This is a genomic window from Flavobacterium branchiarum (genome assembly GCF_030409845.1).
Lineage (GTDB): Bacteria > Bacteroidota > Bacteroidia > Flavobacteriales > Flavobacteriaceae > Flavobacterium > Flavobacterium branchiarum.
Map to the genome: position 1 here is coordinate 2,247,079 of NZ_JAUFQQ010000003.1, position 57,671 is coordinate 2,304,749.

Consider the following 57,671-nt stretch of genomic DNA (forward strand, 5'->3'; position numbering starts at 1 on the left):
AAATTAGTAATACATCATGATGCATCTTACACTGTAATGACAAATTCGCCTTTATTTGAAGACCAATTGGCCATCAATAAATACTGGCAAAGCATACCGGGAACTGTTATGCTACCAGGAACTAATCGAGCAGCCGATAGATTTGCAAGAGCTTCTTTTTACATAAATGCAATTCCACAAACTTCGGATATGCAAACTTCTATTGCTAGTGTTTTTAGTGTAATTAGAAACTGTTCTGTGCCTTTTGGTATTTCGTCTGAGGCAGAGCCTAATATTTCTTCTACAAGATGGAGATCTGTTTCTGATCATAGAAATCTAGTATATTATTTTGAAACGGCACTTACTCCTAATACTTTCTGGGTTGATTTAAAGAAAATTAACTTTAGCAAAAATGCCCCAGTAAAAAGATTGAGTATAAGTAAAAACGAAACTTATTCTGGCGAAACTTCTCAGAAGTTTGTTACCACAAAAGCATTTACATTTATAGGAATATAAGGTAATTAGTTGAGGATAAATTTTCTGCAACGAACTTAATTCAAGCAAAAAGCTTCTTTTTAATTCTTAGAATTAAAAAGAAGCTTTTTTATAAACTAAACTAACTTAAACTATTGCTCTCAAATTAAAAACATCTACAATTTGATCTTTTAATTCTATTGAAAATTTCATAACGAAAGAAAATTTCGTGTGATCCTGAATTATAATTAGCCAGTTTGGTCGTTTCTGCATCATAAGAATACCCTGCCATTAACGTTTCTGTTAGCTGAAACCCTACCATTGCACTTACAGCAGCACTCCATCTGTAGGCTACTCCGAAAGTAAATATTTCATCGTAGAAAAAATTTGCAGATAAATCCATTTGTAAAGGTGCACCTCTAGAAATCTTTGCCAGTATGGAAGGCTTAAATTTTAGGTTATAATCTAAATCATAAACATAACCTGCCATTAAGTAATAACTCATGCGTTCTTTGACTACAAAACTCGCTGCTGTATTATCGGCACTTTTATCGTAATAGCTAGTATCTAGCATTTTAGGAATCGAAAGTCCTATATATGATACATCTGAATACCAATACAATCCTGCTCCAATATTTGGAGTAAATTTATTATCGATATTATCTTGAAATCTAGCATCCGAAGGATTATAAATATCAAGTTTTGTAAAATCTACATTCAGCAAATTTGCAGTTCCTTTTAATCCAAACGCTAATTTATAAGTATCTGAAGTGTTGATAGTGTAAGAGAAATCGGCTGAAATAGAATTCTCTGACATTGGCCCTATTTTATCATTTATAATCGATGCTCCCCACCCAACATTGCTAAGCTCTATTGGTGAATGAATCGATACTGCATTTGTAACCGGAGCACCATCTAACCCAACCCACTGGTTTCTGTGTGTAGCAAAAATACTCATTGCTTCACGTGAACCTGCATAAGCTGGATTAATGGTTGTGGTATTGTACATGTATTGGGTAAATTGGGCTTCTCGTTGTGCAGATGTAACATTGTATATTAATAAAATCAACAGTGTTAACCTTAATCTTGAGTTTTTCATTTGGCTATTTATTTGCTGTGCAAGTAACACTTTTCAAACAATATAATACGGTTAAAAAACATCATTATAAGCCTTTTTTTAGCCCCTTTAAAAACACAAACAAAGAACTAAAAACCAAATAGATAAAACTAAAATAGTAGACAAACAGTAGCCTTAAAAATAAAATTTAACAAAATCCATGGAAGGTTTTCTTCCGAATTGCTGGAAATACTTTGAAGAAAAATAACTCAAGGTGCAAAAATTTAATTCTTTTGCGACACGCGCGAGTGAATCATAATCGCCACTTTTAAGCAATTTATTAGCGACAATCAATTTCTCACTCATAAAGAATTTATTAGGAGTATTACTAAACATTTTTTTGAATAGAGTGGTGTATTTTGAAACAGACATGTTTGCCATGTGAGCCAAAAATAATATCCCTGGAAAATTTCCTGATAAATTATCTAACAGATATTCTTTAGTAATATTTAAAAATTCTATTTCTTTTTCGGGTACATAATTTAATCTTGGACTTTGACTAGAATAACGATCAATAAATATCCCCAATAATCGAAGTGCAACGCCTCTTAAATAAACATCGAAGGCAGGATCTTGAAAAGATTTATTTTTAATGGCATGCATAATAAGCATACTCTCGCTATCAATAGAATCATAAAAGAAAATACTTTCATTACTATTTTTTGCTTTTCGTTTATCAAACTCTTTTTTTGCCCCGTTAATAACCGAAAAATTAAATATTTCTTTGCTAACCAGCAATCGCATTGCAAAAATATGCTCCCCTACAGTTGGTTGAAAAGTTTTATCTATAACATTATTAAACACTCCTAATCTATAATCTGCTTTATATTCAATTTTATCACCAACCGAATTAATTCCATCATTAAAATTATAGTGAATTATATACAGATCTTCATCGGATTTATGTCTTCTTATTTTAATTGGTTTTTTAAATGTTAAATCCCAAACTACAATTGATAGCCCTGAAACAACATCTGTGTAATAAAAGCTTCCATCTGCAATACACTCAGGCATAAGTAGCAGTTTATCATCAATTAATTCTGCTCCAAACTGCTCCACAAGCTGTTGGGTTAATTGTTTTTGCCAATGCGCTTTTAGACTATAGGTATGATTAAGTTCTATCATTACTATAATTGTTTAATAAAGTTCTTTGGAGACATTCCAAACGATTCTTTAAATTTTGTAATAAAATAGGAACTACTAGCAAAGTTTAACTCTTGAGAAACTTGACTGATTGAGAACTGTTTTTCTTCTAAAAGTCTTTTGGATTCAAGCAACTTAGTGTGCATAAAAAAATGGTTTGGAGTCATTCCTGTAATCTTTTTGAAGATTTTTTTATATTTAGACACCGACATGTTTACTTCGAGTGCTAAAAAAGGAATACTAGGAAAAGTGCCTCTTATATTTGTTATTAAATAACTTTTAGATCTTATTATATTAGCCAAATCATTATCATCGACAGTATCGATTACAACCTCATCAAAGAGCATTTGTTCTACAAACTCAGCAATAAGATTTAATACTGTTCCTCTTAAATGAAATTCGAACGATACTTCTTTTATGTCTTTGGCTCTCAAGCTCGTTAAAAGATTGTAGCTATTATTACTCATTCGAGTGAATCGAATTATCGAATTTGTCTTAGAGTTGAGAATATTATCTATATGATTTTCAAATGAAGGATTATTTTTAAAATATCCTTTAATGGCTTCTTTTTTTATAAAAATATAAAGACCAAAGGTTTTGCTACCTGCTTTTACAATATAATCTGAACGTAACGTACTATCGATAATAGCCATATTGTAGCTCCATCTTCCGATACGATTTACAATATCATCAGATAATAAAGCCGCTCGCCCATCGGTAAGATCGTAATAGATACCAACAAAATCATCTGTTTTGTTTTCTTGTCTTAAATGAATTTCTGAATTATATTCAACATCTAAATAAAGTACTGAAATATCAGGATCACAATTTAAAAAATATCTATTCCCTGAGTGAATATAATCAGGAACAATAATAAAATTACCATCAATTTTTCCTTCTAACTCTTTTGCAAGCAGTTCAACCCAATCGAGCTCAACTCCATAATGATGCGTAATTTTTTTCATGGTATTATTTTTAATCTTTTTACAAAACAAAGCTCGTTTTGCTTTAATAAATTTCAAAAAACCTTTTAATAATTAATATTGTAGTTCAATTATATAAAGTTTTAAGGAATAGCTACTATCAAAAATCAAAGGGGGAGATTTTTAAACCAAGTTGCTGTATTTTCTGTCCTTAAAACACCGAAAGCTTAAATGAAATAATACGAATACAAACTATGCAAAATAGGATTGAAATCGTACTTATTTAAAGTAAATATAAAAAAAAATATAGAAAAACTATATAAAACGAGTTTTAAAACAATAAATAGGGTTGCTTTTTTATTGTTTTACATAATAAAAGGTAAAACAACTGTGGTCTAGATCTTAAATCCGAGCAAAATAAAACACAATTACCTGAATTAAAGCTAATTACAAAACACCACTCTAAATAAAAAAAGGGCAGTCCATAATAGACTACCCTTTGTAACAAAACCTAATTATACTGTTTTTATTCGCCACTATTCATAAATGTCATTAAGAGTGTATATGCATTCTTAGTAACGATTTTTGATGATGAATTTATTAGATCAGACTTAATTTGACGATATCCTTCATTGATCGTTCCAGGAACTACATTAATCATCTTATAATTGTTATTACCTGTATGAGTAAAAACAAAAAACTTTCCTTGCCATCTTACTACTGCATCTTCTGGTACTGTCAATGCCTTTTCATTTTCAAATTCGGCTTCGGCATTTATAAAAAGTCCTGGAAGTAATGATGCATCATATTGATTAATTTTACAAACAACCTCGGCTGCCCTGTCTCCATTAAGGCTTTGGTTTATGTAAGCAATTTTTGCAATATATTTCTTTGATGGATTACTATTCGTAAAAGCAGTTACTGTTTGTCCTACTGAAAGTAAATGTACGTCTTTCTCAAAAGCGTTCATAACAAGTACAACGTCGCTCGTTTCCATTAGTTCAAAAAGCATATCTGTTGGCGAAATGTATTTTCCTACGTTTACATTTACCTTTGAAACCAAACCGTTTATTGGCGAAAGTATTGCTATTGTTTTACTAATATTAGAAGATGTTAGCGTTTTTGGAGCAATTCCTAACAACGCTAATTTTTGTGCTAATGAAGCCATATTTATACGTTGGGTTTGCATTTCGGTAGCTGTTTGTTCATACAATTTATCACTACTTGCCTTCTTTGCATTAAGCTCTTTTTGTCTGTTGAATTCGCTTTGAGACAATTGAAACTTTTCTTTAGCTGTTAGGTAATCTTGTTGCAACTGTATGTATTGCATATCTTCTACTACAGCAAGCAATTGCCCTTTTTTAACACGCATACCTGCTATTAAATCGGTTTTCTTGATATATCCTCCTAACGGAATACTTATGCTCACTACACTTTTGGGTGGCACTGTAACAGTTCCTTGAAGATTTAATATTCCTTTTACATTTTTTTCTTGAGGATTACCTACAACTAAACCTGCATTCTTTACCTGTTCATTTGTTAAAAGAATACTGTTTTCTTGCTTATTGGCTTCAATATCCTTTTGTGGTTCTTTTTTATCGCTTTTACAGGAAACTATAAATAACATTCCTAAAATTGTGGCTACATATGTTCTCATTATATTATAAATTATTTAGAGTTTGAAGGTTAACTATTGCTTTATTATAATTATTAACCGCATCGAGATATTCATTCTTTATTGTTATTGCTTGGTTTACTACCATAACCCATTGTAGATAATCAATATCTCCATTTTGTAATTGGCTGTTGGCTGCATCAATTATTATAGATGCATTTTTAAGTCCATCACCTTCATAATAATGTAAACTCTCTTTGAATTTTTCAACCTCACTTAAAGCATTTGTAATCTCTGTTTTTATTTCAATTTTTGTCGCTTCTGCAATTGTTTGATAATTCTCATATTCTATTTTGGCCGCTTTATTTCGTGCTGATTGGCTCGAATAAAACAACGGAATTGACAATCCTAAATTCACATAGCTAAACCTATTAGTGCTATCGTAATTAATATCCTGCCCTGCGTTATTGGTTTGCGTACCTATTATGCTTAAATTATTATACCCCACTGTAATATCGGGTAGCATTTTAGCTTGTTCCGTTTTCCATTTCCACTTTGCTGCGGTTGCGGTATGATTCGAAAGTGCTATTTGTGGCAATTCTGATACACTAGATTTATCATTTAGTGAAATAGTAAAATCATTCTTAATGTTTTGTGCAACTGGAATATGAGTAATACTATCCTGAAGAACTGCATTAAAAGATCGAATTGTGATATCGATATCTCTGTTTACCATTGTAAGCTGATTGGTATAGAATTGTCTAGCAGATTGTGAAGCACTTTTCTCTAGTACATTTGTTTCCCCAACTCTATAACGCAAATCCGACTTTTGCTCCATTAATCTATAAATAGAATCGGCATATTTTAATAATTCTTTTTTACTGTTTAGCCAGATATAGGAGTAAAATAGATTCCTTACATTCGATTTAATTTGCTGTGTCGTTAACTGTGATTCAGCTTTAGCAACATTAAAGTTTTCTGTTAGGTTTTTCTTTTGATTACTATACACTGTCGGAAAAGCAAATGTTTGACTAATTCCAAAACGGCTATCATTCAGTCGGCTATTAAACTGACCATAATCCGCATCTAACGACGTTTTAGGAATATCAAAGGCAGATTTTTGAAGTTGCTCTTTAGATTTTTCATTTAGCAAAGCCGATTTAACTCTCTTGTTATTCTGAATTGCGATAGACAAAGACTGTTCTAATGACGTTGGTAATTGTTGTGCTCCAACTGAAGCAGTAATAAATAAACCAACAAGTAACAATGCCAATTTATCAATTTTATTTTTTTTCATTTTTTTCTTAAATACTTTGGTGTGATACGTCATTAAATAGATTGATGGAAGTACAAACAGCGTAAGCAATGTTGCTGTGATAAGTCCACCAATAACAACAGTTGCCAGCGGACGTTGCACCTCGGCCCCAGCGCCATTACTCAGCGCCATTGGCAAAAATCCTAATGAAGCTACTGTGGCTGTCATTAATACGGGACGCAATCTATTTTTTGTACCTGTAATGATAATTTGTACAGCATCGGTAATTTCGCCAAGCTTCTGTATTCGATTAAACTCAGATATCAAAACAATTCCGTTAAGAACCGCAACTCCAAAAAGCGCAATAAATCCAACTCCTGCAGATATACTAAACGGCATGTCGCGTAAAGCAAGTCCGAATACTCCACCAATAGCCGATAAAGGGATTGCTGTAAAGATTATAATTCCTTCTTTTAAAGATCTAAATGCAAAATATAACAATGCTAAAATCATTAATAATGCAGCAGGAACAGCAACGCCTAGACGCGATTTTGCTTCCTGTAAGTTTTCGAATGTACCTCCGTAAGTAACATAATAACCTGGATCAAACTTGATTTGGGTAGTTACCTTTTTCTGTAACTCTTCTACAATCGATTCTACATCGCGACCTCTAACATTAAAACCTACAATGATTCGTCTTTTTGCATCTTCTCGTTGTATCTGGTTTGGACCTTCTATTTCTTTTACAGATGCTACCTGATATAACGGAATCTGCATGCCGCTTGGGGTTGCAATCAATAAATTACGTACATCCGAAATGTCTTTTCGACCGCTATCCTCTACCCTAACAACCATGTCAAAACGCTTTTCGCCTTCATAAATACTACCTGCAACTGCTCCAGCAAAAGCAGCATTCACTGTTTTATTTATATCTGAAACATAGATGCCATATTTAGCCATTTCTGCCCAATCATAATCAATTACAATCTGTGGCATTCCTGTAACTTTCTCAACATAGAGATCTGTAGCTCCATCTACTGTTTTGGCAATAGCTCCAAGTTTTTCAGCATATTCGGCAAGTTTATCAAGATCCTCACCATAAATTTTACAAACAACATCTTGCTTTGCTCCTGTCATCAATTCATTAAAGCGCATTTGAACTGGAAATTGAAAACCTGTAGTAACTCCTGGAGCAACTTGCTTTACTGTTTCGGTCATTTTATCTGCCAGCTCTGGAAATGAAGACGCGCTTGTCCATTCTGATTTGTCTTTTAAAACAATAATCATATCCCCTCCTTCTATAGGCATAGGATCTGTTGGAATCTCAGCACTTCCAATTCTTGAAACTACCTTTTCTACTTCTGGGTATTTACTTTTAAGAGCTGTCGAAATTTTCTGGATTGTTTCTGTTGTTGTTGATAGATTTGTACCTAACAATAATCGAGTTTCGACTGCAAAATCTCCTTCTTCTAACTGCGGAATAAACTCTCCTCCCATTCTTGAAAATACAAGCAATGCAACTCCAAATAAAACAAATGCCGAAATCACTATCCCTTTTCTCACTTGTAGAGCCTTAGACAACCACTTTTCGTAATAAAACTCAAGCCTTGCCATAATTCGGTCAGAAAGATTTGGTTTGTGGTTCATGTTCTTACTTATAAATAACGAACTAACCATTGGTACATAAGTAAGTGAAAGTATAAAAGCCCCTAGAATTGCAAAAGCAACTGTTTGTGCCATTGGTTTAAACATTTTGCCTTCTATTCCTTCTAATGATAATATAGGTAGGTAAACGATAAGGATTATTATTTGTCCAAAAACAGCAGCGTTCATCATTCGTCCTGCTGATCCTGTAACTTCTTTGTTCATACCTTCTTGCGAAAGAGTATCTATGTCTTTATACTTTTTGGTACTGTGTAAGTGATGTAATATGGCTTCGACTATAATTACTGCCCCATCTACAATCAATCCGAAGTCAAGCGCACCAAGACTCATAAGATTCCCGCTTACGCCAAAGGTATTCATCATGATAATGGCAAATAACATTGCCAACGGAATCACTGATGCTACAATAAGTCCGGCTCTTAAATTCCCTAAAAATAATACCAGTACCAAGACAACAATCAAGGCACCTTCGATAAGATTTTTTTGAACGGTACCAATGGCATTATCAACCATTTTAGTACGATCTAGAAAAGGTTCTATCTTTAAACCTTCTGGTAAAATCTTCTCAATTTCGGCAACTCGTTTCTTTACATTTACAATAACATTATTGGCATTTTCGCCTTTAAGCATCATCACTATTCCACCCACAGATTCTCCTAGATCGTCTGTCGTTAATGCTCCATATCGTATTGCCGAAGACATTTTTACATCGGCTATATCCTTAATAAGAATTGGAGTTCCTGCTTGGGTGTTTTTTACAATAATATTCTGAATATCACTTATATTCTTAGTAAGTCCAACACTTCGAATATAAAGTACCGTTGGACCTTTCTCAATATATGCACCTCCAGTGTTTTCGTTATTGCTACTTAATGCTGTAAACACTTCTTTAATGGTAAGACTTTGCGCCTTTAGTCGTGCTGGATTTACTGCAATTTCATATTGTTTAAGTTTTCCTCCAAAAGTGGCTACATCGGCAATTCCAGGAGTTCCTAGCAATTGTCTTCTGATAGTCCAATCCTGAATTGTTCTTAAATCTTCGAGCGAATACTTGGCTTCATAACCTGGCTGCGGTTTTACAACATATTGATATATTTCACCAAGTCCTGTTGTTGCAGGAGCCATTTCGGGAGTACTGGCATTTTCATCAATCTCTACTTTTTGTAAACGCTCTGCAACTTGCTGACGTGCCCAATACACATCTGTATCATCATCGAAGACGATAGTAACTAGCGAAAGTCCGAAGCGTGAAATACTACGACTTTCTTTTAATTGCGGAATATTACTTATTGCCTGTTCTATCGGAAAAGTAATAAGACGCTCTACATCTTCTGCTCCAAGTGATGGAGCTGTTGTAATAATTTGTACTTGATTGTTTGTGATGTCTGGAACGGCATCAATAGGTAAACGACTCACTTCATACACACCATAGATAATCCATAGCAATGTAAAGACGCCAATTACCAGTTTATTCTTAACTGAAAATTGTATTATCTTATTAAGCATAATTTGATTTAATTTTAGAAATAATAACGCTATGGCTAAAACATATTAAATGCCTTAACCACAATAAAATTTTTGAAAATCAAATTATACTACTGGAGGTCTAAATACCGAAAATAAAGCGGGGTTAGCATACAAATTACATGTATACGGAATACCTTTAGTCTGTGTTAGACTAGTATTAAAAGGAATGTAAATGGCATGTTTGTCTGTAGGTATAAATACAAGTTGCAACGAATAACCACTTATATTTTTAAAAGGAAGTTGCATATCGCGATCACCGTCATCATCATCTTGATCTTCGCCCCAATAATGCATTTCTAAAAAATCAATAAAACTTACTTTCTTTATTTCTATATGTTCATTAAAATGCTGAAACAGCACTGGCAGTTTATAAAACTGCTGAAAAACCCCAATATTAGAGGTTATTAAAAAAATAAATATGTAGATAATACTCTTTTTCACTTTGACAAATTTAACTTTTATACCTAAATAATTTATGCCAATAACAATAACCGCTCAATTTTTATGATTACACAAATACAAACCAATTTTACTTTAGTTTTTCACAATTAAATTCATAAAAAACTAAATTATTACAACTTAAACACTGTTTTAAAAAAACAATCCTAATCTAATCCTATCTAATCCATTGAAAAGCTTTGGTAATACTACTTTAGTGAATTTGCTTTAAATTATTTCTATCTATATTTTCTATACATTTGCCGAAATCTGGTGCGCCATAAAAAGCACTTAATAGGGAATTCGGTGAGAATCCGAGACAGACCCGCTGCTGTAAGCTCCGCATTAAAGTTTTTGAAAAATATATCCACTGTTTTTAAATGGGAAGGATTTCAAAAATGGAGTAAGTCAGAAGACCTGCCAGATAATATAATGTTTGACGCTTTCGTGGAATAAAGCTAAGGACAATGCTGGTTTTGTGTGCTTAAATGCGTGCGCAATCATCATTCCTCTATATTTCCGTAAGCGTTGTAATTATTTGCTTTTTATTCAAATAAATCACAATTAAATATGGAAAGAAATCCTTCTAAAATTTTAAAACTCTCGTTTCTATCAATTCTCTTGCTTGGTTTTATGGCTTGCGATAAAGATGAAAATCAGGAAAATGTAAATCCTACCGAAGTACTCACTGAATCCTACACAGTTAACCGCTTTAATGTTCTGAATATTGATCCGAATCTACCTAGCGATTCAAAACTTACTTGGAGTATCAATGACTCTATTATTTCACAAAGTTCACAACTAGATTTCATTAGCCCGTATTTAAAAAACTATCCTCTGACTTTGAAAGCAGAAACTAATGGAATTGTAAAAACATATACGGCTGTAATTAATGTAACTAAAGAACCAGTAAGTTATAGTAAATACATCTCTGATGTATCTGATTTCCGTCCTGCTGTAGGTCAGTTTACCAATGAAATCCCAATATACGCACCCGGAAATACAGAAGCAAATCTCATCAATAGAGCAAAAAAAGCACTTGTAGGATCACAAGCGAGCATGATCTCGCTAGGAGGTTTTGGAGGTTACGTTGTATTTGGCTTTGATCATACAATCCCCAATATGAATGGAAGAGACTTTAAAATTTTAGGGAATGCATTTTGGGGAGGTGAAGCCAATGAATCACGCTCAGGATCTTGTGAACCAGGGATTATTCTTGTTGCTTATGATAAAAATAAAAACGGAAAGCCTGATGCAGACGAATGGTACGAGATTGCAGGAAGTGAATATTTTAAAAAGACGACAATTAAGAATTATACCATTACCTATTTCAAACCTGATGCTAACAAACCTCAAGTTGCAGGAGATGAATTTTGGCAAACTGACATAGAATATATAAAATGGAATGATAACCTTGGTGGTTCTGGGTATAAAACACAAAGTACCTTTCATTCACAAAGCTATTATCCGCTTTGGATTACTGAGGCTTCCTATAGCTTAACTGGGACAAAAATCGAAAACAATTTTTATGACCAAAGTGGAACTGGAAACTATTGGGTAGGTAAATCATTTGATTTTGGATATGCTGATAATGCGCCAAATAATGATGAAGGTTCTAATATTGATATTTCTTGGGCTGTCGATAAAGATGGAAAATATGTAAAACTTCCTGGGATAGATTTTGTTAAAGTATATACAGGGATAAATCAAGAAGCTGGTTGGTTGGGAGAAGTTTCTACTGAAGTTTCTGGCGCCTATGACCTATATATAAAATAAAAATAAACTCTAAAAATTCAACTTAAATAAATGAAACAAAATTACTTTTTACAAATTCTGCTACTTTTTGTATTTCTTACCAATGCGCAAGTAAAAGTGCAGGATGAAATACGATATAATCTTAAACAAAACTTATCTGCTAAAATTCAACAGAATAAAAGCACTGCTACTGCTACGGATTTTGATGCGATTGAATATTGGGTAGGTACAGGTGCTAATAAAGCTGCATTTGTTGTACAATGGAATGATGGCAAAAACTCAGATGCCTTAGTATGGGGCTTTAGATGGGATGGCGAAGCAACAGGTATTGATATGGTACGAGCGATTGCAAAAGCAGATCATCGTTTTTATGCACTACAATATGATTCAGGAACAGCTCTTGGAACTACAATTGCAGGATTGGGTTTTGACTTAAACGGTGTTAATACTATTGGGCTTTACAAAGATGGAAACCAAACCTATCCGCTATATCCTGTAAACGGTATCGTAAATACAACAGGGGCTAATTTTGACAATTTTACAGTTATAGATGCTACAGATCACTGGCAAACACAATCAAACAGTAAGGGATATTGGTCGTATTCTATAAAAAAAACGACTGATACGGATTTTAACCCCTATGATTTAACTGCTGCCAATGGTATTCTAGAAAATAATTCTTGGAATGTTTGGAACTATAACACTGGAATGGTAGAATTACCTATTGCTTCAACATTTACTCCAGTATCTCCTTTTGTTCTGTCAACAGATTTTACTAAAGGTTTTTTTATGGTAAATGAAGATTGGTTCGGACATACTAATGGAACGCTGAACTTTATTGATGATAGTGGAAAGATTAATTATCGTATTTATAGTACTGCAAACAACAATGAAACTTTTGGTGTAACTACTCAATATGGAACAATATATGGTGATAATTTTTATTTTGTTTCAAAACAAGATGCTGATGTTGGAAGATTGATTGTTGCTAATGCAAAAACAATGAAAAAAATTGCTTCGTTTAAAACAATTGGCGGAGATGGACGCTCCTTTTTAGGAGTTAATGAAAATACAGGCTATATAGGAACATCAAATGGACTTTATTTATTTGATATTGCTAATATGCGAGTAGGAAATCTTATTACAGGAACATCAGGTGCTGGACAAATAGGAAACACGATTCGTACTTCGCAACTTGTATTTGCGGTTACTCAGGGTAAAGGTATTTTTATAATTGATCCAACCACAAATACTATTATTAAGTCTATTGCTGGTGCGTTTCATTCGGTTGTTCAAGCCAAAGACGGAAGCGTTTGGGCAATTCAAAATCAAAAAATAATCAACATTAATACAACCACTTTTGAAACTACAGAATACCCTTTTCCTACTACTAAATACACTGGGTCTGGTGGAGCATGGAATGCGGGGAGTTTTACCTATAGCAACCAACAAAATGCACTATACTGGCTTGGTTCTGGAGCAAAAATTGTAAAATTTGATGTTACCAATAAAACATTTAATGAAAATTTCGCATCAATTCCGGGGCAAACAACACCCTTTAAACAAATTCCTCAGGGTGCATCTTTGCGTGTTGACCCCGCTTCTGATCGATTAATTTTAAATACTACAGAAAGTGGATACGGTGCACATTATCAAAAAAACTGGGTTCATACCTTTGATAACACAGGAGCTTTAACAGATACTAAAACGTTAAATGATTATTATTGGTTTCCTGCTTTAACCGTATTCCCTGATAATAATGCTCCAGTTGTGAGTTCTACTTTACCTTCTCAGGTTTCAATCAATAGTAACATACTAATCGACTTAAAAACAGTAGTTTCTGATACTGATAATTTATCTGTAGCTATTGTAAAATCAATAAAATCAAATACTAATCCTGCGGTTGTAACTGCTACTATCAACCCTGAGGAAGCGTTGGTTTTAACTCCAAAAACTTCAGGAGAAGCTACGATAATTGTTAGTTTTAATTCTAATGGGAAATTAGTAGAAAAATCAATTACGATCAATGTAACAAATTCGCTAGGAACAGATAAATTTGACAAAATAGAATTTACTATCTACCCTAACCCTGTTTCTGATATTCTAAATATTAAAACGCAAGACGAAGTACTGAATGTAATTATTTATGATATTACTGGAAGACAAATCAATACTATAATTAATAATAACCAAGTTGATGTGAGTGCTTTAACAAAAGGGTTTTACATCATTAATGTGGTAACAGATAGCGCTAGCTATCAGCAGAAATTCATTAAAAAATAGCATTGGATGTAATTACATCCTCAACTCCTTTCGCTAGGTTCGTAAAAATGTTTTTTAACACATAGTTCCGATAGCTATCGGAACTATGTGTTAACATAATTAATCCCAACAGAGTAAAAATACCAAAAGCCCTTTACCAAACAGTAAAGGGCTTTTTGCTATATATACTTTAAAACTAAAAAAGGTTTATTGTACCTATTTTTCAGTAGATCTAACTTTTTCTACTGCTTCTGAAACAATATTGATAACTACTCCCGAAATAATAAGACATACTCCAAGAATCAAACTCATTGTTAAATTTTCATTGAATAAAATCACACTCACTGCAACTGCTACTACAGGCTCTAACGCTCCCATAATTGACGTAGCTGTTGAGCCAATTGTTTTTATAGCATAAACCAAAGTCGACATAGAAAGTACTGTCGTTACAAGTGCAAATACAACAATATCAAAGAAAAATTTTATATCAGGCAATGCCATTGATTCGTTGAATAAAATCACTTTACTCAAATAATAAAGAGAAGAAAATAGTAAAGAATAAAATGTGATTTTTATACCCGAAGCATTAATTTTTGCTTTATTAACTACTATAATATATAAAGCATAAAATAAAGCACTTGTTAAGGTAACTACAAGTCCTAAAAAATTGATATTGAAAGTGGAACCTTTTGTGCTCAACGCAAAAACACCACATATTGTTATGAACAAGGAAACAATTGTTAGTTTATTGATACGCTCTTTAAAGAAAAAAAACATTGTTAAAGCAACGATTACAGGATAAACAAAAAGTATAGTCGAAGCAATTCCAGGAGAAAGATAATCGTATCCAAGAAAGAGGAATTCGGCAGAAAGCGCATAGAAAATACCGAGTAATATTAATATAAAAAGTTCTGTTCTATTTACTTTTAAAGATTCTTTTTTATAAATCAAATAGGCTAACAAAAATAAACCTGAGACAAAAAACCTGTAAAAAAGCACCGTGTCCATCGGGAAATTAATCGCTTTGATTGGTAATATAAACAATGGAATTAATCCATAGGAAACTGCCGAAATAATGGCAAATAAATATCCTTTAATTTTCATGTATTCTATTCTATAAACTTATTAATTGGAATGTTTTTTCACATACTTTATTGACTTCTATGTCATATTTTTCTGCTTTGCAAAATTACCAAAAAATACCTGATTTAGTAGTTAGTTTACAGTCTCAGTTTGTAGTTAGTTTTTTTGCCACAGATTAAAAGGATTTATAATTCAGTCGCAGTATTCAGTCGCAGTAAAAACAGTTTACAGTCGCAGTTTTCAGGACAACTTTGCGAACTAACCAACTCTCCAATCTTGTTTTTCTGAGGAACAAAGAAACCCAAATCCAGTGATCAGTCGCAGTTATCAGAATACACAATTGAAAATCAAATAAAATCTACCTTAATCTGCTTAATCTACGTGCGAAAAAAAGTCGCAGTTTCCAGTCTCGGTATTCAGTTACAGTTTTCAGAGTAAAATGATTGAGAATCAAATAAAATCTGCCTTAATCTCCTTAAATCTGCGTGCAAAAAAAAGTCGCAGTTTCCAGTCACGGTTTTAAAGACAACTTTGCGAACCAACCAACTCTCCAATCTTGTCTTTCTGAGGAAGGAAGAAACCTAGATTTAGTTTACAGTTAGTTTTTTTGCCACAGATTAAAAGGATTTGAATGATTTAAAAATCAGTTACAGTTTACAGAATTCAATCTCGGTGTTTAGTTTGCAGTCTCGACTGTAAACTCTTTTTACTACGACTGAATACTGAGACTGTTTTTTGTTTCAAGTTCTATACTGTGACTGTAAACTGAATACTGCGACTGAAAACTGTTTTTACTGCGACTGTCCTTCGACTCCGCTCAGGATGACACAGCAAACCGCGACTGAAAACTGAAAACTAATTTATAATTAATTTTACCCGTTCTCCCCTTTGATTACACAATAGTGACTTTTTTGTCTCTATGAGCTAATAATATGCGTTATTGCCCATGTAATCGATATTTCAAACCTTTACTAAATAATCAAATAAAAAACACATGAATAATTTAGCAAAGCAAATTGAAAATCTAAATAACGAATTATCGCAACAAATACCGTTGGAAGTATTAGAAGTATTCGAAAAATCAATAAGCGATTTAAAGACTCAAAATATTGAAAATAAAAGCATCAAAATTGGAGATGTAATTAGTCCTTTTTCATTACTAAATGCCCAAAACCAGTTAGTTCATTCCAAAGACATTCTAAAGAAAGGCAAAACGATACTTGCTTTTTACCGTGGTAGTTGGTGTCCGTATTGCAATTTAGAACTTAGAGCATTACAAAATAATATCACAAAAATTGCAAGTCATAATGTTAGCCTTCTAGCTGTATCACCACAAAGTCCAGATCATAGCAATGCACTTTCAGAAAAACATCAATTGACTTTTGACGTTTTCACGGATGAAAATAATCAGTTAGCAAAACAACTAGGAATTGATTTTAAACTGCAAGATTTTGCCTTACCTACTTATCAGGCAATAGGAATTAATTTAAACGAATTTAATCAAGATAATGAAAACACATTGCCTGTGCCTGCAGTATTTGTAATAGACTCTGACGGATCTGTAATTTATAAATTTGTAGATTCTGATTATAGAAACAGACTTGATATTGAAGAGTTAATACAATCATTATAGCTACGCTCAGTTCGTAGTCTCAGTGTTCAGTCGCAGTTTAAAGTCGCAGTTTGCAATTTTAAACTGTTTTTACTGTGACTGTAAACTGCGACTGTCCTTCGTTTCCGCTCAGGATGACAACGCAAACTGTGACTGTAAACTGCGACTGTCCTTCGTCTCCGCTCAGGATGACAGCCAAACTGAGACTGTAAACTGTTTTTACTGTGACTGCAAACTGTAAACTGTAAACTGTAAACTGTAAACTGTAAACTGTAAACTGAATACTGCGACTGAACACTGCGACTGCAAACTGTGACTGCAAACTGTGACTGCAAACTGTGACTGCAAACTGTAAACTGAATACTGCGACTGAACACTGTGACTGTAAACTGAGTCGTGAAATAAGACTACTAAATTAATTATAATATTAACATTAAGTAAAAAGCTAAAACACTAGAAACAAGAGTATTTACAATTGATAACTTTTTAATAATATTATTTTAAAGAAAATTTAATAAACATTGAATTCTCAATTATTATATTTGGCGACTTATCCCTAAAAGATTATTCATTTTAGGGATTCTAAAAAAAGATTTTCTCTCTAATTTACCTATGAAACCTATTAAGTTTATTTATACTATTTTATTATCGTTGCTTGTTTTTCATGGCAGTGTAGAATATTATAAATTTCCTTCTGAAGTAAATAATTATCAACTACAAGACCTCTTTTTAGCTTCAGAGGTTCCTCAGCTTGAATCATCTTCTTTGTATATGACTGATGCAGAGATGCATTTTATACTCAAAAAGAATATAAAAAGCCGCGTAGCTAATTCGGAAACTAGTCTTTTAAAAAAACATGACTACTCTAACTTATTTGATTTTAAGGAATTAAAAGAAAAAATAATTTATAGTATCGCTACTATTTATAAAGACCAGCGACACAATCACCTGCATTTATACCAACTTTTCTAGATTTCTGGAACACCTTATTTTTATATAATATCCATTTATAGTAATGCATTTTCATTATTATTTATTGGATGATATAATCTATAAGTTTAGTTCTTAAAAAACGGTATTCCATCCTTGGAGTATACGACACATCTCTATTTTTAATACCCACTCACCACTAACTCCCTGTAGATCAATATTTGGGAGGAAATATATTTATATAATACTTTAAAAATTAATCATGATTATTAGTAAAAAACATTTCTTATTGTACGGTTTATCGTTCTTATTCCTAACCGCTTGTGCAGATAAACCAAAAAATGATACCGCCAATATAAAAACGCTACCTGTTTATAAAATCACTTTAAAAGATACTGTAGTTTCAAACCGATTTGTTGCCGATGTACATGCTAAAAACAATGTAGAAATCCATGTTCGTATCCCTGGAATATTAGATAAGGTTTTTGTTAGCGAAGGACAAAAAGTAAACAAAGGGCAAGTTCTTTTTAAAATTAGTGATGCCGAACTTCAAATACAACTTATCAAAGCAGATGCAGTTTACAAAAGCATGTTAGCAGACCTTAGAATTGCAAATGTTGAATTAAGTCAAGCACAGACTCTTTTTACAAAAAAGGTAATTGCTAGCCAAGAATTAGAATTATCTAAGGCTAAACACGATGCAGCAAGTGCTAAAGTGGCACATGCTGCTGCAGAAAAAAAATCAATCAATCAGCAAATTAGCTTTACTACAATACGAGCACCTTTTGATGGAACAATCGATCGTATTCCGTTTAAAGAAGGAAGTCTTGTTGAAAATGGTTCATTGCTTACAACACTATCACAGTTAGATGATGTGTATGCTTATTTCTCAATCCCAGAAAATACTTATTTCCAAATGATGGCCGATAATAGCCTGAAAACTAAAGGAGATATACAATTAGTATTACCAAACGGAGTGGTATATAATCAAAAAGGAGAGTTAAAAACTGCCGATGGAGAGATCGACAGACAAACTGGTTCTATTCAGTATAAAGCAAAATTTCATAATCCAGAAGGCTTCATAAAACATGGAACTTCAGGTAGTTTAATTATTTCAGAGCCAAGAACCGATGTGGTATTAATACCTCAAAAAGCGGTTTTCTCTATTCAAGACAAGCAATTTGTATTTGTTGTCAACAAGGAAGGAATCGTAAAGATGACCAACATTAGTATTGCAAATACGCTTGACGATGCATACATATTAAACAAAGGATTGAAACAAAATGATCTTATTGTACAAGAAGGTACTCAATCACTAAGAGATGGAGACAAGATCAATATCAAACAAATGCAAAGCGCTAGCTTGTAATCAATTCCTTAATTAAAATTAAAAAGATACAATAATGATAGAGATGTTTATCAAAAGAAAAATATTATCATTAATCATTTCGGTGATGATAGTACTTCTCGGAATACTAGCTTTATTCCAATTACCTATAACACAATTCCCTGATATTGTTCCTCCATCGGTAACAGTAACTGCTAAATATACTGGTGCAAATGCCGAAGTATCTGCCAATGCCGTCGCGCTGCCATTAGAACGAGCTATAAATGGTGTACCCGGAATGACTTATATGTCGACCGTTACATCAAACGACGGTTTAACCCTTATTCAAGTATTCTTTGAGGTAGGAACCGATCCCGATTTGGCTGCGGTAAACGTACAAAACAGAGTTACTACGATACTAGATGAACTTCCCGAAGAGGTTATACGAGCTGGAGTAACTACAGAAAAGGAGGTTAACAGTATGTTGATGTACCTTAACGTTACTAGTACAGACGAGATTCAGGACGAACAGTTTATTTTCAACTTTACTGATATAAATATTCTTCAGGAACTAAAACGTATTGACGGTGTAGGACGTGCAGAAATAATGGGTCAGAAAGAATATTCTATGCGAGTATGGCTTGATCCACAAAAAATGCTTTCTTATAATATTTCGGCAAATGAAGTTATAAATTCATTACAGAAACAAAATATTTCTGCCGCTCCCGGTAAGGTTGGTGAAGGATCAGGACAATTGGACAGCCAAGTTCAATATGTTATAAAATACGGAGGAAAATTCTTTGAACCTAAACAGTATGAAGAAGTACCACTAAGAGCAAATTCAGACGGTACCATCTTAAAATTAAAAGATGTTGCTAAAATAGAATTGGGATCGATGAGTTACGGAATGGTTTCTAAGACTGATGGAAAACCATCGGCTTCAATCATGCTAAAACAACGTCCAGGATCTAATGCATCGGAAGTAATTGCCAGCGTAAAAGCAAAAATGGCTGAGCTAAAAGGAAGCTCATTCCCTCCTGGAATGAATTATAATATTGCGTATGATGTATCTCGTTTTCTTGATGCCTCAATTGATGAAGTTTTAGTAACGCTTGTAGAAGCTTTCCTTCTTGTAGCCTTTGTCGTTTTTATATTCTTGCAAGACTGGCGTTCTACGCTTATTCCTGTTTTAGCAGTTCCTGTAGCATTGATTGGTTCATTTACTTTTATGTCGATGATGGGCTTTTCTATAAACCTACTTACTCTTTTTGCTTTAGTACTTTCGATAGGTATTGTCGTCGATAATGCCATTGTCGTCGTCGAGGCTGTACACGTTAAAATTACAGAGGAACACATGGATCCGTTGCCAGCAACCATAAGCGCGATGAAAGAAATTACGGGTGCCGTTATTGCAATTACAATTGTAATGGCTGCAGTATTTATTCCTGTAGCTTTCCTTAGCGGACCTGTTGGAGTTTTCTACAGGCAATTTTCGCTTACCATGGCAATTAGTATTGTAATATCTGGTATTAATGCACTTACATTAACACCTGCTTTATGTGCTATAATGCTAAGAGCGCACGATCCTAACAAAGAAAAAACATCATTATTAGATCGTTTCTTTGTTCGATTCAACAGATGGTTTGACAACATTACGTCAAAATACATCAAAGTCCTTTCTAAATTTGCAGATCGCAGCTCTATAACGATAGGTCTTTTGGTTCTATTCTGTGTTCTTACTTGGGGTACATCTGTATTTTTACCTTCGGGATTTATCCCTGCTGAAGATCAAGGGATGGTATATGTAAATGTTACTACACCACAAGGAGCAACTGTAGAACGTACAGACAAAGTGCTTGATGAGGTAACTCGCATTGCAAAAGAAATTGAAGGAGTTGATAACGTTACAACACTAGCTGGTTATAGCATTGTTACTGAAATTGCTGGTGCATCATACGGAATGGGAATGATCAACCTTAAAGGTTGGGATGACAGAGACATATCTGTAAATGAATTTATTGCTCTACTAAGTGAGAGAACAAAAGGAATTGCTGATGCTCAGATTGAAATTTTCGCACCTCCTACCGTTCCTGGATTTGGTAATACCAGTGGTTTTGAAATGCGTTTGCTTGATAAATCAGGTGGATCGATTAGCAATACAGATGAGGTTACAAAAAACTTTATTAAGGAATTAAATGCTTCACCAGAAATTCAAAATTCATTCTCGAGTTTTGATGCTACTTTCCCTCAATATCTAATCCACATTGATTATGATATGGCGGCCAAAAAGGGTGTTTCTGTAGATAATGCTATGTCTACTTTACAGACTATGTTGGGCTCATTTTATGCTACAAACTTTATTCGCTTTTCACAAATGTATAAAGTAATGGTACAAGCAAGTCCTGAGTTTAGAAAAAACCCAGAAAGCATTCTCGATATGTATCTTAAAAATGATGCTGGCGAAATGGTTCCGTTCTCTACATTTATAAAATTAGAGCGCGTTTACGGACCAGAAGTGCTTACTCGTTACAACATGTATATGTCGGCTATGATTAACGGAGAGCCTGCTGCAGGTTTCAGTTCTGGAGAAGCTATTGCTGCTGTAGAGAAACTTGCTGCCGAAAAACTCCCAAGTAAATTTGAATTAGAATGGTCTGGTATGACTCGTGAAGAGATTTTATCTGGAAACCAAACAATATACATTTTTGCCCTGTGCTTACTTTTTGTTTACTTATTACTTGCTGCTCAATACGAGAGTTTACTACTGCCCTTCCCTGTGCTTTTATCGCTTCCAGTTGGTGTTTTTGGTTCGTATCTCGCACTTTTAGCCGTAGGATTAGACAATAATATTTATGCACAAGTAGCCTTGGTCATGCTTATAGGACTACTGGCCAAAAATGCCATTTTGATAGTCGAGTTTGCCATGGCGCAAAACAAGCTAGGGCAAGATATTACTGAAGCTGCCATAGAAGGTGCTAGACTTCGTTTTAGACCTATCTTAATGACATCATTTGCTTTTATATCAGGACTTATACCATTGTGTATTGCCTCTGGAGCTGGTGCAATTGGTAACCGTTCTATTGGTACTGCTGCTGCAGGAGGAATGTTAATAGGAACCATTTTTGGACTTATTATCATACCTGGACTTTATATCCTGTTTGCAAAAATGGAAAAAGCAATGAAAAAATAAACTTAAACAATGAAAAAATCACTCAATAACTCAAAATACATTTTAATAGTAGCATCTGCTATGTTGTTAACTGCTTGTTCTGCCCCTAGGGTGGCAGAACCGCAGAAAGCAAAAGCATTACCTGAAAATTTTGATGCTAAACGCAAAAAAGCAACTGCCAATCAGGAAGAGTTTACTCCTCTTAAAACAGCTAGCTACTTTAAAGATCCTGAATTAGAAAAATTATTGGATAAGGCTATTCTTCAAAATCCTGATTATTTAATCCTTCAGGAGAGAATACTAATAGCTAACTCTCATCTAAAAGTAGCAAAACTAGCGTTGTTACCTTCATTTGATATTGTAGCAGATGCATCGGGTACGCATTATGGTAAATATACTATGGATGGTGTAGGTAACTTTGATACTAACCTATCTCAGAATATCTCAGAGAGACAAAGAATTGCTACAGATTTAACTCCAAACTTATTCCTTGCAGGAAAAGTTTCATGGGAAGCTGATATCTGGGGGAAACTTAGCAACCGAAAAAAGGCTGCACGACAAAGGTATTTTGCATCAAAAGAAGGAATGCGATTGCTACAAACTAGATTACTAAGTGATATTGCATCGCTTTATTACAACCTAGTAGCACTAGATAAACAAGCAGCTATTTATAAAAATAACCTAGCAACACAGCAACGCGCTCTTGATATTGTTTCTGCTCAAAGATCAGTCGGGAAAGCTACAGAACTTGCAGTACAACAGTTCAATGCTCAAAACAATAATATTCTTGCTGAGGCTGAACAATTAAACTTGAGTATCGATCAAACTGAAAAAGCGATATTGAACCTACTAGGAGAATACGGTGGAACTGTGAGCAGAAGTAGCGATTTCTTATCAGGACATCTTGAAGTACTAAACCAAAAGATAAGTGTTGATTCTATAATCCATAACAGACCTGATGTAGCCGAAGCATATTTTGAATTATTAGCTACGAATGCAGATGCTAAATCGGCACGTGCTGCTTTTTTTCCAACTGTAAATTTGGGTGCTTATGGAGGTCTTAACTCTTTTTCTTTCCCAACATTTTTTGATAGCCAATCGTTTGCTTGGCAATTACTAGGCGGAATCTCAGCACCAATATTTAACAAAGGACAAATCAAACAAGACTTTTTTGTTGCCAACAAAAAACAACAAATTAGTTTCCTTAATTATCAGAATACGATAACTGTTGCCTATAATGAGCTAAGTGCTTTATTACACAGAACAGAAGCTTTCCAAGATGTTTTAACCTATAAATCAAAAGAGATTGAACACCTTGAAATAGCTGTAAATGTCTCAAATGATCTGTATGTGAGTGGCTATGCTAATTATCTTGAAATAATTAGTGCTCAAAAAAATAAACTTCAAGCCGAATTGGACTTTGTAGATATACAATTAAAAAATGCTGATTCACAAGTTTTATTATATAAAGCTTTGGGCGGAGGAATAAATTAAAGTTAGGTTGGTTACCGGATTACTTCTTTTTAAAATAATCCAAAACAAAAAGGAGGAGCATTGCTCCTCCTTTTTTTATTCACTTTCAATAGTAACTCTATTTCAACACATTAGATATATAAAATCAGTTACCACTACTTCAAAAATATTCTCTAAAACGTGTAATCAAATTGAAAATAACACAAAAAACTCTTTGAATTTATCTCGGTATTTGTGGACGTTCCATTTTATACTGTCTGCCTGATAGGGTTTTAATAAAAGCTACCAAAGCTACAATTTCGTCATCATCAAGATTTAAAGGCTGTAATAGCACATCTGTATGTGGAAATAATGGATCGGCTGCTTTCTCACTCTCTGTTGGATCAATCATATGCATCCCGCTATTATAAATATTAACGATTCCCGTCATATTATCAAAAAAACCATTGTGCATCCATGGCCCGGTGTACATTACATCTCGAAGAGAAGGAGTTCTGAATTTCCCAACATCTTCTGCCTTTTTAGTAACATGATACAATCCCAAATCTTCGTACTCTCTTTTGTAATACGTAAGACCAATATTATGGAATGATTCGTCTGTAAAATACTTCCCAGAATGGCAATTCATACAACGTGCCTTGGTACGAAAAAGATGCAAACCGTGTAATTCCTCATCGGACAACTTAGAATAATCTCCATCAATAAAAGCATCAAATCGGCTTCTTTTACTAAGTATCGTTTTTTGGAAAGTAGCCAATGATTGCAGGATTTTTTCATAAGATACATCGGTACTTCCGTAAGCGTTTTGGAATAAAACGGCATAGCCTTTTACTTTTTTAATTTTTTTAGCCAAACTCTTCGGATCCATATTCATTTCATGATGAGCAGTAATTGGTCCCTGCGCCTGCTCTTCTAAAGTAGCCGCACGACCATCCCAAAAAAATGTTTTTCGTGCATGGATGTTATACAAAGACGGTGTATTTCTCTTTCCTTGCAAATGATCATTTCCTAAAGAGACTTCTCTCCCATCGCCCCAAGCCAATTCTGGATCATGACAACTGCTGCAAGAAACCTGATTAGAACCTGAAAGTTTGGGATCAAAGAAAAGCATCTGACCCAATAGCGCTTTGGGATCATCCAATCTTTCATAATAACTCGTGTCAACAGCCAAGGATTCAAATTCTTCCCAAACTACACCTTTGTCAATAGTAGGCTGTGGCCATTGATTTACTGGTTTACTATAAAGTTCACGCCAATTAGAATTTGTTATTTTTTCACTCAATGTAGCACTAAAACTCAATAGTGAATGAACAACGCCAATGGAGAGAATTAAGAAAAGGGTTTTAAATAAAATAGACTTCATTATAAAGCAATAGTAATTTTGTAATACCTACTAAAACGTCAAACCAAGTGACATTTGAAAATAAGTATTGTTTTTGTTTTTAGAATAATTGTAGTAATCTAGATCTGTTTTGACGAAAAAATTAAGATCTGCATCATATTTATAATCCCATCGCGTACCCAAATTCATTTTGGTATAAGCAGCCGATAAATAAGCAAAATTGTGATCCAACATTTCAAAAATTTGATTTGTTTTCATGCGATCGCTCAATTTCATATTAGAATCCAAAGCCCAACTATGTTCAACCGAAGTCGAAACATTAATTAATAATCGAGACAATAGTTTTGATACAGAAAAGTCTAATCGACCAATACCTTGCTGCATATCGATAATTCGTAAAGGATCAATATATTTCGTTTCTGTTTTTTTCAAATTAAAACTTGGCGCAATAGACCATGATAATTCTGGGTTTGGAACACTGTACAATCCAGAAAACACAACAGAAGTAACTTGATTGGTGTATTTAGTATCTTCGGATATTTTAAGGTAAGCTGTTGATGTTTGATTATCAAATATATTCTCAGTTCCAGCCCGATCGATATAAGAAAATCCAATTTTTGCACCCCAAGCCTTTTCACTAGATTTCTTTAGATAAGAAACTTCTCCCTCATAGCCTTTTTCTAAAATAGAAGAGGCAATAAGATCTTGAAATTCCGTCATTATTTTTTCATAGTCAAAATGATTGTATCCTACAGACACAGCAAGTCCATTTTGATCTTTTGGGAATAATTGCACGTTTGCGCCGTATCCCTTTCCGTCATAAAAAGAACTCATTTTATTTCCCGTAAGTAGGTTATTATACACGCCAAGTCCGGTCATATGATAAACAGCTGGAGCGCCTAATTCACTAAAGAATTTCAAGTTATTTGACTGGGTGTATTTTCGCCAATTAATAGCAGATCCAATAGCATAATGGTTTCCAATATTTCGGGAGAGTCCAAGCCCTAATTTAAGATCAGATACCGTATTCTTAGGCCTAGGATCAACATCACGGTATTCTAATAAAGCACGATATTCAGCAACAATTCCAAGAGTCATTTTTTTAAAGGCTTTAGAATAACCTCCTTTAAAAGAATATTCTTCGAATGAAAGATCACCACCAATAGAATCGGCAGTTACATACGGATATATTACTTCATAATCAGAGCTTTCATTCCATCGTACATTTTTACGTTGACCGTTCTTATAATATGCATTTCCCCAAACACTGTTTTCAGTATCAATCTTATAAAAAGATTTTGCCTTAACCAGAAATTGATTGATTCCATTTCCTAATTGCTGTATATTGGCTTGTTGTGAACTCGCATCATAACCAGCGCTAAATTCAGACAAAGAATAACGGCGGGCAAATTGTTGATTTGCAGGATTGGTATAAATGCTATTAGAAAAATTATTTGCAGGAGATAAATCTTCATGAATACGGAGTAGCACCGAAGTACTATCCTGTGCATACAAAATACCAGAACTGAAAATTATAATTAATAAAAGGGAACGAAAGCTCATGATTAAATTTTATTATAGCATTAAAGATGGTTTAACCTCAGGGCTAAAATCTACAGTTGAGTTATTCGTATCCTTTAATGTCTTTTTACCAGTAGAACTTGTAGAAAGTACTTTACGACGAACACTTTTTCCGTAACGACTTTGATCAGAATCAACTTTTCCGCAGTACGTCCATCCCATGTCTAATGAAGGAGCAGTAACAATCCATTGAAATTCAGAAGCAACACTTAAATTAACCGCATCTACAATCCATTCGTTTGGAATAGAGTAAACACTCTCTCCCATTGGATAAGTTTCTCCACCAAATACCATATTATATTCATAATCATACGTATAATCCGCTAAGAAAACATCTTTGTGAATTGGCAAACGAGCGATAACAAAACTCTTAAAACCTCTGTTATGAACAACCATCGTTGAGAATAAATTCTCCATGTTAGGAACAGCAGGATTATCAACATCATCAGCATCTTCCGTATAAAATTCGAAATTAGCCGTTCTCAAGTCAATTGAGCCAGAGTTGTATTCTTTATGATTAATTGCATCATCGGCAATAATAAAATAGGCTCCTGGAGCAATTGGGTAAGTAGTTCCATTACCCGGAACAATTGCGATAGCTGATGCAGCAAAAGATTTAGCCATAATATTTGGAGTATAATTCTGTTTTTCAACAGTCATGAATTCAGATTGTGCAATCATTAATCCATCAGCATACAATACTTTATCAGTATTATTATAAATTTTGAAGTACTTATCACCTTGGTATTGTTTACCCTCAGCTGTTTTTGTTCCTGTAAAAAACACTTCCTCAATGATAAAATCAGATTGGCTCATGTTTAAAAACAAGTTTAAAGAAACAGCTGCAGTTTGACCAGTAATAACAACCGATTCTTTATAACCACTCACAGAAGCATCAACAGTGCTCTCGCCTGCTGCATAATTAACCTTTCCATTAACAGAAACTTCATAAGAACCTTCACTTAATGTAATCGAAAGATCATTGTTAGTAAATGCAGCACTTTCGGTTACTTTACCAGTATTAATTTCTTTAAAAGAAACGGTAAGGTTAGAAAGTTTGACATTATTTAAATCTTCAGGATTAACCAATTTTAAAGTTAAAGCAGTTTGCTTACCGCTATAATTATCATCATCTTTTGAACATGATTGTATCAGGGCCATTACGGCTATTGTTAGATAAATGGGAAGTAATTTAATTTTCATAATCAAGGTGTTTATTTAATATTAAAAGTTATAAATTCAAGTTTAATTCCATACCGAAGTAAGGAGAAGTAAGTCCTCTGCGTTCAATCTTCTGGCCATTGATTTCATAGTTTTGGTAGTAACTAAAAAGTCGGTTAACAAACATTGAAATCCTGAATTTTTTATAGAAATCCTTCGAGATTTTTAAATTCATATTCATCGACATCGGAACAGTTCTTTTTTCGAACAAAGCATCATTATACTTTATATCCAGCCATTGCAAAATAGGATCTGATTTATCTTTTTCTAGATATGGATATTGCTTACCAGACGGATCAATATAAGAAATCGGAGTTCCGTTCATAGGTGTAGATTGATTGCTTCTGAACCACAAAAATTGAAACGAACTAGAGAATTCTAAACCAAGAGAAGGAATATAGGTATCAACAATTAGATTCGTATTTAATTGCTGTTTTTCTGAGCCATCATCCAATTGATAAAGTCCCAAGTAAGGAAGTCTTTTTCCGTTGATAATAATGTCTTTTTGACCACTTTTGTAAACGGGACTGCTATTGGTATAAGTTGTTTTAAACCAAGCTCCATTTACTGTAAAACGGGTATTTATAGCTTTAAATCGCTTAGATGAAAATTGAAATTCAACCCCACTTTTAAGCAATTTACTTCCGTTGTTTGTAATATTATAAGCAGTCAATAACGTGTCCATTACAAAAGTCATTTCACTAAGATCAGGTTGCGATGTTAAGCTCGAAGGATCTATAGAAGCACTATCGTATTTTTTATAAGAAAGTGCATGATATCTAGAATTATTTCTAAATCCTGAATCCAAACGTTCCTTAAAATAAGTAATAGAGAAACGATTGTTATCATAAGAGAAATCCGTTCGAACCTCCCATTTTTTATTGATAGCAGGCTTTAAATCGTAATTAACGGCATCCGTTTTATAAGTCATTAAATTGATTCTTCTGTATTCTGGAGTATTATGATAATAATTAAGCTGTACCAAATCATTATACACATAATCGGGATAAAGTTGCCCCAAGGTTGGAAATTTAGTATACTGCCCAGTACCAACAGTAAATTCTGTTTTTAGCGCATGTTTTCCAATTTTAAAAGACGGAAGTGCCCATTGTGCATTAATTCGAGGATCTAAATAATATTTTCCGTGAATGGCATAAGCAGATGAAATATTTAATAACGACATAGCTCGGATACCTCCTGCAATGTTTAATTGATGTTTACCTAAGGGAATCGAAATTGCATCTTCGGCAAAAAAAGCAATGTCGGTACTTGCCGGAATATCTTTGTATGATCTTGGTCGCGTAGACATTTCTGGAGATGGCGGATGAGTGGTATCATAAACCTGCCCTTTTCCATTATTTTTAGAATACGTCCACTCGGTACCCCCTTTTAAAGCATGAGTTATTCCAAAAGTACGAACTTCAAATTCTCCCATTGCTTTAAGAAAAGCATCAAATGGTTTTCCATCAACCAAAAGATTAGAAGTATATTGAGGCGTTAAAAAGATTCCATCAGATTCCCCTTGCTCTCTATTGTTAGGAATTGCAGTAGCATTGCTTACCTGAACCCATTTGGTTTGTTCGATTTTATCATATTGCTGACTAATAGATGTAGCTAAATTAATCGCCTTAAAAAAAGAAGATTCTTTGAACTTTAAATCAAATGAATTCGCCAATGAGAATCGGTTATAAGTCGAACTAAAACGGTCTATTTTTGCGTACCCAACATTAGGATCTGCTTTTTCATTATCTACTGAACCACTATAATCTAAACTCGAATCCCATTGAAGCAAGTGAGAATCATTTTCCCATGTTTTTTGTGTACGTATCGATGCTGTGATTCTCTTGTAGTTTTCAAAACTATTGCGAGGATCAGGTTTTGCATTCAAGTAATCAAGTCCAACATTCAATACAAATTGCTTTTCTTCAGATTCAAAACCTTTCCCGATATAATATAACTTACTGAATTCATCCGCTTTAAAACGAGATTCTAAATCAGTACGCCCTCTTTTGCGTTTAATTTTAATAAGTCCGCTCGTTAAATCACCATATTCTACAGAAGGAATACCTCTAACGATTTCTACTTTCTCAATTTGATCTGTCGAAATAGAACGCATATCGACTCCTTTAGATGTAGTATTTCGGCGTGTATTTGCATAGCCAGAACCTGGAGTAATAGACATATTAGAACCTGTTGTAAACTGCAAATTTGCATCCGTATTAATAGGAATACCATCTACTACAAAAGCAGTTCCTAGAGACGAAATGTCATAATTAGAATCGGCTATTCCAACTTCTCTCAGTTTAATGTGATTAGAAGCATTAAAAACAGGATCCTTTGATCGTCCTCCGGGCAACAATTCTAATAAATCAGTAAAACTAGAAGGTTGTAAATGTTGCATTGCTTTTTTATCAATGACAGAAGTACTTGTCATTCCACGAGATTCAGTAGCCGTGATTACTACTTCGTTTAACTCAACACTCATCGGAATTAACTCAAAAGACAATTGTCTATTAGCCGTTAAATCCAGTTTCTTTTCGATAGTTACATAGCCTATATGTGATAGTTTTACTTTGTAATTCCCATTTGGAATAGCATTTAAAACAATATTCCCAAAATCATCCGATTGTGATTCATATTTCTGAAATACTCCTTCAACAGCAATCATTGCTCCTTTTATCGGTAATTTACTCTCAGAATCTTTAACAGTAATCTGAATTGTTAACTTATTTATATTTTGAGTGAATCCAAGATTGGAAAACAAAATAAACAACAACAGAATAATTGATTTACTATTTTTAGTTGGTATGGGGAGACTATTGTAATAAGTCATTGCATTTAATTATGATGGAAACTGTAATATATATAACAGAAATTCGGTTAAAAGTTGCAAATATAACTTAATTTAGACTGAATAAAAATAACTTTTTACAGAAAAAAGATACTAACACTCATTACCAACATCCAAAGCAATGGCTTAAACACTCATTATAAGGCAAATAAAAGCAAGTGTTCTTATTAAAAAAAAATACAGTCCTCCATAAAATAATAAGAAATGGAAATGTTTTTTTTCATGGTGTTATAGAGAAAAAAAAAGAGTCAAGAGTTATTATTTCAACCTCTTAACTCTTGTAAATATGAATTTATAATAGTTGAATAAACTTTTGCCTTATTCAGATTTAAGATTCATTACTATTAAAGTTTTGAAAAATAACTTATGTCCCCATTTTTGGCAACTTGTAGCAAACTATTCTTAGCATCTTTAGAAACTTCTACAAAATAACTATCAGCATCTTCAAATTGTCTTCCAAACAGAATCATATCGGTATCATTTTGCTCATTATCCTGATAATAAAGTACTTGCCCTATAGCGTATTCTTTGTATTTATTATTTATTGAATTTTGAATTTTAGCAGGCAAATCAGCAAATTTTTCGTGTCTAGTTGTCCCAACCAATTGCGATTTAGAATCATAAAAAGCCGTTAATGGTGCACCATTATTCATAAAAGTTGCTTCATCATAATATTTTGATCTCGACCATTTTACATCCGAAACTTTACCAAAATCAATTGCAAACTGGTCTTTAGTCGCTTCATTAACATCTTGTCCTTCTAATTTACGAAGCTCCATCCTTAAACTTTTCTTTTCAGCTTTAGCATTTGGATCTTTTTTACTCACCGCTTTTATTTCACTTTTTACTTGTGCTTCAGTTACTGATTGAGCTTGCGAAATAGATACAGTTGCCATTACAGCTACTAGCATTAAAATTACTCGTTTCATAATTGTTGTTTTTATCATTAATAAATAAAGTGATTATACCATTTACTATCTTCTACCTCCTACTTCTTTATCTAAATAAAATTACTAGTGCTTTGTAAGCAAACAGGTAAATTTTCAACACGTTGCTTTTACTTATTAAAAGACTGAGGTATCCTTTTTTTTCAACATTATTAATCTGTAGTAAATTTAAAAATACAAAATGAAGATAAGATGAATATGCAATCATAAACCAAACTATTCAACTATAAAACAAATAGTTATCATTAAAACTTATAAACAAAAAACGCTATTAGAAATAGCGTTTTTTGTATTCTGCACAATAGTAATTTCTCTCTGACTCAAACAAATTAAGTCAAAATTATAAATTTATTTTTCAGATAAACCTAGCAGTAAATCCTCTAAATTTTTAAGTGTCATCGTAAATCCCTCTTTAAACCCCATTTCAATCATTCGTTCTAAACGCTCAAGAGATTCGTTATAAATGCTAATACTGACTTTTGTTATTCCGTTTTGCTCACTAAAGCTCAAATCCCATTCAGAACCAATCGGCTCTTCATTTTCATCTTTATCAGTAAAAGCATTCAACATTTTAAAATTAGTTTTTGGACTAATGGAAGTATACTTCTGAACTGACCAATGCTCCTCTCCTGCTGGGCTAACCATGGCATAAAATCTTTTTCCTCCTACTTCAAAATTCATAAATTTTGTTTTCGATGACCAAGGTTTGGGTGCCCACCATTGATCTAGGATTTCTTGTTTTGAAAAAGCATCCCATACCATTGAAAGGTTGGAAGCAAATTCTCTACTTATGCTTACCGTTTTTGTTGTTTTGTCAATTGTAAAATCAAAAAGCAAATCGTTTTTCATTTTTTCTATTCTTTAATTGGTGATAATACTACATCAAAATATTCTTATAGCCCTTTTAGAACTGGCCCGATCTCGTCGCTCCTTTTAGTAAATAAAACTAGCAATTCATACATGTAAAGATACGAATAAAAGTACTTTTAGTAGTAACTGCAATATAATATCGATAATCAGTTTAAAAAAAAATCTGACAAAACAAAAGCACCCAAAAACACCTACAACACTCAATTACAACTTATTGAATAAACAACACCAAAATTAATTAACTTTTTTTGTAAAAAAAAACAGTTAAAATTTGGGAACTAATATTTTTAACATACTTTTGTCCTATCAAATTAGTAGAATTAATAGAGTTAAATAAATTAAAAAACAAAAGATTAAATACTTCCAAATACACTTCTATTTATATGAAGTAAGAATCAATTGAAAATCCATTCATCACGCAACAAACATCAGTCACGAAATCATAAAACTGTTATAAGGCACATCCTAAATTATAGGATTGAAATCTTGTGAAAAATCAATTCAAATAGTAGTAATCAAAAAATATAAAAATGAAAAAACGAATGCAACTCAGATAAAAAAAAACCATTTCTGCGGCAACAGAAATGGTAAAGCTTAAAGAAATTGTTCATCTCTAAAAAGAAAGCGTAAAAGGAGTTAATCCGTTTACAGCTCCTTTATTTATTAAACTAAAACAAAGTAATGAAAAAAATAATAAATAGACTGCTATGGTTATGTGTTTTATTGATTTCCATCGGAATTAAAGCACAAGAAACCAAAGCGTTAATTCAGTCTAAACTCGACGGAACTGTCATTGATGCAGTAACAAAACAGCCAATTATTGGTGCTTCTATAAACATAAAAGGCACTACACACGGAGCAATAACAGATTTTGATGGAAAATTTCATTTTCAAACAGGTCAAAAACTCCCTTACACATTGATTGTAAGTTATATGGGGTACAAAAAAAACGAAACTGTAGTCAATCAAAATTCAGTTGTAATTAGCCTTACCGAAGAACCCAATGCTTTGTCTGAAGTTGTAGTTACTGCTCTTGGTATCACAAAAGAAAAAAAATCTTTAGGATATACCACGCAATCACTTAAAAACAAAGATATAGCAGAAACAAAAGAAACAAATTTCTTGAATAGCCTTTCTGGAAAACTAGCAGGTGTGCGTATTACCAACTCACAAGGAGATATGGGATCTTCACGTATTGTTATTCGTGGCGAAACTTCGATTGCAGGAAATAACCAACCTTTATTTGTTGTTGATGGAGTTCCGGTAGACAACTCCCAATTGGGAAGTTTTGGAGGCGCAACTCGTGACTTTAAAAATGCTGTTGCCGATTTAAATCCTCAAGACATTGAAACATTAACGGTATTAAAAGGTCCTAACGCGGCGGCTCTTTACGGATCACGTGCCGCGCATGGTGTTGTTCTTATAACTACAAAATCAGGAAAAGGCCAGCAAGGACTTGGAGTAAGCTTCAGCACTGGTATAACAGTCTCTCAAGTGGCTACTCTGCCTAGTTTTCAAAATTCGTTTGGTCAAGGGTCAAACGGAAAATTTAGCTATGTAGATGGTAAAGGTGGTGGTATTAATGATGGTGTTGATGAAAGTTGGGGACCAAAATTAGATGGCCGTCTTATCCCTCAATTTAATTCAAATGGCGTAGCTGTCCCTTTTGTGGCTCATCCAAATAATGTAAAAAACTTCTTTAATACAGGTCTTACTTTTGATAATAGTATTGCTGTGGCTAGATCTGACGAAAAATCTGATTTCCGTTTAGGGGTAAATAATCAAAAACAATTAGGGACAGTACCAAACAGCGAAATCAACAAAACAAACTTTACAATCAATACAAATTACCAGATATCCAAAAACATAAAAATTGGTGTAACAGGAAACTATATTGTTACTGATGCTCCTGCCCTTCCTGGTGGTCCTTCGGGTAATCGTGCTGCAGGTGTAATGCTTCAGTTTCTTTGGTTTGGACGTCAAGTAGATGTTAATGAACTTAGAAATAATAGAGATGTTAACTGGAACAGTAGCTATTATAGCAATCCGTATTGGAATGCCTATTATAATACGACCAGCCAGCAACGCAACCGTATAATCGGGGATATTCATTTGGAAGCAAAAATCATAGATGGATTAAATTTCAGATTCCGTACTGGAATTGACTATTATAATGATCGTAGAAAATACGAAATTAAACATGGCACAAGCGGAACTCCTTTTGGTTCCTATGCTGAAGATGCTTATACTGTAAATGAAAGAAATACAGAGGGTATTTTTCAATATACCAAAAAACTGACTAGCGATTTTAGCTTAGATGCGCTTACTGGATTTAATATTCGTAACCATAGCGATGCAAACAATTATCAAAAAGCACCCCGCTTGGCTGTACCTGATTTATATACTTTGAATAATTCACGTGATCCGTTGACTTCTTCAAATTATTTATCAAAATTAAGAGTTTATAGTGTATATGCATCTGCTCAAGTTGGTTATAAAAACTATGCTTTTTTAAACCTAACGGCTCGTAATGACTGGTCATCGACATTACCAAGTAGTAACCGCTCGTACTTCTACCCTTCTATTAATGGTAGTTTAGTTCTAACTGATGCTTTGAATCTAAAAAGTAATACACTCGATTTTCTAAAACTTCGCGGTGGATGGTCTGAAGTTGGTAATGATGCAGATCCGTATCAATTGTCTACCGTTTATAATTTCCAAACTGCATTTGATGGTAATCCGATTCAAACTTCTTCACAAAAGAAACTCAATGAAAACCTAAAACCAGAAACAACCCGCTCTACCGAAATTGGTATCGAATCTTCTTTCTGGAAAAACAGATTGCATCTTGATGTTGCTTACTATAACACCAATAGTTTTGACCAGATTCTGGAAATTAAAACCACTACTGCTAGCGGTTATAATTCTCAGTTAATTAATGCCGGAAAAATTAACAACCGCGGTATCGAAATTCAATTGGACGGAAGCCCTATCCAGACTCAAAATTTCAAATGGAATGTAGGCGCTAATTATTCTAAGAATATAAGCAAGGTTGAAATTCTTGATTATGAAAAACAAATTCAAAACTACACCATTGGTACATCAGGAGGTGTCGATGTATTGGCCTCTGTAGGTCAAGCCTATGGTGCACTTTATGGTACTGCTTATCAGCGTGACGCAAATGGAAACATTGTTGTAGGCGCAAATGGTTTACCAAAAGCCGATCCGCAAAAGAAGGTATTAGGACATTATACTCCTGACTATATTGCTGGTCTTACCAACACATTTACATACAAAAATATTGAATTGTCTTTCCTTATTGATGCTAGTGTAGGCGGAGAACTTTTTTCGGGAACTAACCGAACTGGAAACTATACAGGAGTACTAGCCCAAACCCTACCTGGCCGTGATGCTGCCAATGGCGGATTAAGCTACTATGATAATTCGGGTACAAAAACCTTACTTGGTGGTGGAGCAGCGCCAAGTGGAGCAACAGTTTATGATGACGGAATGATTTTTAAAGGGGTATATGCTGATGGGGCTCCTAATAATCAAGTGATAAGTGCACAGGAATACTACAAATCATCCTATAATATTAGCGAAGCTTATGTATACAGTTCAACTTTTGTAAAACTAAGAGAGATAAAACTTGCTTACAGCTTCAATAAAACATTTGTTAAGAAACTCGGATTGCAAGCAGCCAGTCTTACCGCAGTTGGTCGTAATCTGCTGTTTATCTATAAAGACGCTCCTAATATTGACCCTGAAACGGCTTTCAACACCGGAAATGCGCAAGGCTTAGAAAGTTTGTCCTTGCCAACGACTAGAAATTTTAGCCTTAATCTTAATGTCAAATTTTAAAAACTCAGAATCATGCTAAAAAAAATAGTATATATAACACTACTTGCATTATCAGTGACTTCATGCAATGATAGCTTGGATGATATTAATAGAAATCCAAATGCAACAGAAACTCCATTGGCCCCTTACCTATTAACTGGAACGTTAAAACAAGGAGCCGACATATATTGGGGATCAGATAATAACTTCAATTCGTCTTTGTTGTTTGTTCAACATTGGGCCAAAATTCAATATACCGAACCAGATAGATATGATGTATCTAATACTTCTTTCGTTTCTTTATGGAATACTGGATATGCAACCTTGATTACAGATTTGAATACAATTCTAGATTTTCCTGAACAACAAGCAAATTCAAATTATAAAGGGATTGCACTTACCTTACGTTCATGGACTTTTTTATTGTTGACAGATGCTTATGGTAACATTCCTTATAAAGAAGCGGGTAAAAAAATAACACCAGCCTATAATTCTCAAAAAGAAGTATATATCGGATTACTTGAAGATTTAAAACAAGCACAGTCTTTGTTAAGTTCTACAAACGGAGCTGTTACTGGAGATTTGGCATATAAAGGTGATATTTCGAAATGGAAGAAACTAGTGAATTCGCTTCGTTTAAGAATTGCGCTAAGAATCTCAGACAAAGAACCTGCTCTAGCCAAACAAACTGCAATTGAGGCTACAACAGATCCTGCAGGAGTAATTAGCAACAATAGTGAAATTTTTAAGTTCAATTATATCAGTTCTCCTCAACAAAATCCTGCTTCAGCTTGGTTTGAAACACGTGATGATTTCCGTATTTCGAAAACATTGGTTGATAAGTTAAATGAGCTATCCGATCCTCGTTTGCCTGTTTATGCACAGTTACCATCGGATGCAAGCGTAGGTAAATACGTTGGAGGTGCCAATGGTTTATCAAATAGTGATGCCAACAGTCAAGGATTTGCAAAAACATCAAAACCAGGTACTTATTTCTTAACCTCTTCGTCACCTGCTGTTATCGTATCTTACTCTGAAGTTTTGTTTAATCTGTCTGAAGCTGTAGCCCGTGGTTATATCGATGGAGATGCCGAGCAACTGTATAAAAATGCAATTACGGCATCATTCAACCAATTTGGAATTACCGATGCTACAACAATTTCTAATTATCTAAACCAAGCAACTGTAAAGTACGATGCTACAAATTATGCTAAGTCTATAGGTACACAAAAATGGATTGCTTTCTTCGGACAAGGTCTTGATGCCTTTGCTGAATGGAGAAGACTTGATTATCCTGTTTTAAAAGCAGGTCCAAACACCGTTTTAGATGGTAAAATACCTTCTCGCTTTTTTTATCCAGGTACTGAACAATCGCTAAATGGAGTTAACTACAAAGCAACTATAAGTACTCAAGGTCAAGATTTACTTACTACTAAACTATGGTTTGACGCTAAATAAAAAGAATTCTAAGCGCTATTAGTTTTCTAAAATGTGCTAAACTAATCAGGCTAATAAATTACTAATACGTGATTTATTAGCCTGATTTATTTGTTTTGTGTGTATATAAATGAAAAAAGCGACCCTTGTGAGGCCGCTTTGAATGTTTTCACAACGGAATAATCCTTATTGTGAATTGCTTCAAAATTGTATTGCAATGATACAACAAAATCTCTAATCTTAATTATGGCTATCCGTAAATCAATTAATTATCTTTTACTTAATTTTAGAAATTAATTTTTTAGAGATGAAAAAAATATTAGGATTAGACTTAGGAACAACTTCTATTGGATGGGCATATGTGCATGAAGCAGAAAATAATGATGAAACATCATCAATAATAAATTCAGGTGTACGCATAGTTCCTCTTACTACCGATGAAGAATCCGACTTCAAAAAAGGTAATACAATCTCCATAAATGCAGACAGAACATTAAAGCGTGGAGCAAGACGTGGCTTACAACGTTTTAAACAAAGAAGAGATGCGTTATTAGAAACCTTTAATAAAATAAATTTTATTTCAACTGATTTTGTTTATGCTGAAACAGGAAAATCAACTACTTTTTCTTCCTATCAACTAAGAGCAAAAGCAGCAGTTGAGGCAGTCTCTAAAGAAGAGCTAGTTCAAGTTCTATTGATGCTTAATAAAAAAAGAGGGTATAAAAGTAGCCGAAAAGCAAAAACAGCTGAAGAAGGAGACGCAATAGATGGAATGAAAATCGCTAAAGAGATTTTCGATAACAATTTAACACCTGGACAATGGGTTCACAATTCTTTATCGAAAGATAGAAAATTTGTTCCTGATTTTTATCGTTCGGATTTACAGAAGGAATTAGAAAAGATTGTTCGTTTTCAAAATCAGTTTCATCCTGAGCAGATTAATGATAAATTATTAGAAGATATTCAAGGTAAAACAAGAAATGCTACCTCCTATCATTTTACAAAAACATTAAATATTGAACTTTCAGAGAATAAAGGGAATCGTGAAGAAACCAAATTGCAACATTACAAATGGAGAAATGAAGCTTTGGCAAAGGAACTCGATTTAAAAGTTTTAGCCTTTATTTGTACCGAAATCAATAATCAAATTAATCAATCTAGTGGCTATCTTGGTGCTATTAGTGACCGAAGCAAAGAACTGTATTTCAATCAGGAAACTGTTGGACAATTTCAATATAAACAGCTTGAAAAAGACCCACATGCCAAACTAAAAAATCAAGTCTTTTATCGTCAAGATTATTTAGATGAATTTGAAAAAATTTGGAAAACGCAAAAACAATTTCATCCCGAATTAAATGATCAACTAGAAACAGAAATTAAAGACATAACTATTTTTTATCAACGAAAACTTAAGTCTCAGAAGCATCTTGTAAGTTTTTGTGAATTTGAAAAGGGGCACAAAGCAATTCCTAAATCATCTCCTTTATTTCAAGAATTTAGGATTTGGCAAAATTTAAATAACGTGGTCGTTAAAAATGAAACGACAAAAGAACTTATTCCTTTGGGTGAAGACCTGAAAAAACTTTTCGCTCAAGAATTATTGTTTAAAGATAGTATGACCGATTCTCAAATGTTATCTTTTTGTGAGCTAAAAAAAGGAACGCATACTGTTAATTTTAAAAAAATAGAAGGCAACAGAACCAATACTTCAATTTTCAAAGCTTTTGAAAAAATACTTGAAGTAGAAGGATATGAAATGGATTTTTCTAAAATGAAACCTACAGAAATAAAAGAAGCAGTGCTTACAATATTTGAAACTTTAGAAATCAATACTGCTATTCTTAATTTTGACCCAACTATTCAAGGGGATAATTTTGACAAACAGACCTATTACCAGTTTTGGCACTTATTATATGCAGCAGAAGATGATGAATATTTGAAAAAAAGTTTAATGAGTAAATTTGGTTTCAAAGAAATTCATATCCCTTTTCTTCTGAATATAAGTCTACAAGCCGATTATGGTAGCTTAAGTGCTAAAGCAATTAAAAAAATATTACCTCATTTGATTGATGGACATATTTACGATAAAGCATGCACATTAGTAGGATATAATCATTCGTCTTCTTTAACAACAGAACAAAATAATGAAAGAATTTTAAAAGATACTTTAGAATTACTTAAAAAAAACAGCTTAAGAAATCCTGTCGTAGAAAAGATACTTAATCAAATGATTAATGTAATTAATGCTATTGTAAAAGACCCAGCATTAGGAAAACCTGATGAGATTCGTGTAGAATTAGCTCGAGAGTTAAAAAACAATAATGAACAACGTAGCGAAATGACTAAGGTTATTAATAAAAGTACTGCCGAGCATGAGCAAATTAGGAAATTATTACATACCGAATTTGGAATTCATCGTGTTACTAGAAATGACATAATAAGATATAAACTTTGGAAAGAATGTGACGGAATTTCATTATACACAGGAAAGCCAATTGAACCATCCAAATTGTTTACTAAAGAGTATGACATTGAACATATTATTCCAAAATCACGTTTGTTTGACGATAGTTTTTCTAATAAAACAATTTGTGAACGTCAATTAAATATTGAGAAAAGTAATAAAACTGCTTACTCTTTTTTACAAGAAAAATTATCTGCTGAAGAATTTGATCAATTCGAAAAAAGGATAAAAAGTTTGTTTGGCAAAATAAGCAGAACAAAACAGAACAAACTCTTAATGGCAGATAATGAAATCCCTGAAGGTTTTATTGACCGTCAATTAAGAGAGACACAATATATTGCAAAAAAGGCCAAAGAAATTTTACTTGAAATTTCAAGAAATGTAACTTCAACTATTGGAAGTGTAACTGATAAACTACGCGATGACTGGGAATTGGTTGATGTGATGAAAGAACTCAATTGGGATAAATACGACAAATTAGGATTGACTCATATTGAAGAAGGTAAGAACGGAGAACGCTTGTACAAAATTAAAGATTGGACAAAGAGAAATGACCATCGTCATCATGCCATGGATGCTATAACTGTTGCTTTTACTAAATCTGCCTATATTCAGTATTTAAATAATCTTAATGCAAAAACGCAAGGCGATAAAAAAGCAGATTCTATCTATGGAATTGAGGCAAAATATTTAAGAAGAGATAAGAATAACAAACTTAGATTTATCGAGCCAATGCCCAACTTTAGAGAAGAAGCCAAAAAGCAACTCGAAAGTATTTTAATTTCCTACAAAGCAAAAAACAAAGTGGTTACTAAAAATAAAAATATCACTATAAAAAGTGGTGGAACCAATCAGAAAATTCAACTTACACCAAGGGGGCAATTGCATGAAGCTACCATTTACGGTAAACTGCAACAATATGTAACCAAAGAAGAAAAAGTAAATGCCAATTTCACTAAAGAATATATCACTAAGGTAGCAAAGAAAGAATTTCGAGAAGCGCTCCTAAAACGATTAAAAGAAAACGATAACGACTCTGAAAAAGCTTTTACAGGAAAAAATGCACTGAACAAATCACCAATATATATCAGTTTAAAAGATAAAATTACAGTTCCAGAAAAAGTAAAAACAGTTTGGCTAGAAGATAATTATACTATCCGAAAAGACATTACACCTGATAATTTTAAAGATTTAAAAAGTATTGACAAAGTAATTGATGTAGGTTTAAAAACTATTCTTGAAAACCGATTAAATCAATATGCTAATGATTCGAAAAAAGCTTTTAGTAATTTAGATGAAAATCCTATTTGGCAGAACAAAGAAAAAGGAATTACTATAAAACGAATAACTATAAGAGGCATTAGCAATGCTCAATCTTTGCATACCAAAAGAGATCATTTAAGAAATGAAATTTTAGACAAAAAAAACAATCCTATTCCAGTAGATTTTGTGAGTACAGGAAACAATCATCATGTAGCAATTTATGAAGATGAAAAAGGAAATCTACAAGAAGAAATTGTAACCTTTTTTGATGCGGTTATTCGTAAAAATGAAAGCCTTTCGATTATTAATAAGAATCATAGTTCTGGATGGAAGTTTTTATTTACAATGAAAAAAAATGAAGTTTTTATTTTCCCTTCAGAAAATTTTAATCCAAATGAAATAGATTTATTAAATCCAATGAATTATAGCTTAATTAGTCCAAATATGTATAAAGTTCAGTCTTTATCAATAATTAAATATGGTAATGCTACAATTAGAGACTTCAAATTCAGACATCATCTTGAAACAACCCTAACAGACAAAAAAGAATTAGTAAACATAACTTATAAACAAATAAAAAGCTTACCACCATTGCAAAACATTATAAAAGTCAGAATCAATCATTTAGGTCAAATTATTCAAATTGGAGAATATTAGTTATGATAAAACGTACCCTTTTCTTTGGAAATCCCGCTTATTTAAGTACCAAAAATGAGCAAATAGTAATTTCTTATCCCGACAAAGAACAAGAAACCAAAACAGTAGCTATTGAAGATATTGGCGTGATTGTTTTAGAAAACCAACAAATTACAATAACTAATGGTTTACTAGAGAAATTAACGCATAATAATGTCGCTTTAATTAATTGCAATCAGCAACACCTTCCGATTGGGTTGCTGATGCCGTTGGATGGACATACAGAACAATCAGAACGGTTTAAAAATCAAATTAACGCTTCTGTTCCGCTTAAAAAAAATCTATGGCAACAGACTATAAGTTCTAAAATAACAAATCAAGCAGGACTATTAAAAGAAAAAGGAATTCCAATGCGCAAAATGGAACTTTGGGCAAAAGAGGTTACTTCCGGAGATGCTTTAAATCACGAATCAAGAGCAGCAGTTTATTATTGGGAACGTTTAATTGAAATAGAAAATTTCTCAAGAGGGCAAAATGGAATCCCTCCAAATAATTTACTAAATTACGGTTATGCGATTTTGAGAGCTATTACAGCAAGAGCATTAGTAAGCTCGGGAATGCTCCCGACATTAGGTATTTTTCATCGTAATAAATATAATGCCTATTGCCTAGCTGACGACATTATGGAACCTTACCGCCCGTATGTTGATTTGATTGTATGTCATATTATGGAAACTGTTGATTCTTATGAAGAATTAACAGTTGAAATAAAAAAGCAGTTACTAAGTATTGCTTCAATGGATGTTTTAATAGACGGAAAAAATAGTCCTTTGATGGTTGCCATGAGCAGAACAACAAATTCGCTCCATGAATGTTTTGAAGGAAGTTCGAGAAGAATTTTATACCCAGTTTATGTATGACGAGCATTATACACGTTTAAATCAATATAGAAGTTTGTGGATATTAGTTTTTTTTGATCTGCCCACTGAGACGCGAAAAGAGCGTAAAATTGCTAGTACCTTTCGTAAGAAATTATTAGACGATGGCTTTTCTATGTTTCAATTTTCTATATATATGCGCTTTTGTGCGAGTCGCGAAAATGCCGAAGTCCATTCTAAAAGAATAAAAAATAGTCTCCCTGAACATGGCAAAATTGGTGTCATGCAAATTACCGATAAACAATTTGGAATGATGGAACTTTTTTACGGAAAAAAACCTGTGGAACCTGAGAAACCATCGCAACAATTAGAGCTTTTCTAAAAATTAGAATTAAAAAAAAACCTAACAATCTCTTCCTCAATACTTAAGGAAGTCAATTTTAACAACCCTATATTAACCCATAACTCACAACATATCAAACGATTAACTCGCGGTATGTTGGGAATTATAAGTAAAAATACAATTTTGAAAGCAATTCACAACATGTCGGCTGTGATGTCTCAAATACAACTAGTTGGGAATTATAAGTAAAAATACAATTTTGAAAGCAATTCACAACTATAGCTGCAGACAGTACGAAAACGGTTCAGTTGGGAATTATAAGTAAAAATACAATTTTGAAAGCAATTCACAACAAAAGAGGTTATTTCTAACCAAAACACTAGTTGGGAATTATAAGTAAAAATACAATTTTGAAAGCAATTCACAACCTTCAACCTTAAACAATGTCTTTTTGGTTTGTTGGGAATTATAAGTAAAAATACAATTTTGAAAGCAATTCACAACCACAGTATATGAGTGATAAAAAACCGTTTTGTTGGGAATTATAAGTAAAAATACAATTTTGAAAGCAATTCACAACTATCTTCTTTAATGGGTTCGTTTTTTAATTGTTGGGAATTATAAGTAAAAATACAATTTTGAAAGCAATTCACAACCAAACGATCCAGCCATTGTAACTAAATTAGGTTGGGAATTATAAGTAAAAATACAATTTTGAAAGCAATTCACAACGGTAGTTTCGATGTCTGTGATTAATATTTCGTTGGGAATTATAAGTAAAAATACAATTTTGAAAGCAATTCACAACGCACGTGCATTCTTTCTTTTTCTATAACGGTTGGGAATTATAAGTAAAAATACAATTTTGAAAGCAATTCACAACCCATTGCCTGCGTTCCCAATAACCGATAGGTTGGGAATTATAAGTAAAAATACAATTTTGAAAGCAATTCACAACCATCACGTAAAGATGTTGGTAACGCTGCGAGTTGGGAATTATAAGTAAAAATACAATTTTGAAAGCAATTCACAACCAGGAAGAAATGTAATTACTATTGCGCCTAGTTGGGAATTATAAGTAAAAATACAATTTTGAAAGCAATTCACAACCGTCGACACTAAAGGTTATGTTACTTTAGGTTGGGAATTATAAGTAAAAATACAATTTTGAAAGCAATTCACAACAATTGACTTGAATATCTGTCGAGTGTGAAAGTTGGGAATTATAAGTAAAAATACAATTTTGAAAGCAATTCACAACGAAATAACAATAATAAAAAAAAGTATTTTTGTTGGGAATTATAAGTAAAAATACAATTTTGAAAGCAATTCACAACTTCAATAGAAAGTCCTTGCAAAAGATTATGTTGGGAATTATAAGTAAAAATACAATTTTGAAAGCAATTCACAACTAAAGCCGCTTCTGGTCGTGAAACTACTTCGTTGGGAATTATAAGTAAAAATACAATTTTGAAAGCAATTCACAACTATAAGTAAACCCATTATAAGCTGGGTTAGGTTGGGAATTATAAGTAAAAATACAATTTTGAAAGCAATTCACAACGCCGAAGACTTCGCAATATTTGAAGCTTTCGTTGGGAATTATAAGTAAAAATACAATTTTGAAAGCAATTCACAACTAGTGAATAACTACCATTTTTTTTGTCTGGTTGGGAATTATAAGTAAAAATACAATTTTGAAAGCAATTCACAACAAGAGTCGGGAATGAAAATAGTTATGCGAAGTTGGGAATTATAAGTAAAAATACAATTTTGAAAGCAATTCACAACTAAAGATTCATTTGTAATTTCTCTATCATAGTTGGGAATTATAAGTAAAAATACAATTTTGAAAGCAATTCACAACTAGATCAGTATATTTCGGAAACTGACTTATGTTGGGAATTATAAGTAAAAATACAATTTTGAAAGCAATTCACAACAACTGCTGCTTCATATATTGTGGAATATATGTTGGGAATTATAAGTAAAAATACAATTTTGAAAGCAATTCACAACGAGTTAACTAAACTGTTTATTGCAAATAATGTTGGGAATTATAAGTAAAAATACAATTTTGAAAGCAATTCACAACTGATAAGGACAAGGAAGAGAAAAAACCAATGTTGGGAATTATAAGTAAAAATACAATTTTGAAAGCAATTCACAACTCATTAGATTCCAATAAATTATTATTTAAAGTTGGGAATTATAAGTAAAAATACAATTTTGAAAGCAATTCACAACTAGTCGCTTACCTTCTTAGACCAAGTGGCCGTTGGGAATTATAAGTAAAAATACAATTTTGAAAGCAATTCACAACATTTTAAACAAAAACTGCTTAGTTTTTATTGTTGGGAATTATAAGTAAAAATACAATTTTGAAAGCAATTCACAACAGGTTTGTATAATTTCTTTGAAACAGGAGCGTTGGGAATTATAAGTAAAAATACAATTTTGAAAGCAATTCACAACAAGTCGATGAGTCAGGTAAAAAAGCACCTAGTTGGGAATTATAAGTAAAAATACAATTTTGAAAGCAACTCACAACGCATTATCATACAATGCTTCAATTGTAACTGTTGGGAATCATAAGTAAAAATACAATTTTGAAAGCAATTCACAACTAAAAGTCTTCTCAGAGTAGAACTTTCACAGTTGGGAAGACACAACCTTAATTTTTTTATCGGAAAAGGTAGTAACTCCAAAAGTTTATATCGATTAAAATGCTACAACTGCCTACTATTATATAATTTTGTAATGCACAAATTATCTAGCTTCTTAATATTATACTATGAACAATCCATTTTCTGACAGCAACCAAATTGGAACGGTATCTACTTTCTCTGAGCTTGTAAATACTAATTTCAAGGGAGATGTAAATGCACTCTGCTGGTACAGAAATTTGGATGGTGATTTTAATGAGATTGTAACCAAACTATCTCTCAAAGAAAATATAACAGAAGTTTTCCCAGAAGACCTAATCGCACTTCAATTATCCGAAAAAGGAAATATTGCAAGGGAAATAATCTTAAATGATTTACAATTATTAGCTGATTTTGGAGCTTCTCCTTCTCTTAATTTACTGAAGTGTTATGAACGTGATGATGAATTTGATTTCATATCGACTGATGTGTATTCGTTTCATGTCGATCGTTCTCCTATTGCAACAGATACTTTTTTATGTACCTATCAAGGAGCAGCAAGCGATATTATTTCTAATTCGCAAGCAGAGCAAAAAATTCTAATTCCAGAAATTCGAGAAAAGCTAAAAAAGCTACATGATGGACCAGCAGAAGAATTCGAAGACTTTTTGAAAGAAAACTATTTTGATTTGCATTATCAGTTAAATACTGATGCAGAACCTATTAATTTAAGACAAGGACATCTTTGGCGACTGGCTGTAGATCATCCAAAACAACAAGTATTACCTTGTATTCACAGAGCACCTGTAGAAAATGAAGGCGAATATCGGTTGTTGTTGATTTGTTAGAGAAATTTAATTAATCATTAATAAAATTGCTAAAATATAAAACCTCTATAAAAGTCAAAAAGTTACTCAATACGGAGTGGCTTTTTGACTTTTATAGAGGTTGCAAGTACAAGTGAGACACTATTTTTTTGATTCCGTTTTTTGAGAACAAGCACCAAAACAAACTAATAATAAAGGACACAATAAATACTTCTTCATTAACATTTATCTTAAAATTTCTAATTCGTATTCACCTTCAGGAATGTAGAGGTAGTATTTAAAAAAATCAGCCATCAAACCGTCTCCTTCATCAAATTTTGCCCACAAAGCAGATTTTTCTCTCATATTTGGTTCATTACTTGTTAGTTCCAAGCATACAATTCTGCCTTCTCCATACAGTTTCAGTTTGTAATTCTCTAATGGTTGCATTTCAAAATTTGGAATAATAAATGCTTCTAAATAGGAGTCTAATATCTCTTGTAATTCTTTTTTATTAAAAAATAGACTTTGACGGGTTTCTTTTTCTTTTAAATCTAAGTAAGAGAAATACTCCTCTTTCTTTTTCTCTTGTAGCAACCTCAATTGTTCTTTATAGAAATCAACGACTTTCTTTTCTAATTTTTCCTGATCCCATTCTCTTAAATCCTGACCGTCCTCTAAACTATTAAATTCGTAAGGGACTTTTGCTTCAAAAGTAAAACTGGCTTCATAATATTTTTTTTTATTGCCTACAAATTCCTTCTCCTCATAAACGTTTCTATTCACAACTGTTGGTGTAGCATAAGTTGCAATTATCTTCCCAGCTTGTTTTCGTTTGTTATTATCAGATTCTGATATTTCAATTTTCATTTCGGTATCATATACTAATGTTGAAAAATCTCTTATTCCTATTTTACCAGCCGGATACAATCTAAAAGTTACTTTTTGTGTACCACTTTTAAAAATAAATTGATTTATGTCTAAAGTCAAACCTAAAGATTCTTCCTTGAAGTTTTTATTAACAGGGATATCATTAACTAATATTTCTGAAAGACAAGAATGTTGTTTAAAAATCAAGTAATACATTGGTTCATAATCGTAACGTTTAATAGTTTTAAGTATCGTTTCTACGTAATTTATGCTCGTTAAATCGCTCATTTTTTTTGATTTAGGGTTATTGTTTTGTAAGCATGATGGAAATATAAAAAGGGTAACTAAAATTAGAATCGCATTTTTCATATTATTTTATACTTGTGGTTTAGCATTAAAAAAGTATATTGTTTTTAGCGTTTTTGTGAAACCTTCCAACACTGTAAAATCAATTGGTTTACCATCATTGGCAGAATAGTCAATTGATTCCCTATCTTTGGGTTTTGCAGAAATACTACCTAAAAAAGTTCCTTTTAATCCTGAAAATTTTAGTTTTTGGGTCATAAATAAGCCTCTCCCACTTACTTTGTCAAATCCATACTCTGTAATTACAAAAGCTTCACAATTGATTTTTAAAGATAAAGAAGCACTTACTTGAGTTTCTATTGCAGAAAATTTAAATAACCTTGTTTCATAATTTCCTTGTAACAAGATAGTACCAATAATTTTGCTACTATAGCTAATTATCCCTTTTTGAGGTAAATTATAAAATTTGTCTTTTAATGTATACTGCTCTGTTAGTACATTGTATTGTATATTTTGTTGTAAAGCTATTTCTCCCACCATAGTCAAACTAAATGTAACATCATCCTTTCCTATTTTAGACAAAATATCCTCTATTCCCTCATTGTTTTTTTTCTTTTTTGGGTCTGTTGCGTTACTGTCTAGGAGGCTTTTTATGGTGTACTTTTTGGTAAAGTTTATTGCTACAAGTGGCTCTGCTTTAATATTAGCTTCGTAAATAAGTGCCATTCTGCTGTCGGCTTGCATCTTATAATACACTCCAGTATTTACAGCTATAGAAGGATCGCTTTAAATCCAAAATTAGACTTCTCCAAGTTTTATATTTTTAATATATCTTAAATTCGGTCTCTTCATTTGGAATATAAAAGTAACTATTACAAAATAGCGTTTCAACTCCATTTCCTCTTTCAAATTTCGCCCATAGTGACGTATTTCCTCTCACTCTTAAATCTTTAGAATCTTGCATCAAAGCAATTAATTTCCCATCAGCAAAAAACATCAATCTGTAATTTTCTATTGGTTGCATTTCAAATGATGGTAATTTATATACATCCATCAACATCATCCAGACTTCATTTATGTATTTTCGATCTTGATACTCAGATATAAATTGATTTCGCAAACTTTCATAAGAAGCTCTAGCGATATTATCAAAATCCTTATTTTGATAAATATCTTTTATTTTATTGTATTCCATCAATATCCTTCTTTGCAAAACTTCTTTGTCTAATTTTCTTAAATCCTGAGCATTTTCAAAGCCCTTAACCTTATAAGGTACAGTAGCATTAAAAGTAAAACTATCTTCAAAATAAGTTTTACCTACTCCTACAAAAACTGGCTCTTCATGTTGATGAACTTCTTCTTTCATTGTTTTATACTCAATATTTTTTTTATCTTTCTCAGTTATTCGGTCGTATTCGTTTACTTCAATTTTAACCCCGGTTTCTGCTATAAATTTGTCAATATTTTCATTTTGATATTTCCCTAAAGGATATAATTTAATTGTTACTTTTTGAATCCCACTCTTAAAAATAAAATTATTGATATCAACAGTAGGACTATCTAATGCTTCATGAAAATTTGTATAAACGGGAATATCGTTAATAAATATCTCAGAAGAACACCAATTACTAGTTATTAATAATTGGTACATCGGTTCGTTGTTAAAATGTTTTACTTCGGATGCTAATTTATTTACTACGTTTTTTTCTGTTATTTCTGAATTTTGCATAATTACTTTTGGTTTGTTTTGGCAAGATGCGATAAGGTTAATTAATAATAAAAAAAATGAAATACTGGTTTTCATAAAATACTGTTATATCGTTGTGGTATTAAAAAAGTAAATGGTTTTTAGAATCTGTTCGAAGCCTTCTAATACTTTAAAATCAATCGATTTATCATCAATTGAAGAATATTTATAACTCCCGAATTTTTTACTTGTGACAGTTGCTTCACCTTTAAAAGTTCCTTTTAATCCTGAAAATTTAAGTTTTTGCGTCATAAACAAACCTCTACCGTCCTTTTTATCAAAACCAAATTCCGTTACTACAAATGCTTCACAAAACATTTCTAATTTAACATTAGTGGAAATATCCGTTTTAAGTGGTGAAAATTTAAAGTATTTTTTTTCAATCGCTCCTTCTAATGAAATACTACCCCTTATTTTTTTACTATGACAGATTATATTTTTTTGAGGTAAATTATTAAATTTGTCTTTTAATGTATATTGCTCTGTTAGTACATTGTATTGTATATTTTGTTGTAAAGCTATTTCTCCCTCCATAGTCAAACTAAATGTAACATCATCCTTTCCTATTTTAGACAATATACCATCTATTGCTTCATTGCTTTTTTTCTTATTTGGGTCTGTTTCATTACTGTCTAGGAGGCTTTTTATGGTGTACTTTTTGGTAAAGTTTATTGCTACAAGTGGCTCTGCTTTAATATTAGCTTCGTAAATAAGTGCCATTCTGCTGTCGGCTTGCATCTTATAATACACACCAGTATTTACAGCTATAGAAGGAGGTACAATCTCAGCTCCAATTTTATCAAGGTAATCTGTTCCTTTTTTTACTTTTGATGCAATTTTAACCACTTTACTACTTGCGCTCCCTCCTCTGGTTAGGAAGATCATAATTAAATCTATTAAGAGACCTATAACGACGATTTGGTAAATAACTAAAGCCACTATGCGCCTGGTGGTTGCATCTGCTTTAATAAAATCTAAGGTGGTACAGCCTTGTAAACTTAACAACTCGTCGCGTTTCTCGATATCTCGATCGTAGTAAGCGTGTAATCCTACATCGTAATACTCTGCTTGGCTTTCTAGATAGGGCAATATAACATTAACGCCCACCCAGCCCCCAGGAAAAAAATTCAAAAGAAACCCTATAATAGAATCGGTGAGTTCTTTTACTTCCTCTGTAATTCCGTTTTTTAATTCTACTGTTTTTCCATGAAAAAAATAAGGTGTTTTTGGTTTTTCATCCATTCCTTCTCTTATGTTATAATTGTATAGAAAATGTCCTACCCAAACAATATCAGGATACGCATTTATAGCAAAACTGGGATGTTTTGTACCTGAATAATAGGTACAGGAATTAAGATGGTAACTATAAATATTCCTATAATTGTTTCCAAAATTAAAAACATCAGTAATATGGGGTACTGTTGGCAATCGAGAATTGAGCTGAACATCAATATAATTGGATTGGTTTTCGGTTAAATCATAAGTCACTGCCTGCTTATAACTATCATGGGATTGGATCGTATTGAGGTGTTCCTTTTTTTTATGACAGCCTTTTCTAATAAAGCCCTCAATATTAATCCTTAACTGCGTCGGTTTTTTATAACTAGGTACTACCACATCATGTACAAGTGTTTCTGCATTATTATCAAAAATCTTAAATTGTAATGTTATTCTTCTGTTTTCTTGGTGCTGTGCTTCTGACACAGTTGTTTCCTTGTGTATTAACTTGGCTTTTCCGTATCCTTTTCCAGTGATTAAATAGGAAGGAACCCCTTTTGAAATCAGATATTTAACTACCGAATCTGCTCGTTTTGCAGATAAATCCAGATTATATTCTTCTGTTCCTCTATTGTCTGTATGTGCTCCTAACTCAACAGGAAGTAAAGGCGGTAATATTAAATAATCGGCAACTTTATCCAAGATTGGTTTTGCATCATTTCGGATATCCCACTTATCATAATCGTAGTGTATTTGTTCTACAGTACTAAAATTATCCTTAGGATTTATTTTGCGAATAAACTTTCCTTCATCAAAAATCAAATCGTCGTCTCCCCTATAATTCACTCCTATTCTTGTAAACTTACAAGTTCCTGCATTTCTCTCATATTGTTTTAGCTCTCCAATCATTGACTTGCTTAAACCTAGGTCCCTCTCAGGAAAAACAAAATTAATTCGGTCCTGTATTCGTAAATAGCGAGCATGATAAACGTCGTTATAATCGTCTTTTATATATGTATTGGTTAAGGGGTCTTTTACTTTAATATAAAATTCTTCTATGTATTTTCTTCTCATGAGCTTTGGTTGCCATGAAAGCGTATCTGTTAAAATGATATTTACTTCTCCGTTATTTACAGGAGTTTTGGTATAAACTTTTATCAACTGATCATCTGTTACACTATCTCCACCCATAACTCTTCGGTGTATTTCGATAATCAAATTAATAGCACCATTTAATCCCTCTGTAGAGAGATTAAGATAAAGCGGTTCTCCATAATTAAACTGATTTGTTTTTCTTACGTCTTCGCCTTTGCTTTGTTTTGCCCAAGCACTTGAAATAATTTTTGGTTCACACCATCCTCCTATCAATACTCCCGCAGATTTAGAATGTTTTGCATAGGGCAAAATTGCCTGCACATAATAGGTAAAAGGGCCACAAAGTTTTTTGGGTAACATTACGCCGTACTTGTCATCGGCTCTTTTAGTTAACTTTAAAATACTTCCTCGAGGATTATGCGTTTGCAAATGCCACAAGACACTTCCTTTTTTTTGTTCATCTGTGGTGCCTTCGTGCCACTCTGTTATTTTGAAATAAACAAACTGATCTGCTTTTATTCGTGCTTTTCTATTTCGTTCGGATAAATTACTAATGATACTCCCCTCACCAGTCCACTCTATTTTTTTTATTCCTTTTGCCATACTTATTTCTGTTCTATGCCTGTGAAATCAAATTCTGGTTTTGTTAAATCATTTAGACCTAACAATGGATTAATTTTATTTAAAACGTCCCTATTTTCATTTTTAAAATTTTGTGCTGATAATTCTGCAATTTGTCCATGATCTAAAATTGTAATACAATCCGGAGTTCCCATTTTGCAGGTAGCTTTACTGTCTTCGACTAAAACTTTTCCATCATTACTTAGCGTTATTTTATCATAAAAGTTCTTCCACTCCGTAATATTAACTAGGCAAGGATTGTAGGTTCCGCTCGGATTAGGTTGCATTTTGCAGGTACCAAAGGTGTTTTTTTCTAAAGTTTGTCCAATTTCTTTTGTAGAAGCAGTTAACTTTTCTGTCCCCTCTTTATCATTTGTGTAATGTTTGGATTGTGTTTTTACTTTCAAGACATCATCCTGTGATTCATTGCTGTATTTACAAGTACAAGTAGCACCCTGCACGACAATATGTTTTTTACTCATAGTGATTTACTTTATTTTCCTGTTATTACTTCTAAAAATGCTCTAAAAAAATTAGATTTTTTTTTCTCTTTCTCATTGCTTAAAAATGAAGTCTTATTCCTTAAATCTAATTTGGCTTCACTTTTCAGGTTAGAGATTACAACAGTTACCTTTTGAGGAATCTCTAATTTGATTTCACATTCAAAAAAAATGCTATCTGGCACATGAGTCTTGGGATCGAGAAAATAATACGCAGTGTAGCTCCCAGCTGCTTTCTCAAGAGTATCATTTTCCAGATTATCATCTGGAAACAACAAATCATTTTCAAAATCGTTTTTGCTCCTTACATCAGAAAGGATCCCATTTTGAGTTACATTAACCAAATTATAAGCATCTACATTTGGTAAAATGCTTTGCTCAATGCTAAAAGAAACATTTCCTGTATTTTGTGATAAAGGAAACGCTATATCGCGCTTTGTGACAAGGTGCTCCGTATAGTCGATGTTTAGTTTATTAAAAAATACTTTTAAGAACCAATCTTTTGATAATGCCTCAAAAATAATTTCATTGTCTTTCAATCTATTTTCAAATTTGAGTAGAATCTCTTCCAATACTTCTCCTTGAAAATCCTTAAGCACTGCTAATTCTACTTTATACCAGCGATCACGAATGTCTTCAAAATTGTAGATTGCAACTAATTCTCCGTTTGGATCAATAACTACTTGCAACGGGTAAAAAACACTGGCCGTTTTCTCAGATAACTCATCAGCCTTGCTATCTGTCTCTTTCCCATCTACATATACTTGAGATATTCTATCAATTTCAATAAGCGAAAAACCATTTTCATCGTTAGCTAGCCATCTAACATTAATTTCTTCTTTCAAGCTGTGCTCTTGCTCCCCGTTTTTTATAGTGTACGTAGCCAAATAGTCTGAATCAAGTCCTTGAGGCGTAAATGGTAATTTGTAATTATTTACAAAATTTACGCCCTCTCGATGCGACTCTCTTTTTATTTTGGCTTCTTTAGATTCAATGATTAAAAATTTCAAATGTGATTTGAAATCAGCTTCAATTAAATCCTCTAGAGGGCATCGCATATTATGAAAAGCCCTCAGATATTGAATTTCGACATCTAATTCTTCAGCGACCTTCTGTAATGTATCTCCTTTTTTAATTTTATAAACAAAGTGATTATCATAAGAGAAATCAGGAATGTATAACATGTAGATAAAATTTAACGGTTTATAATATATCTTCTATATTTCTTTGCCCTTTTATGAGGCATATTCACCTTTAATTTGATATTATTTACTTTAAAAAAGTCAAAAAGTGACTCTATATAGTTGCTAGTAAATTGTCAAATAAAGATTTACGATTTAAATAAAAAGGAGAGGGAGGTATTACTAGATTACTAAAAACACTACGTATTAACAGGTTTAATAGCATTAATTAAGTTTAAAACTTTACGAATATACATATAAATTTTAAAAACAAGACAAAAATAAATATAATTGTGAGAAATTATTTAAATATTGTATAGTATTGAATCAATCCTAAAAGTTGTGCATGAATTGAAAAAAAGTTCTGTTTTTTGTATAAAATAAAATTAATACTAGCAGAATTCATACTAAGAATTATTGATATGGCTATTACAAATAAAAAATTAGAAGACTATTTACTAAGCCTAACTAACTTATAAAAACAGCAAAAGCAACATTGTTAAGGGTTACTTTTGATGTTTGATTATGGTTTGCTCACAGTTTGTGAGTACGAGTGTTACACTAGCTCAATGAATTCTGATTCTCGGACTGCGGGCAAAAGAAAGCCAAAATAGTGCTTTATGGAAAACCATAATACACATAATTTTTAATTAAATACATTTGGCCTTTATTAATTTATAAATTTAGAGAATGAAAAATGTATTAGTAACATTTGCATTGTTTTTTAGTATGTGGACTTTTGGACAAACTATAAATGGAATGCCTTTAAAAGATTTAGATGTTCAGTATTTGCAAATTTTAGGAACTTCAAAAATGATGTCTTCAAAACTTACAATAACAATTGACATTGGACAAAAGACAAAGTATTTTTCAAGTAATTCAGATGCTACCCTTTTAAAAGATGAAAATGGAGCAGGTGTAGTTTTTAATTCAATGATTGATGCATTAAACTTTATGTCATCACACGGATATGAATTTGTGACATCTAATATTGTAACAGTTAACGGACTAAATGTATATCATTATTTAATGCGAAAAAGAGTTTAAATAGTAGAAATGGTTTTGCGAAATTAGCTAAATGGCATAAAAAAGTAGGTCAATCTGGATTCAAGTCACTTTTGAACCTGATCCAGAAAAGGCACGATTCAAAATGGATCAAATCTCATATTATTTCAAAAAAAATCCCATTTCTTTCGAAATGGGATTCTCAACTTGTGACCTCGACTGGATTCAAACCAGTAACCTCTTGAGCCGTAATCAAGTGCGCTATTCAGTTGCGCCACGAGGCCTTTTTTATTTTTCCAACTCAGCTATTTTTTGTAGTTTTGTTGTGTGCTCATTGCGGGTGCAAAGATAAGAACAAATGTTAGATAAACAAGCAAAAAATAACAGAAAATTTAAAAAAAATGCAAATAAAAAACTACATACGTGATATTCAAGACTTTCCGAAAGAAGGAATTTTATTTAAAGACATCACTCCGCTCCTAAATGACCCAATTGCAAGAGAAGAATCTCTTAAAATTTTATTGGACTCTTTAGAAGGACAAAGAATAGACAAGGTAATTGGGGCTGAAAGTCGTGGTTTTTTCTTCGGAATGCTACTTGCACAGAAACTAAATGCTGGTTTTGTACCTGTAAGGAAACCAAAAAAGCTTCCTTATGAAACTATTTCGGCTGAATATGCTTTAGAATATGGTACAGATTCTTTAGAAATGCACATTGATGCTATTAAAAAAGGAGACAAAGTATTAATTCACGACGATGTTCTAGCCACTGGCGGAACTGCCAAAGCCATGTGCGACTTGGTAAATGAATTAGGAGGCGAAATTGTACAATGCAACTTTTTAATGGAGCTTTCTTTTTTAAACGGAAGAGATAAGATAAAAGAGAATCCCATTTTTGCCGCAATAACCTATTAAGGCATCACAAGGCTTTTATAATAACGAGAGCATAAATAATGCTATCACAATAACGATAAAGCTTAATATCGTCTAAAAAGCATGTAAAAGCTTGTTTATATTTGTTTCAAGACATGTTATAAAAAAAAACATCCCATAAAGAAAATTTTCTTTTGGGATGTTTTAATTTAAAAAGTGTGTTAAGCCATTTGTACTTCTTCTACTTTTAATATTTCTAGTTTTAGATTGCCTTTTTTAGAAGGCCACTCTATAAGCTTTCCTACCTTGTACCCTACCATTGCAATACCTTCGTCAGAAAGAATAGAAATTTTATTTTTGCTTGTTTTTGTTTTTTCAGGACCTACAAATACAACTGTTTTTTCTTCGTTGTTTACATGGTCTCTATAAGTTACTTTTCTGTTTACAGAAACAACATCTTCAGGTAAATCTCTTCTTAAAACCTGTGATGCCTTTTTAAGCTCAGCAAATAATAATGTTTCTTCTTCTACTGTTACTTTCTTTCTTCTTAAATGATCTTTTATTAAATCGTATATTCCTGTTGTTAAAATAATTTGTGACATAACTTTCTTGAGTTGCTTCGTTTCTCATTAGGCATGATATATAACTCATCATTAAATATCGTATAGCTCTATAACTTTGGATCCAATGATACCATGGCCCTAAATGAAAATTGAAGGTTAAAATAAATGAGCTGTCTAAATAAAGGGGTCCCTGTCTAGAGTTTTGACAGGGCTTAAAGAATAAACTCTTTTGAGCTTCTTAAGAAAGTATCGTCATGCAGGTATAACAACGTACCCAAAAGGCACATCAAGTGATTATCTGTTAAATAAAAATTTGAAGTAGTCATTATTATAAGCTGCTATTAATTCTTCGCAATATACACCCTTTTTTTGAAAGAAAAAATTTTCAAAAAAAAGGGCAAATATCACAAAATAAAAAAGTTATATTTTTACAGTATATAATCTTAAAATAAGACATTTAAAGCAACAATACCTTTCAAATACTAAGAAAGGAATGTTTTAAAGCCTTACGTAAGCTGCTAATTGCACTATATTATTAACAGTATTATTATTTTTACCAAGCACAAATTGATTCATATACCCTGCTTCGATATCAAATTTAGGGCTCAATCTCCACCCTATTGCTAAGTAAGCTCTGTTTTGGTCAAAGAACTTGCCGTTGGGAGCATTTTCTACATTAACAAATACTTCGTTCTGTAAGGCTACAAAAGCACCATTGGTAAAAGTATTAGTGGCTGAAAGTGGGAATATTGAACGAGTGAAATAACGTAATCGTTGTGCAAAATCGTAACTATCGGTCACAAGTTCGTTTTGATCAATTGT

General features: G+C 32.7%; 37 protein-coding genes, 1 tRNA gene, 1 CRISPR repeat array and 1 riboswitch (2 of these 40 only partly in view). Of the genes, 16 read left to right on the top strand and 22 right to left on the bottom strand.

All coding sequences use genetic code 11. From position 1 onward, the window contains the following. On the top strand, positions 1 to 495 hold the 3' portion of the coding sequence (locus QWY99_RS10455; RefSeq protein WP_290264619.1) for a linear amide C-N hydrolase. Its footprint begins 564 nt before the window's first position; 495 of the gene's 1,059 nt are visible here — the last part of the coding sequence; its start codon lies beyond the left edge, outside the window; its stop codon occupies positions 493 to 495. A gap of 124 nt (positions 496 to 619) precedes the next feature. Here QWY99_RS10455 and QWY99_RS10460 read toward each other — a convergent pair whose 3' ends face one another. The 6 genes from QWY99_RS10460 to QWY99_RS10485 all read right to left on the bottom strand — a co-directional run bounded on the left by QWY99_RS10460 (position 620) and on the right by QWY99_RS10485 (position 10,139). Further along, positions 620 to 1,552 carry a PorP/SprF family type IX secretion system membrane protein gene (locus QWY99_RS10460; protein WP_290264622.1) on the bottom strand — a complete coding sequence of 311 codons (933 nt, stop codon included), beginning with the start codon at positions 1,550 to 1,552 and terminating at the stop codon, positions 620 to 622. A gap of 153 nt (positions 1,553 to 1,705) precedes the next feature. Next, on the bottom strand, positions 1,706 to 2,695 hold the full coding sequence (locus QWY99_RS10465; RefSeq protein WP_290264625.1) for a helix-turn-helix domain-containing protein: 990 nt from the start codon (positions 2,693 to 2,695) through the stop codon (positions 1,706 to 1,708). Positions 2,696 to 2,697: 2 nt separating this feature from the next. Further along, a complete protein-coding gene (locus QWY99_RS10470) occupies positions 2,698 to 3,678 on the bottom strand; it encodes a helix-turn-helix transcriptional regulator (protein WP_290264629.1) in 981 nt (326 codons plus the stop codon). Between the two features lie 484 nt (positions 3,679 to 4,162). Continuing rightward, entirely contained in the window at positions 4,163 to 5,293 is a 1,131-nt protein-coding gene (locus QWY99_RS10475) for an efflux RND transporter periplasmic adaptor subunit (protein WP_290264631.1), read from the bottom strand. 4 nt (positions 5,294 to 5,297) lie between these two features. Then, the gene (locus tag QWY99_RS10480; protein ID WP_290264634.1) at positions 5,298 to 9,677 is read right to left on the bottom strand and encodes a CusA/CzcA family heavy metal efflux RND transporter; all 4,380 of its coding nucleotides are present in this window, start codon (positions 9,675 to 9,677) and stop codon (positions 5,298 to 5,300) included. An 84-nt stretch (positions 9,678 to 9,761) separates the two neighbouring features. Further along, complete coding sequence (locus tag QWY99_RS10485) at positions 9,762 to 10,139, bottom strand: hypothetical protein (protein WP_290264637.1); 378 nt, start codon at positions 10,137 to 10,139, stop codon at positions 9,762 to 9,764. A 251-nt stretch (positions 10,140 to 10,390) separates the two neighbouring features. After that, positions 10,391 to 10,575, top strand: a riboswitch (cobalamin riboswitch). Positions 10,576 to 10,706: 131 nt separating this feature from the next. Between QWY99_RS10485 and QWY99_RS10490 the strand changes: the two genes are divergently transcribed. Further along, positions 10,707 to 11,912, top strand: coding sequence for a cell surface protein (locus tag QWY99_RS10490; RefSeq protein WP_290264639.1), 1,206 nt, complete (start codon positions 10,707 to 10,709; stop codon positions 11,910 to 11,912). Between the two features lie 30 nt (positions 11,913 to 11,942). Further along, the gene (locus QWY99_RS10495; RefSeq protein ID WP_290264641.1) at positions 11,943 to 14,174 is read left to right on the top strand and encodes a DUF5074 domain-containing protein; all 2,232 of its coding nucleotides are present in this window, start codon (positions 11,943 to 11,945) and stop codon (positions 14,172 to 14,174) included. 195 nt (positions 14,175 to 14,369) lie between these two features. Here the strand turns inward: QWY99_RS10495 and QWY99_RS10500 are convergent, their stop codons facing one another. Then, a complete protein-coding gene (locus QWY99_RS10500) occupies positions 14,370 to 15,257 on the bottom strand; it encodes a DMT family transporter (protein WP_290264643.1) in 888 nt (295 codons plus the stop codon). A 973-nt stretch (positions 15,258 to 16,230) separates the two neighbouring features. Between QWY99_RS10500 and QWY99_RS10505 the strand changes: the two genes are divergently transcribed. The 5 genes from QWY99_RS10505 to QWY99_RS10525 all read left to right on the top strand — a co-directional run bounded on the left by QWY99_RS10505 (position 16,231) and on the right by QWY99_RS10525 (position 23,768). Further along, positions 16,231 to 16,869 carry a peroxiredoxin-like family protein gene (locus QWY99_RS10505; RefSeq protein WP_290264646.1) on the top strand — a complete coding sequence of 213 codons (639 nt, stop codon included), beginning with the start codon at positions 16,231 to 16,233 and terminating at the stop codon, positions 16,867 to 16,869. A gap of 591 nt (positions 16,870 to 17,460) precedes the next feature. Then, entirely contained in the window at positions 17,461 to 17,820 is a 360-nt protein-coding gene (locus QWY99_RS10510) for a hypothetical protein (protein ID WP_290264648.1), read from the top strand. Between the two features lie 220 nt (positions 17,821 to 18,040). After that, positions 18,041 to 19,147: an efflux RND transporter periplasmic adaptor subunit gene (locus tag QWY99_RS10515; RefSeq protein WP_290264650.1), complete on the top strand. Its 1,107-nt coding sequence runs from the start codon at positions 18,041 to 18,043 to the stop codon at positions 19,145 to 19,147. A 34-nt stretch (positions 19,148 to 19,181) separates the two neighbouring features. Beyond that, positions 19,182 to 22,295, top strand: a complete 3,114-nt coding sequence (locus QWY99_RS10520; RefSeq protein WP_290264653.1) for an efflux RND transporter permease subunit — start codon at positions 19,182 to 19,184, stop codon at positions 22,293 to 22,295. A gap of 9 nt (positions 22,296 to 22,304) precedes the next feature. Further along, positions 22,305 to 23,768 carry a TolC family protein gene (locus QWY99_RS10525; protein ID WP_290264655.1) on the top strand — a complete coding sequence of 488 codons (1,464 nt, stop codon included), beginning with the start codon at positions 22,305 to 22,307 and terminating at the stop codon, positions 23,766 to 23,768. Between the two features lie 199 nt (positions 23,769 to 23,967). Here QWY99_RS10525 and QWY99_RS10530 read toward each other — a convergent pair whose 3' ends face one another. The 6 genes from QWY99_RS10530 to QWY99_RS10555 all read right to left on the bottom strand — a co-directional run bounded on the left by QWY99_RS10530 (position 23,968) and on the right by QWY99_RS10555 (position 32,538). Further along, complete coding sequence (locus tag QWY99_RS10530) at positions 23,968 to 25,110, bottom strand: cytochrome-c peroxidase (RefSeq protein ID WP_290264658.1); 1,143 nt, start codon at positions 25,108 to 25,110, stop codon at positions 23,968 to 23,970. Between the two features lie 30 nt (positions 25,111 to 25,140). Beyond that, a complete protein-coding gene (locus QWY99_RS10535; RefSeq protein ID WP_290264660.1) occupies positions 25,141 to 26,652 on the bottom strand; it encodes a DUF6850 family outer membrane beta-barrel protein in 1,512 nt (503 codons plus the stop codon). 12 nt (positions 26,653 to 26,664) lie between these two features. After that, complete coding sequence (locus tag QWY99_RS10540) at positions 26,665 to 27,873, bottom strand: DUF4876 domain-containing protein (protein WP_290264663.1); 1,209 nt, start codon at positions 27,871 to 27,873, stop codon at positions 26,665 to 26,667. Positions 27,874 to 27,901: 28 nt separating this feature from the next. Continuing rightward, positions 27,902 to 30,724: a TonB-dependent receptor gene (locus QWY99_RS10545; RefSeq protein ID WP_290264665.1), complete on the bottom strand. Its 2,823-nt coding sequence runs from the start codon at positions 30,722 to 30,724 to the stop codon at positions 27,902 to 27,904. Positions 30,725 to 31,086: 362 nt separating this feature from the next. Further along, a complete protein-coding gene (locus QWY99_RS10550) occupies positions 31,087 to 31,671 on the bottom strand; it encodes a hypothetical protein (RefSeq protein ID WP_290264668.1) in 585 nt (194 codons plus the stop codon). A gap of 366 nt (positions 31,672 to 32,037) precedes the next feature. Next, positions 32,038 to 32,538 carry an SRPBCC family protein gene (locus QWY99_RS10555; protein ID WP_290264669.1) on the bottom strand — a complete coding sequence of 167 codons (501 nt, stop codon included), beginning with the start codon at positions 32,536 to 32,538 and terminating at the stop codon, positions 32,038 to 32,040. Positions 32,539 to 33,240: 702 nt separating this feature from the next. On the opposite strand from QWY99_RS10555, the gene QWY99_RS10560 reads away from it, so the two are divergent. The 6 genes from QWY99_RS10560 (at position 33,241) to QWY99_RS10585 (ending at position 46,913) form a co-directional block, all read left to right on the top strand. Then, positions 33,241 to 36,420 carry a SusC/RagA family TonB-linked outer membrane protein gene (locus QWY99_RS10560; RefSeq protein ID WP_290264671.1) on the top strand — a complete coding sequence of 1,060 codons (3,180 nt, stop codon included), beginning with the start codon at positions 33,241 to 33,243 and terminating at the stop codon, positions 36,418 to 36,420. Between the two features lie 12 nt (positions 36,421 to 36,432). Further along, entirely contained in the window at positions 36,433 to 37,857 is a 1,425-nt protein-coding gene (locus tag QWY99_RS10565) for a SusD/RagB family nutrient-binding outer membrane lipoprotein (protein ID WP_290264674.1), read from the top strand. Between the two features lie 286 nt (positions 37,858 to 38,143). Then, positions 38,144 to 42,220 carry a type II CRISPR RNA-guided endonuclease Cas9 gene (gene cas9, locus QWY99_RS10570; protein ID WP_290264677.1) on the top strand — a complete coding sequence of 1,359 codons (4,077 nt, stop codon included), beginning with the start codon at positions 38,144 to 38,146 and terminating at the stop codon, positions 42,218 to 42,220. Between the two features lie 2 nt (positions 42,221 to 42,222). Next, a complete protein-coding gene (gene cas1 / locus QWY99_RS10575) occupies positions 42,223 to 43,119 on the top strand; it encodes a type II CRISPR-associated endonuclease Cas1 (RefSeq protein WP_290264680.1) in 897 nt (298 codons plus the stop codon). Then, positions 43,112 to 43,459, top strand: a complete 348-nt coding sequence (gene cas2, locus QWY99_RS10580) for a CRISPR-associated endonuclease Cas2 (RefSeq protein WP_154781185.1) — start codon at positions 43,112 to 43,114, stop codon at positions 43,457 to 43,459. The genes cas1 and cas2 overlap by 8 nt, the downstream gene beginning before the upstream one ends. Before the next feature lie 116 nt (positions 43,460 to 43,575). Then, positions 43,576 to 46,047: a CRISPR direct-repeat array (repeat unit 46 nt; unit sequence GTTGGGAATTATAAGTAAAAATACAATTTTGAAAGCAATTCACAAC). A gap of 167 nt (positions 46,048 to 46,214) precedes the next feature. After that, positions 46,215 to 46,913, top strand: coding sequence for a DUF1826 domain-containing protein (locus QWY99_RS10585; RefSeq protein WP_290264685.1), 699 nt, complete (start codon positions 46,215 to 46,217; stop codon positions 46,911 to 46,913). Between the two features lie 204 nt (positions 46,914 to 47,117). Here the strand turns inward: QWY99_RS10585 and QWY99_RS10590 are convergent, their stop codons facing one another. The 6 genes from QWY99_RS10590 to QWY99_RS10615 form a co-directional block, all read right to left on the bottom strand. Further along, a complete protein-coding gene (locus QWY99_RS10590; RefSeq protein WP_290264687.1) occupies positions 47,118 to 48,029 on the bottom strand; it encodes a hypothetical protein in 912 nt (303 codons plus the stop codon). 87 nt (positions 48,030 to 48,116) lie between these two features. Beyond that, positions 48,117 to 48,773, bottom strand: coding sequence for a hypothetical protein (locus QWY99_RS10595; protein ID WP_290264689.1), 657 nt, complete (start codon positions 48,771 to 48,773; stop codon positions 48,117 to 48,119). 97 nt (positions 48,774 to 48,870) lie between these two features. After that, a complete protein-coding gene (locus tag QWY99_RS10600; protein WP_290264691.1) occupies positions 48,871 to 49,851 on the bottom strand; it encodes a hypothetical protein in 981 nt (326 codons plus the stop codon). 9 nt (positions 49,852 to 49,860) lie between these two features. Continuing rightward, positions 49,861 to 52,710 carry an OmpA family protein gene (locus QWY99_RS10605; RefSeq protein ID WP_290264693.1) on the bottom strand — a complete coding sequence of 950 codons (2,850 nt, stop codon included), beginning with the start codon at positions 52,708 to 52,710 and terminating at the stop codon, positions 49,861 to 49,863. A gap of 2 nt (positions 52,711 to 52,712) precedes the next feature. Beyond that, positions 52,713 to 53,210 (bottom strand): DUF4280 domain-containing protein, encoded by a 498-nt coding sequence (locus QWY99_RS10610; protein WP_290264697.1) that lies wholly within the window; start codon positions 53,208 to 53,210, stop codon positions 52,713 to 52,715. Between the two features lie 11 nt (positions 53,211 to 53,221). Beyond that, the gene (locus tag QWY99_RS10615) at positions 53,222 to 54,412 is read right to left on the bottom strand and encodes a hypothetical protein (RefSeq protein ID WP_290264700.1); all 1,191 of its coding nucleotides are present in this window, start codon (positions 54,410 to 54,412) and stop codon (positions 53,222 to 53,224) included. A 687-nt stretch (positions 54,413 to 55,099) separates the two neighbouring features. Here QWY99_RS10615 and QWY99_RS10620 point away from each other — a divergent pair. Then, positions 55,100 to 55,456 (top strand): hypothetical protein, encoded by a 357-nt coding sequence (locus QWY99_RS10620; protein ID WP_290264704.1) that lies wholly within the window; start codon positions 55,100 to 55,102, stop codon positions 55,454 to 55,456. Positions 55,457 to 55,624: 168 nt separating this feature from the next. Here the strand turns inward: QWY99_RS10620 and QWY99_RS10625 are convergent. Next, a tRNA-Arg gene (locus tag QWY99_RS10625) sits at positions 55,625 to 55,698 on the bottom strand. A gap of 117 nt (positions 55,699 to 55,815) precedes the next feature. Here QWY99_RS10625 and QWY99_RS10630 point away from each other — a divergent pair. Then, on the top strand, positions 55,816 to 56,328 hold the full coding sequence (locus QWY99_RS10630) for an adenine phosphoribosyltransferase (protein WP_290264705.1): 513 nt from the start codon (positions 55,816 to 55,818) through the stop codon (positions 56,326 to 56,328). Between the two features lie 179 nt (positions 56,329 to 56,507). Here the strand turns inward: QWY99_RS10630 and QWY99_RS10635 are convergent, their stop codons facing one another. Both QWY99_RS10635 and QWY99_RS10640 read right to left on the bottom strand, forming a co-directional pair. After that, positions 56,508 to 56,888, bottom strand: a complete 381-nt coding sequence (locus QWY99_RS10635; protein ID WP_290264707.1) for a GreA/GreB family elongation factor — start codon at positions 56,886 to 56,888, stop codon at positions 56,508 to 56,510. Positions 56,889 to 57,347: 459 nt separating this feature from the next. Beyond that, positions 57,348 to 57,671: the 3' portion of a DUF2490 domain-containing protein gene (locus QWY99_RS10640; RefSeq protein ID WP_290264709.1), read on the bottom strand. The gene runs 420 nt beyond the window's last position; 324 of the gene's 744 nt are visible here — the last part of the coding sequence; the start codon falls outside the window, past its right edge — the gene reads right to left on this strand; it ends in the stop codon at positions 57,348 to 57,350.

Bases quoted from the DNA above. Each gene is read 5' to 3' on its own strand.
- QWY99_RS10590 (WP_290264687.1), bottom strand. From the start codon at position 48,029: ATGAGCGATTTAACGAGCATAAATTACGTAGAAACGATACTTAAAACT.
- QWY99_RS10480 (WP_290264634.1), bottom strand. From the start codon at position 9,677: ATGCTTAATAAGATAATACAATTTTCAGTTAAGAATAAACTGGTAATT.
- QWY99_RS10540 (WP_290264663.1), bottom strand. From the start codon at position 27,873: ATGAAAATTAAATTACTTCCCATTTATCTAACAATAGCCGTAATGGCC.
- cas9 (WP_290264677.1), top strand. From the start codon at position 38,144: ATGAAAAAAATATTAGGATTAGACTTAGGAACAACTTCTATTGGATGG.
- QWY99_RS10555 (WP_290264669.1), bottom strand. From the start codon at position 32,538: ATGAAAAACGATTTGCTTTTTGATTTTACAATTGACAAAACAACAAAA.
- QWY99_RS10500 (WP_290264643.1), bottom strand. From the start codon at position 15,257: ATGAAAATTAAAGGATATTTATTTGCCATTATTTCGGCAGTTTCCTAT.
- QWY99_RS10620 (WP_290264704.1), top strand. From the start codon at position 55,100: ATGAAAAATGTATTAGTAACATTTGCATTGTTTTTTAGTATGTGGACT.
- QWY99_RS10525 (WP_290264655.1), top strand. From the start codon at position 22,305: ATGAAAAAATCACTCAATAACTCAAAATACATTTTAATAGTAGCATCT.
- QWY99_RS10505 (WP_290264646.1), top strand. From the start codon at position 16,231: ATGAATAATTTAGCAAAGCAAATTGAAAATCTAAATAACGAATTATCG.
- QWY99_RS10630 (WP_290264705.1), top strand. From the start codon at position 55,816: ATGCAAATAAAAAACTACATACGTGATATTCAAGACTTTCCGAAAGAA.
- QWY99_RS10610 (WP_290264697.1), bottom strand. From the start codon at position 53,210: ATGAGTAAAAAACATATTGTCGTGCAGGGTGCTACTTGTACTTGTAAA.
- QWY99_RS10595 (WP_290264689.1), bottom strand. From the start codon at position 48,773: ATGGCACTTATTTACGAAGCTAATATTAAAGCAGAGCCACTTGTAGCA.
- cas1 (WP_290264680.1), top strand. From the start codon at position 42,223: ATGATAAAACGTACCCTTTTCTTTGGAAATCCCGCTTATTTAAGTACC.
- QWY99_RS10510 (WP_290264648.1), top strand. From the start codon at position 17,461: ATGAAACCTATTAAGTTTATTTATACTATTTTATTATCGTTGCTTGTT.
- QWY99_RS10520 (WP_290264653.1), top strand. From the start codon at position 19,182: ATGATAGAGATGTTTATCAAAAGAAAAATATTATCATTAATCATTTCG.
- QWY99_RS10460 (WP_290264622.1), bottom strand. From the start codon at position 1,552: ATGAAAAACTCAAGATTAAGGTTAACACTGTTGATTTTATTAATATAC.
- QWY99_RS10550 (WP_290264668.1), bottom strand. From the start codon at position 31,671: ATGAAACGAGTAATTTTAATGCTAGTAGCTGTAATGGCAACTGTATCT.
- cas2 (WP_154781185.1), top strand. From the start codon at position 43,112: ATGTATGACGAGCATTATACACGTTTAAATCAATATAGAAGTTTGTGG.
- QWY99_RS10495 (WP_290264641.1), top strand. From the start codon at position 11,943: ATGAAACAAAATTACTTTTTACAAATTCTGCTACTTTTTGTATTTCTT.
- QWY99_RS10535 (WP_290264660.1), bottom strand. From the start codon at position 26,652: ATGAGCTTTCGTTCCCTTTTATTAATTATAATTTTCAGTTCTGGTATT.
- QWY99_RS10585 (WP_290264685.1), top strand. From the start codon at position 46,215: ATGAACAATCCATTTTCTGACAGCAACCAAATTGGAACGGTATCTACT.
- QWY99_RS10470 (WP_290264629.1), bottom strand. From the start codon at position 3,678: ATGAAAAAAATTACGCATCATTATGGAGTTGAGCTCGATTGGGTTGAA.
- QWY99_RS10530 (WP_290264658.1), bottom strand. From the start codon at position 25,110: ATGAAGTCTATTTTATTTAAAACCCTTTTCTTAATTCTCTCCATTGGC.
- QWY99_RS10565 (WP_290264674.1), top strand. From the start codon at position 36,433: ATGCTAAAAAAAATAGTATATATAACACTACTTGCATTATCAGTGACT.
- QWY99_RS10615 (WP_290264700.1), bottom strand. From the start codon at position 54,412: ATGTTATACATTCCTGATTTCTCTTATGATAATCACTTTGTTTATAAA.
- QWY99_RS10545 (WP_290264665.1), bottom strand. From the start codon at position 30,724: ATGACTTATTACAATAGTCTCCCCATACCAACTAAAAATAGTAAATCA.
- QWY99_RS10475 (WP_290264631.1), bottom strand. From the start codon at position 5,293: ATGAGAACATATGTAGCCACAATTTTAGGAATGTTATTTATAGTTTCC.
- QWY99_RS10605 (WP_290264693.1), bottom strand. From the start codon at position 52,710: ATGGCAAAAGGAATAAAAAAAATAGAGTGGACTGGTGAGGGGAGTATC.
- QWY99_RS10560 (WP_290264671.1), top strand. From the start codon at position 33,241: ATGAAAAAAATAATAAATAGACTGCTATGGTTATGTGTTTTATTGATT.
- QWY99_RS10635 (WP_290264707.1), bottom strand. From the start codon at position 56,888: ATGTCACAAATTATTTTAACAACAGGAATATACGATTTAATAAAAGAT.
- QWY99_RS10515 (WP_290264650.1), top strand. From the start codon at position 18,041: ATGATTATTAGTAAAAAACATTTCTTATTGTACGGTTTATCGTTCTTA.
- QWY99_RS10600 (WP_290264691.1), bottom strand. From the start codon at position 49,851: ATGAAAACCAGTATTTCATTTTTTTTATTATTAATTAACCTTATCGCA.
- QWY99_RS10490 (WP_290264639.1), top strand. From the start codon at position 10,707: ATGGAAAGAAATCCTTCTAAAATTTTAAAACTCTCGTTTCTATCAATT.
- QWY99_RS10465 (WP_290264625.1), bottom strand. From the start codon at position 2,695: ATGATAGAACTTAATCATACCTATAGTCTAAAAGCGCATTGGCAAAAA.